A 52918-nucleotide genomic window follows, 5' to 3' on the forward strand; every position below is an offset into this window, starting at 1 on the left:
GCTCCGTCGGCACCCTCGGCCCCGGTACGGACCGCCCCGGCGTGGACGGCCCCGCCGTGCACCGCGAGCAGGGCCGCGAGCCCGCCGGCGGTGCCGCTGTGCACGCCCGGGTCGGCCTCGTCCTCGGCCGCGGCCACCGTGAGCGCCACCGCCGCGCCGGCCCACCCGGCGAGCGCCGGGTCGTCCAGGAGCCGGGCGAGTTCGGCGAGTGCGTAGCTGATGCCGCCCAGGCCGGCGAAGGCGCCGGAGCCGACGGCGGCCGGGTGGCCGGGGTGGGAGCCGAGGGCGTCGAGCAGTCCGGGGACGGGCGCGAGGGCGCGGCGGGCGACCTCGGCGTAGCGGTCGGTCCCGGTGAGCGCGGCGAGCTGGGCGAGGAACAGCGCGGTGCCGGTGTACCCGCCGGCGAGGTCCGCGCCGAGCGGCCGGACCCGCCAGTGGCGGTCGGCGAGCAGTTCCAGCCCGAGCCAGTTGGTGCGGGAACGGCCCTGGTAGGCGGCGGCGACGAGCTGGTCGCCGAGCCCCCGGGCGGCGGCCAGCAGCCGTTCGGGCTCGGGCGCGGTGGCCCAGACGTTCTCCGGCACCGGACGCCCGGGCCGGTGCGCGGGGGTGTCGGCGGCGCCGGCCATCGCGGCGCGCACGATCCACTCCTGGTCCTTGCGGTCGACCGCGCCGAGCGCGGCGAGCTTGGCCTCGACCCGGGCCAGCCCCGGTTCGGCCAGCTCCCCGGGCAGCCGCCGGCCGCCGGAGGTCCACAGGTCGCGGGTGCCGGGCCGGGTGGTGAACAGCGGCACGTCGCCGGTCCACAGGTCGGCGATCTCGTGCTCGGCCAGCCCGGGACGGCCGGGGTCGTCGACCGCGTCGGTGCGCAGCAGGTCGAGCACGGCCTGCCGGGCGCCCGCCTCGCGCAGCACGTCGGGGTGGGTGGACTCGTCCAGCAGCCGGGCGTAGACCCGGGTGGCCCGGGGGACCACCCGGACCTCGGCGTCCGCGAAGGTGCGCAGCAGTCCGCGCGGGCCGGTGAGGTCGTCGCGGCCGGCGGCGAGCGCCGCGTACCCGGCGCGGAAGCCGGCCACCAGCGCCTCGGTGTGCTCGGCGGGCTCGACCTGGGCGCCGCCGAGCCGCGGCCGGTTGTGCGCGGCGCCGAACGGGCGCGGGCGCCGCACCAGCCGCATCTCGTCGGTACCGGCGCCGGCCCAGTCCACGCCGTCGACCGGGGAGAGCCGCCGTCCGGTGCCACCGCCGCCGATGCCGGAGACGTCCGCGGCGCCGTCGTCGCCGATCAGCAACTGGGGCAGCAGGCCGACGCGGTGCACGGACTCGGCGAGCGCGCGGGCCGCCGGGTCCTCCTCGGGCATGCCGGTGCTGGCTCCGGCACCGGCACCGGCATCGGGGGCCGGTCGGGGCTCGCCCGCCGGCGGGTGGAACAGCGTCTCGACGTCCACCAGGACCGGGTGGTCCCCGCAGGCGACCAGGTTCTCGAAGTGGGTGTCGGTGCCGTCCAGGACGTGCAGCAGCGCGAGCAGCGCGCCCTGCCGCCGGTAGAACCGCTCGACGTCGTAGCGGGTCAGGCAGGGGCGGGCCTCGGCGAACTCGGTCCAGCCGTGGCTGCCCCGGTCGAGCAGGCCGAGCGCGCGCAGCCGGGGCACTCCCGGCTGCGCGCCGTACCAGCCGAGCAGGGTGTTGAAGTGCCGGTGCGCGGCGGGCGGCCGGGGGCGGTGGACGACGGCGGTGCCGTTGGCGAAGTGCAGCACGGCGACGGCCCGCCCGCGCCGGTGGCGGTCGCCGGCGTCGGCGGTGACGGCCAGCAGGGTGCCCGGGTCGCGGCCGCGCAGCAGCCCGGCGACCAGCAGTGCCCGGTCGGCGGCGAAGCGGTCCAGCAGTTCGGCGTGGGCGTCGGCGGCGTCCAGGCAGGCGCGGGCGAGCAGTCGGGCCAGGACGGGGTAGTCGCGCAGCAGCGCGGCCAGGCCCTCGCGGCGGGCGGTGAGCGCGAGGAAGGAGCGGAACCGCTCCTGCGGGGTGCCTCCGGCCAGCCGCCCGGCCGTCCGGGCCGTGCTGAGCTCCAGGACGAGGGTGCGGGCGGCGACCCGGGCCAGCCGTTCGGTGAGCCGCGCCGTGAACTCGGCGCGCAGCGCGGTGAGGTCGATCCGGCCCTGCTGGTCGGCCGCCCGCACGGCGGGGGTGAGCGCGGTCAGCAGCCGGACCTGCGCCCGGTCGGCGAAGGGCTGGAGGACGAGCGCGAAGCCGCTCAGGCCCGGGTAGGCGGCGCGCGGCACCACCGGGCGGACGGGCGCGGCGGCCACCGCGGCCTCGGTGAACGCGGCCCAGTCCGGACGGGTGGCGGGCGCGGGCCGACCCGGGGTCAGTCCCCGTTCCCACCACGGCGGGCCGCCGGCACGGGGGGACCGGAGACGAGCGTGGTGGGAACGGGGAGTCTGGGAGGGGTGGGGCTGGTTCGGGTCGGGACGGTTCGGGCGGTGCTGGTTCGGGTCGGACGGGTTCGGGTCGGGCGCCGCCGTCTCCGCCGTCGGGGCGGATGCGGCGGAAACGGCGGGTGGTGCGGGTGGTGCCGGTGGTGCGGGGAAGTCGCCGGGCATCGGAGTGTGCGGGAACGGTATGGCCGAGGGAACCGCCGGTGCGACCGGGCCCTGAACCGGTCCGGCGCCCCCGTCGGGGCGCGTGCTGCGCACGGCGTTCACCTCAGCCACCACCGCACCTCCGATGCCGGGAGAGAGCCGCGCTGCCGTCGAAGGCGCTGCCCTCGTTGCTGATCCTGTCGTTGGGGCGGTTGCCGGGGCATGGGGGACGTGCCCCCATCTTTCTGCCGCTCGGCCCGCACGATCCGCCGGACGCCCGCCGGACCCCCGCCGATGGACGGGGGCGTTCCGGACGGCCGGGCCGCGGGCCGGCGTCCACTAGCGGCGGGCGAGCAGCAGCTGGGTGGCCGTGGCGGGGCGGCCGTTCATGGTGTGTACCGGGAGTTCCCGCGCGTCCACCGGGTCGAACCCGGTGAACAGCCCGTCCAGCCAGTCCCGGGTGTGGTGGCGGCAGACCGCCCCGTCGCCGGTCTCGAACACACCGAACCGGCCGTAGCGCGCCTCGAAGCGCTGGTAGCGCTCCTGGTTCCGCTCGTCCGGCTGGAGCAGGTAGTCGCTGATGTGCAGCAGCCCGCCCGGCCGCAGGACCCGGTACAGCTCGGCGACCAGGTCGCGCTGGGCGTCGTCGTCGGGCACGCAGGTGAGCACGGCGAACAGGAAGGCCGCGTCGTAGCCGCCGTCCGGCCGGTCGAGCCGGGGCGGGTCGGTCAGCACGGTGAAGCGGGCGGCGGGCTGTTCGGCGCGGGCCCGGGCGATCAGCTCGGGGGAGACGTCCACACCCTCGATGTCACGGAAACCCAGGCCGAGCAGGTCGCCCGCGAGCCGGCCGTAACCGCAGCCGTAGTCGAGCAGGGCGGCGTCCGGGTCGAGCCGGGCCGCCCAGCCGGGGTCGAGCGGGTGGCCGAAGGTCTTGGTGGTCCCGATGGAGTTCCAGTACGCGGACTGGTCGTCAGGTGCCGACATGGCCCGATGATGGCACGCGCCGGGTGACGATGGTGCGCCGGGGGTGTGTGGGGCAGGTGTTCGGCGCGGTACGAGGCGCGGCTCCGGGCGCGGTGCGCGGCACGGCGGGCCGGGCGGCGGGCGGGACTCCCGGCCGGGCGGCGGGGCCGGTGGGCGCGGGCCGATGGGGCCGTTCGGCCCTTCCTGCTCCTCCGGCGGCCAGGGATCGTGAGCGCCGCGCCGGTGTGCGGGGCCCGCCGGGGGCGGGTCGGCGCGGGCAGGACGACAGCGCGGCGGAACGGGAAGAGGCCTGAGGTGGGCGAGTTGGTCACGGTGCGGGTGTGCGAGGGGATTTCGCGGGGCTTCGCCGCCGACGCGAGAACCCGGATCGCCGCCGTGGTGAGCGGGGCGGACGCCCTGGTGGAGGCGTTGCGGATCCGGATCGGGACGCTCGGCGCGGCGGGCTCCCCGGGCGGCGTGCCCGGGGTCCCGGGCCCGCCGGGGGTGCTGGCCCAGGTCAACGCCGAGGTGGACGGTCGGCGGATCCGCATCCAGGAGGCCGCGGCCGACCTGGGCGAGGCGCTGGACCGGCTCCCGGACGGGCTGCGCAGCCGGATGACCGCCGTCACCGCCGGGTGGACACCCCGGCCGTGGCCGCGCCGGACGCGCGCCCGGGGGCTGTCGGCGGCCGCCGAACCCTTGGTGCCCGTCAGGTCCGTCGCGCGCCTCGAAGTCCCCTGCCCGTCCGGGCCCCGGCGCATCGTCCGACGCAAGCGGCCGCAACTGGTCTGGTGCTCCCCGGACGCGGCGGCCCGCACCATGGACGCGATGGACTACGACATCCACCTGTTCACCGATCCGGCCACCGAGACCGACGCGGTCGTCTACCGGGTCGGCCCGACCGGCTACCGGCTGGCCCGTACCGTGGCCGCCGGTCCGCCCACCCGGACGGCCGTTCCGCTGACCCTCAGCCCCTGCGGTGCACCGGAGTTGAGCGAGGAACAGGCCGTCGAACGGCTCACCGCCGCCGAACTGCCCCATCTGTTCTTCGCCCAGCCCGGTTCGGGGCACGGCCGGGTGCTCTACCGGCGCTTCGACGGCGGCCTCGGCCTGATCGCGGCCGCCTCGTGAGCGACGAGTCGGTCCGCCGCCGGCTGCGGGCGCTGCGTCGCTCGGCGGGCCCGCCACCGTCCCTGCACCGGCCGGGCCCGGCGCCGCGGCCCCGGCCGCCGGTGGAGGCGCCGCCGCGCGAACTGGTGCCGCTGGACCGGGCCGAGGCGCTGCGGCTGCTGGGCGGCGCGCCGTTCGGCCGGATCGTCTTCACCGTGCGGGCGCTGCCCGCGATCCGTCCGGTCAACCACCTCCTGGTCGACGACACCGTGGTGGTCCGCACCCACGAGGGTGCCGCGCTCACTGCGGTCGCCCTGGGGGACGAGGACATCGGTGTGGTGGTCGCCTACGAGGCGGACGCGATCGACCCGGTGACCAGGCTGGGCTGGAGCGTGGTGGTCACCGGCTTCGCCCGGCCGGTCACCGATCCCGCCCGACTCGCGCGCTACCGGGCGCTGTTGAGTCCCTGGGTGAACGGCTCGATGGACCACATGGTGGCCATCCAGCCCGACCTGGTGGCCGGCTACCGGCTGACCGCGGGGACCGCCGCGGCGTCCTGAGCCGGTTCCGGTGCGGCCGGTGTGGCGGGTGCGGCCGGTGCGGTCGGGAGAGTGAACTCTCCCGACCGCACCGGCCGTTCGGCGTTCCCTTCCTCCCCGGCGCCGGGGAAGCGGTCCGGCCCGGACGGTGGTCCCGCCCGGCGGCCCGGATCCGAGGCCCACCGGCCCCCGTCCACTGGGTCCAACGGCCCTGGGGCGCAAGGGCGGTGCGTTCCGATCATGGATCGCCACCCATCCGCAGAAGTTTCGAAGGAGTGCGTCCTTGAGCGCCATCGAGGCACAGGGCGACAGCGCGCCGCCGCCGTCCGCCGCCCGACCGGGAGAGGTCCGGGCCGCTCGGCCCGGCTCGGCCCTGGTCCGGCTGCTGACGACCACCGACCACAAGACGATCGGCACCATGTACCTGGTGTCCTCGTTCGGGTTCTTCCTGATCGGCGGCGTCCTCGCCCTGGTCATGCGCGCCGAGCTCGCCCGGCCGGGGACGCAGATCCTCTCCAACGAGCAGTTCAACCAGGCGTTCACCATGCACGGTTCGGTGATGCTGCTGCTCTTCGCGATGCCGCTGTTCACCGGCTTCGCCAACTGGATCATGCCGTTGCAGATCGGCGCCCCCGACGTCGCCTTCCCCCGGTTGAACATGCTGGCCTTCTGGCTGTTCATGTTCGGCTCGCTGATCGCGGCCGCCGGCTTCGCCACCCCGCAGGGCGCCGCCGACTTCGGCTGGTTCCTCTACGCGCCGCTGTCCGACGCGGTCCATTCGCCCAGCATCGGCGCCGATATGTGGATCATGGGCGTGACGCTCTCCGGCTTCGGCTCGATCCTCGGCGCCGTCAACTTCATCACCACGATCATCTGCATGCGGGCCCCCGGCCTGACCATGTTCCGGATGTCCATCTTCTGCTGGAACGTGCTGCTCACCTCGCTCCTGGTGCTGCTGGTCTTCCCAGTGCTGGCCGCCGCGCTGCTGGCGCTGGAGTGCGACCGCAAGTTCGGCTCGCACGTCTTCGACCCGGCCTCGGGCGGTGCGATGCTCTGGCAGCACCTGTTCTGGTTCTTCGGCCATCCCGAGGTCTACATCCTGGCGCTGCCGTTCTTCGGCATCGTCTCGGAGGTGATCCCGGTGTTCAGCCGCAAGCCGATGTTCGGCTACTCCGGCCTGATCGCGGCCACCATCGCGATCGCCGGTCTGTCGGTGACGGTCTGGGCGCACCACATGTACGTCACCGGGCAAGTACTGCTGCCGTTCTTCGCGTTCATGACCTTCCTGATCGCCGTGCCGACCGGGGTGAAGTTCTTCAACTGGGTCGGCACCATGTGGAAGGGCTCGCTGAGCTTCGAGACCCCGATGCTGTGGACGGTCGGCTTCCTGGTCACCTTCCTCTTCGGCGGTCTCACCGGGGTGCTGCTCGCGGCCCCGCCGCTCGACTTCCACGTCTCCGACTCGTACTTCGTGGTCGCGCACTTCCACTACACGCTGTTCGGCACCGTCGTCTTCGCGATGTTCGCCGGCTTCCACTTCTGGTGGCCGAAGATGACCGGCAAGATGCTCGACGAGCGCCTCGGCAAGGTCACCTTCTGGACCCTGTTCATCGGCTTCCACAGCACCTTCCTGGTGCAGCACTGGCTCGGCGCGGAGGGCATGCCCCGCCGCTACGCCGACTACCTCGCCTCGGACGGCTTCACCGCGCTGAACACGGTGTCCACCATCGGCTCGTTCCTGCTCGGCCTGTCGATCCTGCCGTTCCTCTACAACGTGTGGAAGACGGCGAAGTACGGCGAGAAGGTCGAGGTCGACGACCCGTGGGGCTACGGCCGTTCGCTGGAGTGGGCGACCTCCTGCCCGCCGCCGCGGCACAACTTCCTCACCCTGCCCCGGATCCGCTCCGAATCCCCGGCCTTCGACCTCCACTACCCGGAGATCGCCGCCCGCGACTTCCTGGAGTACCACGGCGAGCCCGCCACGCACCTGGCCGGCGTCGCCCCGGCCGCGTACGACGCCCCGCTGCCGCGCCGCGAGCGCTCCGGCGACCGGGCCGACCGGGCCGACTGACAGCCCCGCCGGTTCCGAACGCCGGCCCCCGAACGCCGCTCCCGCCCGTGTGTCGCCACCCCCGGGCGGGCGGGAGCGGCTCCCTCCCACCGACGCTCAGAGGAGTGGACGGCACCATGTCGCACATCGTCCTGGCCATCGGCACCGCCGCACTCACCGCGTCCGGCTGCGTCTGGTACCTGCCCGCGATCGCCGACCTCCAGGCCGGCGAGGACCGCCCCCGCTCGGCCCGCACCGCCGCGGCCGCCTGCGTGACCTGGTGGGCCTGCCTGGCCCTGGCCGGCGGCCTGCTGCTGGCCGTCCCCGCCTGGCAGCCCGCCGCGCAGATCGCCCTCGCCGGACTGGTGGCCGGCGTCCTGCTCCGGATCCGCTCCCAGCTCCAGCACCACGCCGAACAGCGGGAGGAGGCCGAGCGCTGGGCCCTGCTCGAACCGCTCCCCGCACCCCGGACGCCCCGCCCGCAGGCCGCGCGGGCCCTGCTCGGCTGGCTGCTCGTCGGCCTGGCGGTCGCCTCGCTCGGCGCCGCCTCGATCCTGCTCGCCGGCGGCGGCCCGCTCACCCCTCGTCTGGCCGCCGCCGCGGGCAGCGCGGTCGCCGTCTGCACCGCCTTCCTGCTCCTCGGCCTCGGCAACGCCCACCGGCACCGACCCTGACGAACCGTCACCGATTCGTCGCCGTAGGCTTGCCGAGGAACTCCGGGCCCGGATGTCCATCAGCCCACCGGGGGCGCCCCCGGCCCTGTCGAGAGGAACGTCCGATGACCGCCACCGCCTCGCCGAGCGAAGTCTTGAACCAGTTCGTCCAGTTGATGGGCAAGGGCCCCGACCTGGCGGTGGTCGACCTGGTCACCACCGACGCCGTCTTCGAACTGCCCTACCTGACACCCGGCGTGCCGCCGCAGCAGCCCGGCCGGGAGGCCTTCCTCACCCACCTCCAGCGGGGCGCCGCGATACAGCGCTTCGACGCCGTCGACCACGTCGAGGTGTACGGCACCTCCGACCCCGAACTCGCCGTCGCCGAGTACCGGCTGCACGGCGAGGTGCTGGCCACGGGCAAGCGCTACACCCTCGACTCGGTGATGTTCGCCCGGGTCCGGGGCGGCCTGATCACCTGGTCCCGCGTCTACACCAACCCCCTGGACGGCGCGGTAGCCTTCGGCGCCGTCGACCGGCTGCTCGGCGCCCTCCGCCCGGCGGAGTAGCACACACCTCTCGGCGGCGGAGCAGCGCGTACCCCTCGGCGGCGGGGCGGCCCGCCGCCGAGGGGCCGAGCCGAGCGTCTGTCGCACATGGGGTCGTTCGACCCTGGGACCGGCGCGCGCCGCAGGGGATGATGCGGTGGACCCGGCGTGCGGTGTGCCGGACAGAGAGAGGGTGGAGTCGCGACATGGCGAGCGAGACGACCGGTACCGCCGCGGCGGCGCCGGTCAGGGTGTTCCTGCTGGACGACCACGAGGTGGTACGCCGAGGGGTGCACGACCTGCTGGACTGCGAACCGGACCTGGAGGTGGTCGGCGAGGCCGCCACCGCCGAGCAGGCCCTGGTCCGGGTCCCGGCGCTGCGCCCCGACGTCGCCGTGCTGGACGTGCGCCTCGGCGACGGCGACGGTGTCGCGGTCTGCCGCGAACTGCGCTCGAGGATGCCCGATCTGGCCTGTCTGATGCTGACCTCCTTCGACGACGAGGAGGCACTGCTCGACGCCGTGATGGCGGGCGCGGCCGGCTATGTGCTGAAGCAGATCAGCGGCACCGACCTGGTCACCGCCGTCCGCACCGTCGCCTCCGGCCGCTCGATGCTCGACCCGGGCGCCGCGACCCGGCTGCTCAACCGCCTGCGCAGCGAGGCCGAGCCGGAGCGGCCGGCCACGGGCGGACCGGAGCTGACCGCCCGCGAGCAGGAGGTGCTCGCGCTGATCGGCGAGGGGTTGACGAACCGTCAGATCGGCGAGCGGCTCTACCTGGCCGAGAAGACGGTGAAGAACCATGTGTCCCGGCTGCTCGCCAAGCTGGGTGTGGAGCGGCGCGTCCAGGCCGCGCTGATCGCGACCGAGCTGCGCCAGTCGGCGGCCGCCGAGCGGGTCCCGGAGCGGTCGGCTCACCATGCGCGCATCCTCGGCCACGGCGCGCGCGGCTGACGGCTGCCTGTTGCCCGCCGACGGCTGCCCTCCGACTGTGCCGCCCGGGGCGGCGGACGGGGAGAAGGGACTCCCGGCGGGACCATCGGCCCTCGCCCCGCCCCGCCCGAGGGGTGACGATCGCAGGTATGAACGCCGATCGTGAAGCCGCGTCCGTGCAGGTCGAGCCGCCCGTCCGGCGGCCGCCGGGAGGTGTCGCGCCGGGGAGTGTCGCGCCGTCCGGCGTCGCGGCGGGAGATGCCGTGCCGGGAGGCGCCGCACAGGGGCCCGGCCTCGACGAGGCCCGCGCGCTGGAACTGCTGCGTCGCGCCGGAGTGGGCCGGGTGGTCTACACGGTCGGCGCCCTGCCGGCCGTGCTCCCGGTCCGCTTCCGGCTGGACCCGCTCGGCGGCGTGCTGCTCTCGACGGAGCCCGGCTCCGAACTGGCCCGCGCCGTCGACGGCGCCGTGATCGCCTTCGAGGCCGACGAGGTGGACGGCGCCGACGGCACCGGCTGGTGCGTCACCGTCCTCGGCCGCGCGGAGGTCCGCCGCCCGTCCCCGGCGCCCGGAGCCCGCGCGGAGATCCGCATCGCCCCCGAGTTGGTCGTCGGCCGCCACCTCCTCCCCGGCGCGGCCTGACGGGGCGTTCGTCGTCCAGCCCCGCCGCTGGGCCGCCGAACGGAGCCTCGGCCGACTGCTGAACCACCGGCGGCCGGCCGCGCATCGGGCGGCGGGTCATGTCCCCCAATTCGCGATGGACACCGCCAGGTCGTTCCAGCGGAAGCGGCCGAGATCGGGGGTATTGCATCCCTTGGGTTGGAAGAACTCGTCCCCGTGCCATTCGAGGAGGTCGAAGAGTGATACATCGAATCGGCACCTGCTCAAGGAGGAGATGACAAAAATCCAATCCCCTGTGCCCAGAAAACCTCGGTGCACCTTGCTCAGGTCCGGATATCCCAGCCCCGCGTCCACACACTTCACGTCGCCTTGCTCATCGATGTCCTCGAAGAAGCACACCCGTGTGGGCAAGGCGTCCGGTGGCTGCGTACAGGTCGCCTCGAGGGCCGCCTCCAGCGCCCCTTCCTCGGCGTCTGTGTGCATACGGCGCGCCTCCGACAGCATCGCTTCGCGGTCGGTGAAGGCCCCCAGAGCCAGGGACGAGTTGTGGATCAGACGCGTCATGAACAAGGGCCGCGTCACTTCCGCGTTCATGCGTTCAAGGTCCTCGACCACTTCTCCGTCGAGAACAAGCGGAACGTCCGGGTAGAGCTCGCGCCTGCGGCCGGTGTGTTCAGGGCGAGCGGACAACTCACCGGCCAGTCCGTCGGCTATGCGAACGGGGTCCGCGTCCCTCACGTCACGCTCGGCGGACCCCTCGTCCGCACCTGGGAACTGGTGCGACATTCCCACCATCTCCTTGTGGTTGTGCCGGGGCGTGCCACGGCGACGCCTCTCCGATGCACGGATCAACAGTTGCCGCAGGCAGAGAAATTTCAGGTACTTACGTTCGTCGTTTCCACGCTAGCCCTGACGTTCCCAGGTCGCCCGACGAGGATTTTCGCCGGAAGGATGCCCGTCAGCGGCCGTGGGAAGGTTGGCGCCGCCGGTGCGGTCGAGCACGATGCCGGTGACGAAGGTGGTGGCGGCCAGTACGTGAACGGCCCGGGCCTGAACGGCCCGGGCCACATCCTCGGGGCGGCCGCAGTGAGGCCGCCCACCGCGCCATCCTGGCCCCGGAGTCCGATCCCGGACACCGGGGAACACCTCGCCGACCTGGCCGCCCACGGGCCCGGCGTCGACTCCGGCGCCACCGGACCCCCGGACGTTCGGCGAACCCGCTGGCGCCCCGGACTCGGACTCCCCCCGGCACCGGTGCACGCGAGAGTCGGGCCCCCTCCCTCCGCCCCCCACTTTCCGGCCCGTCGGCGGGGCGACAACGACATGCACGACCGACAGGCCCGCAGCGCGCCGTCCGGGTCAGTGCCCCTCGCGGACCTCGAAGACGCCGCTGACCCAGTACACGGACGGCTTCTCGGCGTCGCTCGGCCAGTCGCTCTGCAGGTGGCGGCGGCCGTGTCCCAGGGCTCCTGCCCGGTGCGGGCTCAACCGTCCCGCCACCAGGTCGTCCGCCTCGGCGTCCGTGATCGGCAGCACGGTGCGGTACTGCGCGTCCTGCGAGGCGACCCAGTCGATGTACTCGGTGAACACGCTCACGAAGGCCTGCGAGCACAGGCCGCACCGCTGAACGGAGACGATGAAATGCGAGTCGTCCCGAATCGTCCTCTCGAGCCGAACCCCGTCGCGGCTGCGGTGGTGCGCCTGCGCCACCGCAGCGTCCTCGCTGCAGCACGCCACACATCCGAAACCCGCACGGTCACTACCGTCCTGCGGACCCATGGATCCCCCTCGTCCCAGCCGTTCCTGACCGTCCCCCACCCTAACGACCCGACAGTGGGGCCCGGCCGCTGAACCGACCGGTATGCGCCGCCCGACCTGCGGGCAGGCAAGCCGTCCGGCGAGGCCGGACGAGCTGAGGGCGGCGGGCTCCCGGAAGACGTCTCCGGGCGGTGCCCGGGTGGGGGTGAGAGCGTCGCCGATGTGTACAACCGCGCGTTCGGAGCAGTGGGTCCCGTGGTCCGCTCGCGCGCGGACGGGCCGCGGTGGACGATCGCCGCATGACAGCCATGCGTACACGAAGTGCCTGCCTCGCGGCCGCGGCCGCGCTCTCCGTCCTGGCCCTGGCCCCGGCGGCCTCGGCGGCCGTCCCCGCCGCCGCCTCCGCCGCCGCGCCCGCGTCCCGGTTGGCCGCCTGCAACGAGGTCGGGAGCCGGCAGTCCGGCGACTTCCTGATCCAGACGCGCCTCGAGGCCTCCGGCGGCTTCGTCGGGAGCTACCCCGGATACACGATCACCAAGGTCGAGGGCGCCACCCTCCTCGGCACCCCGCTGTGCATCACCGTCACCGACGGGGGGCCCGGCACGGACCACGTGTCCGTGACCATGGCCGCCGTCGGCCGGATCACGGTCTTCGCCAAGCGCGCGGCCGCCTGAGTCCGGTCCGGGCCGCGCCCGCTACACGCCCAGCGGGGCCTCCCACACCAGGCGGGTGCCCCCGTCCTCGGCGGGACGGAGGTCGAAGGTGCCGCCCGCGCGTTCGGCGCGTTCCGCGAGGTTGCGGAGCCCGCTGCGGCGTCCGGACGGCGGGACGCCGACGCCGTCGTCCGTCACCGTGAGCGTCACCGTGCCGCCGGCCGCGCGCAGGGCCACCTCGACCCGGCTCGCGCGGGCGTGCCGGGCGGCGTTGCTGAGGGCCTCGCCGAGGACGGCCATGACGTGCTCGGCCAGCTCCTGAGGCACATCGGTGTCGAGCAGCCCCTCCATGCTGAGCCGCGGCGCGAAGCCCAGGGTGGCCTGGGCCTCGCCGACCGCGCGGGTGGCGCGGGCGCGCAGGCCCCGGTCGGGCTCGCTGTGGGCGCGCAGGCCGAAGATGGTCGAACGGATGATCTTGATCGTCTCGTCCAGGTCCGCGACCGCCCGGCTCACCCGGTCGGCCGCGCTCTGGCTCTCGATCAGCCGCCCCGCGCTCTGCAGCGTCATGCCGGTCGCGAACAGCCGCTGGATGGCCAGGTCGTGGAGGTCCCTGGCGATCCGGTCGCGGTCCTCCAGGAGGGTCAACTGCTCGGCGTCCCGCCGCCGTTCGGCCAGCTCCAGGGCCAGCGCGGCCTGGTCGGCGAACCCCAGCAGCGGGCCGGTCTCCTCGGCCGTGAACGGCGGCTGCCCGTGCGCCCGGGCCAGCAGCAGCACACCGCGCCCGAACCCCCCGCCGGTGCCCAGCGGCACCGCGACGGCCGGACCCAGCCCGGTGAACCGCCCCCGGGGCCCCGCCGGGAACCGCTCGTCGTGCTCCAGCTCGTCGCTGGTCGCCGGGGAGCCCGAGGCGTAGGCGGCGCCGGACAGCGTGCCGTCCACCGGCACCGTCACCCCGAGCCGGGCCTCCGGCCGCCCGCCCAGCGCGACCTCCACCGTCAGTTCCTCCGCCCGCTCGCCCGGATCGGCCAACGCCACCGACACATCGGCCAGTTCGGCGCCCGCGATCTCCCGGGCCCGACGCGCGATCAGCTCCACGACCTCCAGCCGGGGCGCGCCGGAGAGCAGGCTGCGGGTGATCTCGGCGCTCGCCCGCAGCCACCGCTGCTGGCGCTGCGCCTCCTCGTACAGCCGGGCGTTGTCGATGGCGACCCCCGCCGCGACGGCCAGGGTCGAGATCACCGCCTCGTCGTCGGCGTCGAAGTCCAGTCCGCCCCGCTTGTCGGTCAGGTACAGATTGCCGAACACCTCCCCGCGCACCCGGACCGGCACCCCGAGGAAGGTGTGCATCGGCGGATGGTTCGGCGGGAAGCCCACCGAGGCCGGGTGCTCGGAGAGCGTGGGGCAGCGCAGCGGCTGCGGGTCGCGGATCAGCTCGCCGAGGATGCCCCGGCCGGTCGGCTGCGGGCCGATCTCCTCGATCTCCCGGGGGCTCAGGCCGACCGTCAGGAACTGCGAGAGCGAGTGCCCGTCCGCACTGATCACCCCGAGCGCGGCGTAGCGGGCGTCGACCAGGTCGGCGGCGGCCTCGACGATCCGGTGCAGCGCCTGGGCGAGGTCCAGTTCGCGGCCGACCGCGAGGACCGCCTCCAGCAGGCTGTGCACCCGGTCCCGGGTGCCGCGCGCCGCGTCGATCCGCCACTGGAGCTCCTCCAGCAGCTCGTCCAGGCGCAGCTGCGGGATCCGCGGGCCGGCGCCGGACGACGCGCCGGGCTGCGGTGCCTCTCCCGCCTGCGCTGCCTCTCCCGACGGTGGGGACGGCTGGGGCAGGCCGGACTGCTGCGGCGGCCCCGGGTGGGCGGGGCAGCCGGGCGGCGGGGTGCCGTCCGCCCGTTTGAGCCGGTCTCCGCCGGTGCCCGTCCGCGTGTCCTCCGCGCCGCCCACCGGCGTCCTCCTCGTGTGTTCGTGCTGCTCCGGTCGGACCCGCCCGAGGCAGTCCGACAGCCTGACAGACGTATCGTCCGATCAGGTGGTTTGTCGGATTCACGTTAGTGCCGCAGGCACGTGCGGGGGACGCCGGGGTCGGTCACGAGCAGGCAGGGAAAGGTGCGTACGGCCGTCCGCGCGCCGGTCGGCAACCACCCCCCGCGCCCCCCCTGGCCATGATCCAGGCCCTAAGGCCCGTCGGACAGGGCCTTGTGGCCCCTGGCCGCGGCACCGGTCCGCAGACCAGGGTGGGGGAGGGTGCCGACGGTGCGTCAGCGCACGTCGCGGGTGCCGGTCCGACCGGCAACCCGCCACCGGCACCCGCCACCCGGCAGTGCCACCCAGCAGTGCCACCCGACGGTGCGCCCCCGCACCGCGGACCCGCAGCGGAAGGAACGCCCATGACGCCCGCAGTCCTCGCCGGAGTCGACGGCTCGCCCGAGAGCAGCGTCGCCGCCCACTGGGCGGCCGGGGAGGCGCTGCGACGGGGCGCCCCGCTGCGGCTGCTGCACGCCTGGCCGTGGCTCACCGACGGGCGCGCCTCGTTCGCCGACCCGGAGGACCTGCCGGTGGCCGCCCAGCGGATGCTGGCCGCCGTGGCGGAGGAGGTCGGCGCCCGGCACCCGGGCCTCACCGTGCAGACCGATGTGGTGCTCGACGCCGCCGTGGACGGCCTGGTCGCGGCCACCGAGGTCGCCGGCGACGCGGATCTGCTCGTCCTCGGCTCACGCGGCCTGGGCGGCTTCAAGGGGTTGCTGGTCGGCTCGGTGAGCATGGCGGTCGCGGGCCGCGCGGCCGTCCCGGTGGTGGTGGTCCGGCAGCCGGGGCCGGAGACCGGCACGGAGAGCGCCGGGGGGACCGGGGCCGTGCCCGAGGTGGTGGTCGGGGTCGACGCGGCCGCGCCGAGCGACACGGTGCTCGACTTCGCCTTCCGCGAGGCCGAACTGCGAGGCGCCCGGCTGCGCGCCGTGCACGGCTGGAACCTCCCGGCGTCCTTCGCGGTGGTCGGCTTCCTGCCGTCCGGTACAGAGACGGCCCAGCTCCAGGCCGTCGAGGAGAAGGCCCTGGCCGCCGCCCTGGCCGGCCACCGCGCCCGGTACCCGCACATCGAGGTGGTCGAACAGGCCCGCCTGGGAGCGGCCCGCACCCTCGTCGAGGACACCGAGGACGCCGCCCTGCTGGTGGTCGGCCGCCGACGCCGCCCCCACGACCTCGCCCCCCGCCTCGGCCGCACCGCCCACGCCGTCCTCCACCACGCCCACCCCCCGGTCGCCGTCGTCCCCCACGCCTGACGCCGACGCCGGACCTGGACGAAGGCCCGGGTGAGGCCGTCCTCGGTCATCGGGCCGCGCGCTCGCGTCGCTCCAGCCACTCCAGGTACCACGTCCCGAAGCTGTGCCGGTTCCCCCGCGCGTCGACGGACGGTTCGAAGGGCGGGTCGAGCGCGCAGTCCCGGTGGCGGAGCTCGCCCCGGTGGGGGCCGACCATGACGAGCCAGGTGGTCATGCCGCACCCGTCGTCGCTGATGTGGATCGCCCCGCGCCCGCGCTCCAGGTACAAGAGCTCGTCGCCGGCGTCGCCGAAGGCCTCGCGGTAGTCGTCGAGGTAGTGGTCCTCCTCGCCCCGGTCGGTGGGCTCGTGCCCGGCGGCGCGGAGGGTCGCCACCTGCTGGGCGGCCCAGCCCTCGGTCTCGACGAACGGCCCGTCGGGGTCGAGCAGCCAGGGATGGGCCTCGTCGTCGTCCCAGACCCACCCCCAGCTCCCGCCGATGCGGCGCAACGAGGTGAGCTCGAACTCCGGGCCGGGGCCGCCGGCGCCGACCTCGGCCAGAAACGCGCGGTACTCGTCGGGGAGCCCGACGCCGTACTGGGCCTCCACCTCGGCGATCTCGTCGGGGCTGAGGACGGGCTCGAAGACCGGGTATGTCCCCAGGCCGCCTGCTCCGCGCTTGGCCTCCTCGAGGGCGACGACCCGTTCCCGGACTGCCGACCAGTCGATTCGCGGGTTCATGCTCCTCCTGTCCGACGGTGAGTACGGACAGTAGCGCCCGCCACCGACAGTGCCAGGGCACCGGCGGCGAAGCGGGCCGTTGGACCCTTTGCGACGGGTGCGGGGGCGGGGCACGCTCGGGGGTATCGGGGTGTGCGGCCGGTGCGGCGGGGGCCCCGGGGTGTCGAGGCCAGGAGACGATCACCATGACCCACTCAGCTCTCACTCCGGCCGACCTGCGGCTGCTCGCCGCCGCGGGTGGCGCGGCGCCTTCGCTGCACAACAGCCAGCCGTGGCGTTTCCGGCCGACCCCGGACGGGCGGGGTGTCGAGGTGTACGCCGATCAGGGCCGGGCCGTCCCGCTCGCCGATGCCAGCGGTGCGGCCCTGCACATCGCGGTGGGCGCGGCACTGTTCAATCTTCGGGTCGCGGGCGTCCGGCTCGGTCGTGCGGGCACCGTTCGGCTGCTGCCCGATCCGGCGGACCCGCAGCTGCTGGCTGTCCTGGAGCTCTCCGGGCCCGCCGAGACCGTCGAAACGGACGGCATCGGGCCGTTCGGCCGGGACCTCTACCCCGCGATCGCCGAGCGCCGCTCCAGCCGGCGGCCGTTCACCGACCAGGACGTTCCGGAGGAGGTTTCCGCCGAGCTGGTGGCCGCCGCCGGGGAGGAGGGCGTGGCGCTCGCCGTCCTGGGAGAGGCGGCGGTGCGGCGGGTGCTGGCGGTCACCACGGAGGCCGAGGACCGGATCGCCCACGACCCCGCGCGGCAGGCCGAGACCCGCTCCTGGCTCCGGCCGGACGCCGGGGCCGACCCGTCCGCACCCGCCGCCGTCGACGGCCTGCCGTACGCGGTGCTCGGCCCGCAGGACCACGACGCCCGGGTGCCGACGCGCGAGTACGCGGGCCGGCCGCCGCACCACGAGGGGCCGGCGCAGCCGTCCGAACGCTTCGAGGCGCTGCCCCGGCTCTGCACGCTGAGCACCCCCGGGGACGGTCCGGCGGACTGGCTGCGGGCGGGGCAGGCGCTGGAACGCGTCTGGCTGCTGGCCACCGTGCACGGACTGCGGCTGACGGTGTGGCACCAGCCGGTGGAGTGGCCCGACCTGCGCTGGCGCCTGCGCGACCCGGCCGACGGGCCGCGCCACGTCCAGCTGGTGCTGCGGACGGGCTACGGCCCGGTCGGTGCGGCCACCCCGCGCCGCCCGGTCGAGGACGTGCTGGACCTGTCGGCACGGCCCGGGCCGTCACCGGCGTAGCCGGAGCGTGCCGACAGGAGGGTCAGGACCTCAGGACCTCAGGACCTCAGGCCTTCAGGTCGGCGAGGTCCTTGATGTCCTGGTAGCCCAGGCCCAAGGAGTTGTACAGCCGCACCTGCTCCTCGTTCATGGCGCCGTCCCGGGTCAGCTCCTTGATCTGGGCGTCGGTGAGCGGAGCGGCCGCTCCAGCCGCGCCGCCCGCTCCACCCGCACCGCCGCCGGCGGCGGCGAGCTGGCCGAAGAGGCCGCCGATGTCCTCGCTGGAGAGTTCGGTGGCACCGGCGGGCGCCTGGACGGCCGGGGTGTCGTGGCCGAACGCGATCCGGAGCGGCAGCGGCGTGCCACTGGCCTTCTCCTCCAGCTGGGCCAGGTCGAAGGTCACGGCGGACAGCGCGCCGCCGTCGAGGTAGAGGTCCAGCGCCAGCGGGCGGTCCGGCACCTTGGCCGGGGCGGACTTCGGCAGCTTGGCCAGGTTCGGGATGTCCTTGGCGAGCGGCTCGACGGCCTTCAGCAGGTCGTCCGTCAGCTTGCGGGCCGGGGCCGTGACGGTGATCCGGTCCTTGCCGTCCTGCTTGCCCTTCTCCTCGAAGGACAGGTCGCGGGTGAGGATGTCCTTGAGCGACGCGTTGAGGTTCTCGGCGGCCTTCGGGTCCAGGGTCGGCTTGGGGGTCGCGGCCGCCCCGCCGGTGCCGCCCGCGCCTTCGGGGGCCTTCGCGTCGAAGCTGACCCACTGGCCCTTGAGCGCGTTCCCCAGGGGGGCGGGCAGGCCCTCGGCCAGTCCCTCGACCTCGGCGGCGTTCTGGCCGACGAGCTTCGCGAAGCCCGCGAGGTCCCCGCGCGCGTAGGTCTTGCCGCCGACCTGGCGGAGCTCCGCCAGCGGTGCGCCGCCCTTGCCGGTGAGCGTGTAGGAGGCCGAGACCGACGGGTCGGCGGCCGTCGCGGCGCCGTTGCCGGAGCCCCTGGTCGGCTGGATGTCCTTGAGCGGCTTGTCCGCGCTGAAGGCGATCGACAGGCTCACGGCGGCCAGCGCGGCCGCGCTGTCCTTGTCGATCTCCTCACCGGTGGCCGCGCCGAAGGCCTCGATCTGCGCGGCGGTGGCGTCGACCGACAGCTTGGCGCTGAAGGACTTGCCGCTGCCGAAGGTCTCGAAGGCCTTCGACACCTTGTCGGCCGCGTTGAGCTGCTGGACGGTCCCGCACGCGGCGAGGCCGCCGGCGAGGACGGCGCCGCAGGCGGCGGTGGCCAGGGCGGTGCGGGCGGACCGGCGTATCACGGTACTGATGGGAGAACTCCTCGGTGCGGGGCAGGACTGCCGGGCGCGCGACCGCCACCACGCTCCGCGAACGACGCGGTGGCGTGACGGCGCGGCGGCGTGACGCGGTGACGCGGTGACGCGGTGACACAGGAAAGCACGGAAGCCCTGGTCGGAGCATCCGAATTCCCGCAGTCCCCGGAAGGACAGTCCACAAACTACCGGGCCCGACCGACAGTGCGTCGGCCGGGCCTCCCGGGGCCTCCCGGGCTTCCTCGGGGTTCAGCCGCTCAGTTGCTCAGCCCCGGCGGCCGCCGGGTGGGCGGACCTCCGCCTTGACCCGCAGCTCGGGGCTGTTGCGGAAGGTCAGGGTGAACTCCACCCACTGGCCGACCTTCAGCGCGGGCGGATTTATGATCATCAGATCCGCGTCCTCCGGGGACATGGCCAGTTCCCCCCGCTCGGGGACCTCCAGGGCCGTGACCGGCGCCCAACTGCCCGCCGCGCCCTGGTGCAGATGCCGCTTCAGGGTCACCTTCCCGCCGAACTCCCAGCTGGCGCCGGTGAGTTCGTCCGGTATGTCGCCGGGGTTGCGAACCGTGAAGAAGGCCGCGGTGGCCGGGACCCCGCCCGCCGACGGCAGGAGCAGCCAGCCCGGCCCGACCTCGACCGGGCGCGCGGTGCCCGCACCGCCGAGCGCCGTCCAGCCGGACAGCAGCGCCAGCGCCACCAGAGCGGCCCCGACCGGCGGCCCGACCACCTTCAGCCGTTCGACCGCCTTCAGCCGCTCGGCCGTCCGGCCCCGGCTCACCACGCCGCACCCGCCGAGCGCCGCGCCCGGGCCGGCCGCGGGGAGCGCGCGCCCCCGCGTTCGTCCGCCGTGCCCCTCCCCGGACGCCAGGTCCGCAGCCGCAGGCTGTTGCCCACCACCAGCAGCGAACTCAGCGACATCGCCACCGCCGCCAGCATCGGGTTCAGCAGCCCCACCGCCGCCAGCGGGATCAGCACCACGTTGTAGCCGAACGCCCACATCAGATTGCTCCGGATCGTCGCCAGCGTGCGCCGGGCCAGCCGGACGGCGTCCACCACCGCCTCGATGTCCCCGCGCACCAGGGTCAGTCCGGCCGCGCCGATCGCCGCGTCACTGCCCGAGGCGAGCGCCACCCCCAGGTCCGCCGAGGCCAGCGCCACCGCGTCGTTGACGCCGTCGCCGACCACCGCGACGGTCCGCCCGGCGGCCCTCAGCTCGGCCACCACCTCCGCCTTGCGCTCCGGCGAGGCCGAGACGTGCACCCGTTCGATGCCCAGTTCCTCGGCGACCGCGCGCGCCGCCCCCGGGCCGTCGCCGGTCAGCAGCACCGGCTCCAGGCCCATGCCGCGCAGCCGGTGCAGGGCCCGCCAGCTGCCCGAGCGCAGGGTGTCGCCGACCGCCAGCACGGCCACCGGGAGGCCGTCCAGTTCCACCACCACCGGCGTGCGGCCCGCCGCCGAGGCGTCCGCGAGCGCCGCCGTCAGCTCGGCCGGCAGCGGTCCCGCCGCCTCGTCCGGGCGGACCACCCGCACCGCGGTCCCCTCGACCTCGCCGGACACCCCGACCCCGGTGGTGGCCGCGAACCCGGCCACCACCGGAAGGGGTTCGGAGCCGCACCGGGCTCGGGCCGCCCCCACGACAGCCCGCCCGACAGGGTGCTCCGAACGGTGCTCGACGGCTCCCGCGAGCCGCAGCACCCGCTCCTCGTCGACACCCGCGCCGGCGGCCACGGCCACCGCCGCGAGCTCCATCCGGCCGGTGGTCAGGGTGCCGGTCTTGTCCAGCACCACGGTGTCGACCCGGCGCAGGCTCTCCAGCACCTCCGGGCCGCGGACCAGGACGCCCAGCTCGGCGCCCCGCCCGGTCGCCGCCAGCAGCGCGGTCGGCGTGGCCAGGCCCAGCGCGCACGGGCAGGCCACCACCAGCACGGCGACCGCCGCCGTCACCGCCGCCTGCGGGTCGGCGCCCGCGCCCAGCCAGAAGCCGAGCACACAGACCGCCACCGTCAGCACACAGGGCACGAACACCCCGGCGACGGTGTCCGCCAGCCGCTGCGCCCGCGCCTTGCCGGCCTGGGCGTCCGCCACCAGCGCGGTGATCCGGGCCAGTTGGGTGTCCGCGCCGACCGCCGTCGCCCGCACCACCAGCGCCCCGCCGACGTTCACCGTGGCGCCCGCCACCCGGTCCCCGGGCCCGACCTCCACCGGCACCGACTCGCCGGTCAGCAGGCTCAGGTCGAGCGCCGAACCGCCCTCGACCACCAGGCCGTCGGTGGCCACCCGCTCACCCGGACGGACCACGAACTCCTGTCCCGGCAGCAGCTGTTCGATCGGCAGCAGCCGCTCCTCGCCGGTCCCCGGATCGCGGACGCACACCTGCTTGGCGCCCAGCTCGGCCAGCGCCCGCAGCGCGGAACCGCTGCGCCGCCGCACCCTGCCCTCCAGCAGGCGCCCGGCCAGCACGAACAGCGGCACCCCGACGGCCGCCTCCAGATAGACGTGCGCGGTGCCGCCGCCGTCCGCGGTCAGCGAGAACGGCATCCGCATGCCGATCTCGCCCGCCCCGCCGAACAGCAGCGCGTACGCGGACCAGGCGAAGGAGGCGACCACACCGAGGCTCACCAGGGTGTCCATGGTCGCCGCCGCGTGCCGCAGCCCCTGCAGCGCCCGCCGGTGGAAGCCCGCCGAACCCCAGCTCACCACCGGCAGCGCCAGCCCGAAGCAGACCCACTGCCAGCCCGCGAACTGCGCGGACGGCACCATCGACAGCACCAGCACCGGCAGCGCCAGCAGCGCCGTCACCAGCAGCCGCCACCGCTCCCCGGCCTCCTCCGCCGCCGGCCCGGCGGACGGCACCCCGTCCGGCGCCAACTCGGCGGTGTAACCGGCCCGTTCGACCGCCGCGACGAGGTCCTCCAGACCCACCCCGGCCGGGTGCAGCACCCGGGCCCGCCCGGTGGCGAGGTTCACCCCGGCACTCACGCCCTCGATCCGGGCCAGCCGCTTCTCCACCCGGCTCACACAGGCCGCGCAGGTCATCCCGCCGACCGCCAGGTCGGTGGACACCAGCGCCTCGGACTCCGCGGCCGCCCTCACCGGGCCGCCCCCATGTTGTGCCCCGTCCCGGGCTTCCCGCCGCCTCCGCCACCGGGCGTCAGCCCGGGCGTCACCGGCCCCGCGCCGCGCCCCACCGCGAACGCCAGGACGAACACCACTACCAGCAGCAGGGCGAACCCCGCGAGCACACTCAACGGCCGGGCACCCGGCGACATCCCACTCACGCCCCACCAGTCGTGCCCCCACCCCGCCGGGTTCCCGCCCACCCCCAATGACCCGGATCACACACCCGTCCGGCCCAACCCGGACCGGACGGATATGTGCGGGCCCGTCCCCCCCGAGGGCGCTACGCCCGGCGCGCCGTCCGCTGGTCGAGGTGGACCAGCACGCCGGTGCGGAAGCGCTCCACGGCGGCGTCGACGCTCCGGATGAAGCCGCTCTCGGCGTTCCCCCGGGTGCTCCCCATGCTCTTGGACAGCGAGAGCCGGAAGCCGGTGATCCGCGCGGAGTCCTTGGGCAGCAGGTCGCCCGGCTCCGGACGCAGCTTCTCCAGCGTGCCGCGCGGGCCCGCCGAGGCGCCGTCCGTGAGGGTCTCGATGTGCAGATCGGCCGGGGCCTCGCCGAGCTGGCGGACCAGCCGCTTGACCCAGCTGAGCGGGTAGCCCTGCTCCGGGGCCGGGATCTCGGTGGAGGTCCGCAGCTTGCCGACCCGCAGGTCCGCCGCGATCGCGATGGTGCCGGGCGCGTCCTCGATCCTGATCTCCGCGTTGAGCCGGCCGTCCGCGCAGAGCCGGTCGGCCAGCGCCGTTCGGCGGGCCCGGGCGTCCTCGCCGCGGCCGGTGCGCTGGACCGGCAGCACCTTGACGCCGAGTTCGCCGCCGAGCTGCAGGCAGACCTGGCGGATCAGCCGCTCCCAGCTCTCCACCACCTGGGTGGCGCGCTCGTCGCCGACGGCGAGCGTCTCGTCGTCGATGCCCTTGCGGACGGGCACCCAGGCCGGGCCCATGTTCTGGAAGCCGTGGCAGCCCGAGTTGTCGTGCTGGAGGTAGTGCAGCAGCTCCTGGAGCAGCCAGGCGTGGGCAGGATTGCCGACGCCCTCGTGACGGATCAGCATCTTCGCCTGGTAGGCGACCTCGGCCCAGGAGAGGTGGGCGAGCAGCACCTTGTGCTTGCGCCGGCCGTCGATCTTGACCGGGACGAGCGGGCTGCCGTCGAGGGCGACGTCGTTGGAGAGGGTGATGACCGCCTCGTAGCCGCGCCGGGCGGCGATGTCCATGTAGTCCTGGACCTGCTCGGCCTTCAGCGGGTTGCCGTTGGTCTTGCTCTCGACCAGGGCGGTCCACAGCCGTCCGGCACGCTCGACGCGGATCACGCCGTCGGGCCGCTTGGGCGTCTCCCCGTGCGGCAGCGAGACCTCGGCAAAGGTCTCCATCCGGCCGGCGGGGGCGCCGAAGGCGGCGGTCAGCCGTCGGCCGAACTCCGGCACCTGGGCCATCACGGAGAGCAGGACGGAGGTGGCGCGGACCTCTCGCTCGCGGTCGCGGTTGAGGGCGGTGGCGGGGAAGAGTCGGGCGGTGTTCCAGGCGTCGTTCTCGGCGAGCGAGGGCTTGGTGGCCTTGGGGAGCGTCACCTTCTTCCTGGCGGTGCGCAGCCGCTTGGGTGCGGCGGCGGCCGTTGCGGCAGGAGCGGCCTCGGCGGCGGGCGCACCGGTCTCGGTCGGGACGCTGCCGGAGCCCGGAGCGGCAGCCGCCTCCGCGTTCGTCACCGGCGGCTTGGCCATCGGGTCGGCCGCCGGGTCGGCCTGGGCGCTCGCGGCCTCCGCCTCCGTGTCCGCCGCGAGGTCGTGCGGTGCCGGGGCCTCCTCGGTGGCGGCGTCGTCCTCGATCTCGATGCCGAAGTCCGTGGCGAGGCCGGCGAGGCCGGTGTCGTAGCCCTGCCCGATGGCGCGGAACTTCCACTCCTGGTTGCGCCGGTAGATCTCGCCGAAGACGAAGCCGCTCTCCGACTCGGCGTCGGTGATGGAGAAGCCGAGCAGCCGCTCGCCGCCGAGGTCGGCGAGTTCGAGCCGGAGGTTGTCCAACTGTCCGAACGGCGCCCGCTGGTGCCGGCTGGCGGCGATGACCAGCCGCTCGATGCCGTCCGGGACGGCCGTGAGGTCGAGCTGGATGCGGTCCTCGGTGCCGACCTCGGTGGGGCTCTGGCCGAGCAGTTGGACGCTGCCGTCCGCGGCGGTGGGGTTGTTGTAGAAGAAGAAGTCGGCGTTGTCGCGGACCTTGCCCTCGTCGGTCAGGAGGAGCACCGAGACGTCCGCGTCGCCGTCGCCCGAGGGGCTGCTCCAGCCCAGGATCACGGTGACGGCGTCGACGCTCCCGCCGTTCTCGCTGCTCTCGCTCAGTGCGGAGAGTCCGACATTGGCGCCCTTGACCATTTCCTGCACGAATGTCCCCCAGAGGAGCAGGGCTGTGCCGTCGGCGTGGGCGCAGCCGCGAGTGGTGGTGCCGTCGGTCTGTGCCCGGTCCGGCCAGCAGGGAGCCTAGCCGTTTGACCTGCTGGTGTGACCAGGTTTTGAGCAGATTGTGTGCACGCAATCGGATTGTCACCTTCGCGGGCACGGGGTCGCCGGCGCGGGGCTGTGGACAGGACGCTGCCCCGGCGTCGGGGAGGTGACGTCGGGGCAGCGGGGGGTGTGGGTGCGGGGGTGCGCTACGGCAGGGGGATCCGGACCACCTGGGGGTCGTGGTCGCTCAGCTGGGTGGCGAACTCGCTGTTGAGGTGGACGATGTCGTAGCTGTAGGCGCGGGCCGCGAGGGCGGGGGAGATCAGGATGTGGTCGAGGACCTGGGAGTTGCCCTCGTAGACGTAGGTGTAGCGCTCGGCGAGGGGGAGGATGCGGGGGAGGTCGACCAGGGAGCCGCCGGCGGTGAGGAGGTCGGCGGTCTGGGAGAACTCGAAGTCGTTGAGGTCGCCGAGGACGATCACCGCGGCGTTCGGGTCGACGGCGAGGATCTGGTCGGTGAAGGTCCTGACCGCCGTGGCCTGCGCGTGGCGCTGGGTTTCGGAGGGGCGGGCGGGCTGCTGGTAGCGGCCGAAGAGGGGCTGGTCGCCGCCCTTGGAGTTGAAGTGGTTGGCGATCACGAACACCGGGCGGCCGTTCCAGCGGAACTCGCCCGCGAGCGGCTTGCGGCTGGCGTTGAAGGCGGTGTTGGTCGGGTCTATCCGGCCGGGGGAGTAGGTGAGGGCGGGGACGCCGGCGTTGTTGACCACGGAGTCGGCGGTGGTGGAGCCGGCGCCCGGGCGGTCGGTGAAGCTCAGGCCCCGGTCGGTGCGGTAGAGGAACACCTGGCGGATGTTGCCGCCGGGCTGGCCGCCGTCCTGGTCGTTGACCGGGTTGAGCTGGCGGTAGGAGTAGGCCGGGCCGCCAGCCGCGGTGATCGCGGCGGTGAGCTTGGCCAGGGTCTGGTCGGCGGCGACCACGCCGTTGTCGGTGGCGCCGGAGTTGTCCTGGATCTCCTCCAGGGCGACCAGGTCGGGCGAGCGCAGGTTGGTGACGACGGCGGCGGCGAGGCCGTCGAACTTGGCCTGCGGGTCGCTCGGTGCGAGGTTCTCGACGTTGAAGGTCGCCGTGGACAGCTCGCCGGCGGCCGGTGCGGCGGTGGTCTCCGGGGCGAGGCCGCCGGGGAGGACGGTCGGGGTGGCGGTGACCAGCAGCTTGAAGTTGCCGAAGGAGTAGTCCAGGACGCCGACGGTGGCGCCGGAGAGGGTGTCACCGACGTTGGCGGCCGGGGTCGGCGCGAGCACGTCGTCCAGCAGGACCCGCTCGGGGTTGCCGTCCGCGGCCTGGAGCAGGATGCCGCCGCGGGTGGTCCTGGTGGTGGAGCCCTGCGGGACGACCGGGATCTCGCCGACGGAACTCCTCGGCCCGACCACCGCGGCGTTGTTCAGCTGGACCCGCATGCCCTCCAGCGACTCCCAGAAGTCCAGGCCGTCGGTGGCCGGCTGGAAGCCGCCGGCGGTCTCGACGTCGCCCGTGGTGACGCTGGAGATCACCGCGGCGGGCGGGACCCGGCCGCCGGCGCCGACCACGGTGGCGGCGGGCAGCGCCGCGTTGTGGGCGAGCACCGCGGTGGTGGGCGAGGTGAGCTCGGTGACAGTGAGGTTGGTGGTGCCGCCGGTGCCGCCGGGGCGGTACTCGCTGACGGTGCCGCCGACCTGGACCGAGTCGCCGACGGCCACCCCGGGGGCGCTCGCCGTGTAGACGTACAGCGCCTCGCTGGTCGCCGGGTCGGCGTCGGGCTGCGGGTCCTGGAACCAGTAGCCGCTCGGGCCGACCGCGGTGACGACGCCGGGGACGCCGGTGACCGGCTGGCCCGCCAGCGGGGAGGTCCGGGCGGCGCCCTGGAGGTCGTGGATCCGGGTACCGCCCGTCCCGCCGCCGGAGGTGGAGTTGCGCGGGGTGGGGGCGGTGACGGCGAAGTCGGCCGCGTTGTTGTCGGTGTCGGTGGCGCCACCGCCGGCCCGCACCGCCGCGGTGGTGTTGGCGAGGTTCCCGGTGGGCGAGCCCTCGGCGGAGGAGGCGGTCGTGCCGTAGCCGACGAAGTCCTTGACCCCGGGCTGGCCGGCGCAGCCGGTGGCGCAGGTCAGCGCGGTGGAGTTGGTGACCAGCGCGATCTTCCCGGCGTTGGCGCCCATCGCGATCGTGCCGGTGGCGTCCGGCGTCGGCAGGGCGGCGCCGGAACCGGCCCCGGCGGCCTCCTGCACCAGGTAGTACTTGCCGGGGGCGACGGTGCCCGACAGGGTGGTCTTCGACCAGGAGGACCCGGCCGCCGAGGCGTACTGGACGGTCCAGCCGGTGACGCTGACCGGGGTGGTGCCCCGGTTGTACAGCTCGACGAAGTCATTGGTGTACGGCGCGCCGGAGTTGCCGCCGCCGCCGTACACCTGGCTGATGACGAGGTCCGGGGACACGGCCTGCGCGGTGCCGGCGGGCAGCGCGGTGAGCGCCGCGACGACGGTGGCGGCCGATGCCACCGCCAGTGCGCGGAGCCGGACTCGATCGGTTCGCCGCATGGGCGTCCTCCTGACGGGCGTGCAGCAGTGGATGGGGGCGCTGTGTGTTGTAGCAGCGCCACCCATGCCGTACCGCGCGCTCCGGCGAACGACCAGGCGTCCAACGGAAGAACGTTTTCCCTGGCATGAACCGGACGAGGATCCGGACGTGTCCTGAGGGACGTGGGGCGGGAGGGGCGTCGGGCCTCAGCCGTCGGTGAGGGTGATCCGGATCCCGATCGTGCCGCGCTCGCCGCGCCGCAGCCGGCTGCCGAGCACCGTGACGACGCCGACCAACCCGTACTTCTGCCGCAGCAGCGTCCGGTAGGCGGCGGTGCGCTCGGGGCCGAGGATCTCGGCGGTCGCCGGGACGGACTCACCGGTCGGATTGCCCCGCACGTCGCAGGGGCCGACCAGGACGTCCGGTCGGTTGCGGATCCGCTTCACCTTCCACGAGTCGGCGACGGTCCAGACACCGAGCGCCTCCCCGTCGCGCACCACCCACACCGGCGTCGGCACGGCGGTGCCGTCCTTCTTGAAGGTGGTGACCAGCAGGTAGCTGCCGGAGGAGAGGCTGACCAGGCGTTCGAGCCGTTCCTGCCGGTGCGGGTCGGGGTGGGGAGTGGCGCTCATGCCGGGCATTCTAGGGCTCGCCCGACAGATGCAACCCCAGGACCAGGGCAGGCTCCGTGTGCTCCGGCCAGCGCTGATTCGATCACCGACCCGGGCGGGGGCCGTCGAGTCCGGCCTGAGGGGCCTGTGCGAAGCTGGCCGGGACATGTTCGTCGCTGACGAACGCTCAGGTTGGGTTGGATCCGTCCGGGAAGGTGTCACTGTAACAATGGAGCCAGTGTCAATGGCCGTTGACGGGTCTCAAACGGTTTTCACAGGTGCCCTTGTCCTGGCGATTCCGGTCGCACTTCTGGCAGGGCTGCTATCGTTCCTTTCGCCCTGCATTCTTCCGCTGGTTCCCGGTTATCTTTCCTACGTTACTGGATTCTCGGCATCCGACCTTTCGGATGCCGGTGGAAGGAAGCGCGGACGGGTAGTACTGGGAACGCTCCTCTTCATCCTCGGATTTACCGCCGTATTCGTTTCAGCAGGTGCATTGTTCGGTTATTTCGGCAATACTCTGGCGGAGAATCAGCGTGCGGTCCAGGTATTTTCCGGAGTAATGACGATCCTGATGGGGATAGTTTTCTCCGGGCTGTTCTCCGGGATCTCGCAAAGGGAGCTGCGTAGTCGGTACAGGCCGGCGGTCGGCCTGGCAGGTGCTCCTGTTCTCGGCATCGTCTTCGGCGTGGGGTGGACACCGTGCATCGGACCGACCGCGTCGGCAGTCCAGACTCTGGCTCTCAGTGAGAGTGATCCGCTTCGAGGGGCCTTGCTGGGGTTCTTCTACTGCGCGGGACTCGGGATTCCCTTCGTTATTTCGTCTCTGGTATTCCGGCGGGCGATGGGAACCTTTGGCTGGGTCAAGCGTCACCATCAAGGGGTCATGCGATTCGGAGGCGGAATGCTCGTGCTCGTGGGCATCATGCTGCTGACTGGGGCGTGGGCAGATCTGGTGGACTTCTTGAGGGTCTGGGCAGCCGGCCATTTGCCGGACAGTCTTGTGGCCATCTGACCAGTTCGGTTCGTGAAGCCTGTGGTCTGTTCCAGGATTCATAGGCTCGGGTCCGGCACAGGATCGAGCTGCCTGCCGGTGAGGGGGCCATCGTAGGGATTCGGGTTCGGGAGGGCAACATCTGGGGCGCCCGGCAGGTTGGACTGCCGGGCGCCCCAGAATCGGTTCTACGTCCAACGCTGGTTGCTATTTCCCCAGTCTGTCGGGTTGGCGTAGACATTGCCGGGCTCGGCAGCATCGAGAATGAATCCGGTCTGCCAGGACTGAAGCTTCCATCCCGTGTCTGTTTTGATCTCCCACCAGCGCTGCCAGCCGTTCGTCTGATCCTTGCCCGGGTTGCAGGGTTCGGTGTAGACGTGTTGGTTTGAGAAGGAGGTCAGGCACTGGCCGTCCAGCTTGGAAGCCAAATTGAAGCTTCCATCGCTATTCTTGGTCTCGTTCCAGCTGGCAGTTGCATTGATGAGGAATACGTTGCCACCGCTATTGCCGAGCCGAAGGCCGTTCCACCTGACGTTCTTCCAGTAGACATTCCCGTCCGCCGAGGCAACGCCCGAAATCGAAAGCACCAGAGCAGACGCTGTCGCGGCAACTACGGAGAATCGCGCAATGCGCTTTTTGCCCATTTCCCCCCCTTGATTGGGTGTGTTCCGAATGAGCATGGGGAAGATCGCGCGCGACTCGACCCCACGGAAACCACTGTAGCATGCGAACTGTGAAATCCGCCATGGTGAATATTCGATTCAAAGTTGGGAAATTCTTCCCCATGTCCAAAATATGCCCAGATCTCCCACTTCATGACCTAGATCAGATGAATCCGCCCTTATGTTACGCTTTGATCGATATTTCATGCTACAGTTTTCGGAACTTAATATTCCGCCATCCGGGGTGGTGTGGAGCGGGATATTTAACGGCCGTAACCTGATTTTCAGCGCTCTATCGGCTGTATTTGGCCAGAGTGCTTAAACAGGCCATGAGGCACTTGGGTCGGCGATATGTGGGGTCGGGTGCCCTCGTCGGCGAGCCATAGGGCCGATCATCGCGACGTTCGCCACCGCTTCGGAACGGGTGGGCAGGACTCCTGTGAACGAGGCCCGTACGGCGGCGGTTCGTTGGCAGCTTGATCGTCATCATGGCTGCACCCTGCGGGACCGACCCTCTGATCCAAGGCTGCGTGATCCAAGGGGCGATCGCGCTTGGGCTGGGCTCCTCAGAGGCTCCGCGTAGTTCAGGCGAGATTGCGGTTGTAGGCGATGGCCTGCGCGGAGTGGTGCAGGCCACCGCCTACCTGTTGGCGGCACCGGAGGGTTGTGTACTTGTTCGTGAGCGTGAAGAAGTACTCAACGCGGTGCGTGCACGTCGGTGCGAGTACCTCACCCCTGCGCGAGGAATGCCCCTGTACCCGGCCTTCCAGGACGGGCCTTCAGGGGCGCCGGCCCCGGCGGGTGGCGGTGGTCGCGGCGAACCGGGCGCGGGTGGTGCGGGCCAGGGAGCGGGCTTGGCGGGTGAGGCGGCGGCGGGTGCTGCCGCCCACCGCTGTGGCGCCGCCGACGGCGGTGGCGCCGCGTGGGGCGGTTCCGGCTGCCGTCCGGGCCGGAACGGAGTACGCGATGTGCGGGGCGTAGTCCGGGCGCGGGGGGACCGGGACGCCGCCGGGGAGTACGGGCAGTACGGGGAGCGCGGGCGTCGCGGGGTGCGGACGGCGCCGGGTGCGCAGTCGGCCGGCCGTCCAGAGGGCCAGCGCGGTGCCGAAGGCGAGTGCCGTCCAGCCGGTCGGGCCGAGGGCGTGGTCGGCCTGCTGGATGGCGTGCGGCAGGACGCCGGAGGCCGGGGCCTCGGCGGCCGGGGCGGCGGACGCGTCGGGCGCGGTCTCCTCCTCGACCAGCCGGCCGACCGGTTCGACCTTGCCGGCCGCGGCGAAGCCCCAGTCCAGCAGCGCGGCCGTCTCGTCGTACACCTTCTGGTAGGTGGTCGGGTGCATCACCGTCACCAGCAGGGTGCGGCCGTCGCGTTCGGCGGCGCCGACGAAGGTGGAGCCGGCATTGGTGGTGAAACCGTTCTTCACCCCGATCAGGCCCGGGTACTTGCCGAGCAGCCGGTCGGTGTTGGCGATCCCGAAGCTGCCGCGCTGCCCCGTGTTCCGGTCCACCGCGCCCGGGAACATCGCGTCGCGGGTCGCGCAGTAGCTCCGGAAGTCCGGGTTGCGCAGCCCCGCCCGGGCGAACAGCGTCAGGTCGTAGGCCGAGGACACCTGGCCGTCCGAGTCGTAGCCGTCCGGCGAGACCACCCGGGTGTCCCGGGCCTGCAGCGCCTCCGCCCGCGCCTGCATCTCGGCCACGGTCTGCTGCACGCCGCCGTTCATGTGCGCGAGGACGTGCACCGCGTCGTTGCCGGAGCTCAGGAACACCCCGCGCCAGAGGTCCTCGACCCGGTAGTCCAGGTCCTCCTTGATGCCGACCAGGCTGCTCCCCGCGCCGATCCCCTGGATCTCCTCGGGCGCGACCCGGTGCACCGCGTTGCGGTCGAACTTGGGCAGCACGGTGTCCGCGAAGAGGATCTTCAGCGTGGAGGCCGGGGCGAGCCGCAGATGCGGGTTGCTGGCCGCCAGCACCTCGCCCGACGCGGCGTCGGCGACTATCCAGGACTGCCCGGTGAGGTCCCCCGGCAGCGCCGGGGCGCCCGCCAGCGGATCCACCTGGACCCCCGGGAGCCCCAGCCGGTCGCCCCCGACCGAGGCTGACGGCGGCGACCCGGGCGGGGCCGCGACGGCCACCGGGGCGGCGAACAGGAGCGGAAGGGCCGCGGCGGGGGCGGCGATCAGGCGTGCGAGCTTCGAGCTAGTGGGCACCAGCAGACGGTACCCACTCGGGACCCCCGCCGTCCGCCTCTCCGCCCCGGTCCGCCGCAGGAGGGGGCCGCCGTACGCCGAACGGACGCCCGCGCATACTGGGGAAGCACACCGCCTTCACCTCCCCGCCCCACCGAGGACCGCCCCATGAAGCTCAGCCGCCGCACCTCCTGGTTCCTGACCGCCTTCGGCGTCTGGTCCCTGTTCATCTGGACCACCTTCGTCAAGAACCTCTGGAAGGACTCCGGCGGCCAGGCCTTCACCGGCGGCGACCACTCCCAGCCCACCGCCTTCTTCTGGGTCCACCTCCTCCTCGCCCTCACCTCCCTCGCCCTCGGCCTCGCCATCGGCACCCTCGGCCTCCGCGGCCTCCGCGCCACCCGCCGCGAACCCGCCACCGACTGAGCGGCGCGCCGACCGGCAACGCGAAGGCCCCCGTCCGGAGCGGACGGGGGCCTTCGGCGTGGGGCTCGGGATCAGAAGCGGCGGGTGACCAGGGCGCGCTTCACTTCCTGGATCGCCTTGGTGACCTCGATGCCGCGGGGGCAGGCCTCGGAGCAGTTGAAGGTGGTCCGGCAGCGCCAGACGCCCTCACGGTCGTTGAGGATCTCCAGCCGCTGCTCCGCGCCCTCGTCGCGCGAGTCGAAGATGAAGCGGTGGGCGTTGACGATCGCGGCCGGGCCGAAGTACTGGCCGTCGTTCCAGAACACCGGGCAGGACGACGTGCACGCGGCGCACAGGATGCACTTGGTGGTGTCGTCGAAGCGCTCGCGGTCCTCGGCGGACTGCAGGCGCTCGCGGGTCGGCTCGTTCCCCTTGGTGATGAGGAACGGCATGACGTCCTTGTACGCCTGGAAGAACGGGTCCATGTCCACGATCAGGTCCTTGAGGACCGTCAGGCCCTTGATGGCCTCGATCGTGATCGGCTTCTCCGGGTTGACGTCCTTGAGCAGGGTCTTGCACGCCAGCCGGTTGCGGCCGTTGATCCGCATGGCGTCGGAGCCGCAGATGCCGTGGGCACAGGAACGGCGGTAGGTGAGGGTGCCGTCCTGCTCCCACTTGATCTTGTTGAGCGCGTCCAGGACGCGCTCCTTCGGGTCCATCTCCAGCTGGTAGTCGACCCACACCGGGTCCGGGTGCTCCTCCGGGTTGAACCGGCGGATCCGGACGGTGACGGTGATCAGCTTGGTACCGCCGGCCTCGGCCGCGTCCAGAGCGGCCGAGTGCTTCTCCATGGTCGGAGTGCTCATCAGTACTTACGCTCCATCGGCTGGTAGCGGGTCGTGACGACCGGCTTGTAGTCGAGGCGGATGGAGGTGCTGCCGTCGGCGGCGACCTCCTGGTACGCCATGGTGTGCTGCATGAACTTCACGTCGTCACGGGTCGGGAAGTCCTCGCGGTAGTGACCGCCGCGCGACTCCTCGCGGGCGAGCGCCGAGACCGCCAGGACCTCGGCCAGGTCGAGCAGGTTGCCCAGCTCGATGGCCTCCAGCAGGTCCGTGTTGTAACGGAAGCCCTTGTCCTGGATCGAGACGTTCTTGTAGCGCTCCTTCAGCGCGGCGATGTCCTCGACCGCCTGCTTCAGGGTGGCGCCGGTGCGGTACACCATCGCGTTGGCGTCCATGGACTCCTGCAGCTCCTTGCGGATCTGCGCCACGGACTCGGTGCCGGTGGACTCGCGGAGCGAGTCGACCAGGTTCTGGACCAGCTGCTCCGGGTTCTCCGGCAGCGGGACGAAGTCGTTGGCGTCGGCGAAGCCCGCGGCGGCGAGGCCCGCGCGACGGCCGAAGACGTTGATGTCCAGCAGCGAGTTGGTGCCCAGGCGGTTGGCGCCGTGCACGGACACGCAGGCGACCTCGCCGGCCGCGTACAGGCCCGGGACGACGTCGGTGTTGTTGCGCAGCACCTCACCCTCGACGTTGGTCGGGATGCCGCCCATGGCGTAGTGCGCGGTGGGCTGGATCGGGATCGGGTCCGTGTAGGGCTCGATGCCGAGGTAGGTGCGGGCGAACTCGGTGATGTCCGGGAGCTTGGCGTCCAGCTGCTCCGGCGGCAGGTGGGTCAGGTCCAGGTAGACGTGGTCGCCGTCCGGACCGCAGCCGCGGCCTTCGCGGATCTCGGTGTAGATCGCGCGGGAGCAGACGTCACGGGACGCGAGGTCCTTCATGACGGGGGCGTAGCGCTCCATGAAGCGCTCGCCGTCCTTGTTGCGCAGGATGCCGCCCTCGCCGCGGGCGCCCTCGGTGAGCAGGATGCCCATCCGCCAGATGCCCGTCGGGTGGAACTGGAAGAACTCCATGTCCTCCAGCGGCAGGCCGCGGCGGTAGGCCACCGCCTGGCCGTCACCGGTGAGGGTGTGGGCGTTCGAGGAGACCTTGAACATCTTGCCGGTGCCGCCGGAGGCGAACACGACGGCCTTGGCCTGGAAGACGTGGATCTCGCCGGTGGCCAGCTCGTAGGCGACGACGCCGGCCGTGCGGCCCTCGTTGATCAGCAGGTCCAGGACGTAGAACTCGTTGAAGAACTCGACGCCGTGCTTGACGCAGTTCTGGAACAGCGTCTGCAGGATCATGTGACCGGTGCGGTCGGCCGCGTAGCAGGAACGGCGGACCGGGGCCTCGCCGTGGTTGCGGGAGTGGCCGCCGAAGCGGCGCTGGTCGATCCGGCCCTGCTCGGTGCGGGAGAAGGGCAGACCCATCTTCTCCAGGTCGAGGACCGCGTCGATGGCCTCCTTGCACATGATCTCGGCGGCGTCCTGGTCGACCAGGTAGTCACCACCCTTGACCGTGTCGAAGGTGTGCCACTCCCAGTTGTCCTCCTCGACGTTGGCCAGGGCGGCGCACATGCCGCCCTGGGCCGCGCCGGTGTGGGACCGGGTCGGGTAGAGCTTGGTCAGGACCGCGGTGCGGCTGCGCTGCGTCGACTCGATGGCGGCGCGCATCCCGGCGCCGCCGGCGCCGACGATGACGGTGTCGTACTGGTGAATCTGCATGGGGGGTTAACTCGCCTCTGGCCTCTGCCGATGTCCGATGTGGATGCTGTCGGCTCAGATGTTGGGATCGAAGGTGAAGATCACCAGGGTGCCGAGCAGCACGGTGAAGACCGTGGCGGTACCCATGAGGCCCTTCAGCCAGAGCCGGGTGGAGTCCTTCTCGGCGTAGTCGTTGATGACCTGACGCATGCCGTTGGCGCCGTGCAGCATGGCGAGCCAGAGCATGGTGAGGTCCCAGACCTGCCAGAACGGCGAGGCCCAGCGGCCGGCCACGAAGGCGAAGCCGATCTTGGAGACGCCGCCGTCGAGCACCAGCATGATCAGCAGGTGGCCGAGGATCAGCACCACGAGGACGATGCCGGACAGGCGCATGAAGAGCCACGCCAGCATCTCGAAGTTGGTACGGGTGCGGCGCGGGGTCTTCTTCGACCGCTGCCTGGCCGGTTCGATCACGAACGCGTCGGCCGGGTTGCCGGTGCCGAGACCCTTGCCGGTGTGCGCCTGGGCGGAGGGGACCACCAGAGCGTCGGAGATTTCCGTGGACATGTCTCAGATCACTTCCCGAACCAGGAGGTCAGCGTGTGCTGCAGGATCGGGTAGAAGGCGCCGGCCATGAGGACGACCCAGACTCCGACCACGGTCCAGAGCATCTGCTTCTGGTACTTCGGGCCCTTGGACCAGAAGTCGACGGCGACGACGCGCAGTCCGTTCAGGGCGTGGAACAGGATGGCGGCCACCAGGCCGTACTCCATCAGGTTCACGAGCGGCGTCTTGTACGTCTGAATGACGGTGTCGTACGCCTCGGGAGACACCCGCACCAGTGCGGTGTCCAGGACATGGGCGAACAGGAAGAAGAAGATGAGGACGCCGGTGACTCGATGAGCCACCCAGCTCCACATGCCTTCCCGGCCGCGGTACAGCGTTCCAGCCGGCACGGAAAAACCCTCCGGAAGCGATTGGGGGCTCGGCCGGCTTCGGTGTCGGTCAGCCCGGCCGGGTACGGTCCACCGGCCGCGAGCATCCTATCGACGCGTTGTCGGGAACCGCCTCCGGGGGTCCGAGGTGTGATCAATCAGGCACGACTGGCCTAGTCGGGCGGGAACCCGGGCGGGAATCGCGACGCAGAGTGACCGCGCGCGTGCTCCGGGTCGCGCTACGGTGACCCACCCGTTCGCCGCCGACACCCCGCCGAGGCCCCCGTGCCGCACCGCGCCCCGCACCCCGCCCGTCCCGCCCGCCCGTCCGGCCCGCTGCCGGCCACCCAGCAACGGGCCGTCCCACCGCTGGCCGTCCCGCTGCTGGCCGGGGCACTGCTGCTCGCCGCCGGCTGCGCCGCCCCGGCGGGTGGCTCGTCCGACCGGGCCGCCGCCCCGGCCCGGGAGCTGTCCGCCGCCGAACTGCGCGCCGCCGCGGTCACCGACGCCGAGCTGGGGCCCGGCTTCACCGTCACCGTGATCGCCCCCGGCCACGGCGAGACCGGCCCGGACGGCGGCCGGGAGACCGCCGACAAGCCGGTCTGCCAGCCGCTGCTGGACGCGGTGGCGCCGGCGGCGGGCCCGGCGAAGGCGGCCCGGGCGTCCGCCTCCCCGGCCCCGGTTTCGGCGGTGCCGTACGCGGAGACCGATCTGAGCGTGGCCCTGGCCGCAGACCCCTCGGGGAGCCTCTACGGCGGGCTGCTCGGCTACCGGGGCGACCGGGCGGCCAAGCTGCAGGCGGAGTTGGAGGGACTGTTCGCTCCGTGTGCGGAGTTCGGCTCGACCGCGCCGCCGCCCCCGGCGGACCGGAGCCGCGGGACGACCCGGACCGGGCACCGGCTGAGCCGGAACGACACGCCCACGCCCGAGGGAGCCGACGCGGCGACGGGTTTCACCCTGACGAATGAATCCGGTGCGGTCGTGCTCGCGCAGCGTGCCGTCCTGGCGCGGGTCGGACCGGCCCTGGTGATGTTCAGCACGGTGGGCGTCGGCGCCGAGCCGGCCCCGGCACCGGACGAGCGGGTCGTCCGGCACCAGGTGGCCAAGCTGCGCGCGGCCCAGAAGGCCCGGAAGAACTGAAGGGCCGGAAGAGCTGAAGGGCCGGAAGAGCTGAAGGCCCCGGGCGCCGAGGGCGCCCGGGGCGGGGGTCAGCGGGCCCCGGCCCCGGACTGGGTGGCGACCAGGTGCTCCAACCGGGTGAGGGCGATCCGGCGCAGCTCGTCGGCGGCGACCAGGCGCTCCTCGTCGGGGTCGTTGGCGAGGCGGGTGCGGATCGAGCTGAGCACGGCGTCGAGCATCTCCTCGGGGTCGATGCCCTCCAGGCAGACCACGAAGACATGCCCGAACCGTGCCTCGTAGGCGGCGTGGGCGGCCCGGAGCGCGGTGTGCGCAGCCTGGCTGCCGGGTGCGCGCATGCCGAGGAGCGGCTGCGGCATCCAGCTCTCGTCCGCCAGCGCCTCGGCCAGGTCGGCCGGACGCAGGTCGTACGAGGCCTCGCTGGCGGCGGCGCGCAGGGACTCTATGTCGGGGTAGGGCCGGTGGGCGGTGAGCCGGAGGGCCCACCGGTGGCTGCCGCAGCAGGCGAGCAGGGCCTCCTCCGCGGCTCCGGCGTCGGCCTCGTTGAAACGGTGCAAGCCGAGGAGGGTCGGCTCGTCCCGGGGGTCGAGCCTCGGTGACGGAATCTCGCTGGCCAGCGGGTCCTCCTCGTGAGGGCGGGAAGGGGCCGGTGAAGTGGCGGTGACGGCAGGTGAAGTATGAGGCTGCGGAACGGCGTCCAACGCCCGCCCGGCCGCGGCTCAACGGTAGTTGAGCCGTCATCAGTTGGGGAGGGCGCACGCGGATTTCATCCGAACGAGCTATCAAGTTGTGACGTTGACACCTTCGTGTCAGCGCCCTCCCCTTCTTCATCTGCTACGACGCACCGCCTCCACCGCCCCCGCCGCCTCCGCTCCGGTCGGCCCGGCGCCGGGTCAGAGCTCGCGGTGGACCTTGTGGTTGGCGGCCTGGGCGCGGGGGCGGACCACCAGCAGGTCGATGTTCACGTGCGGGGGCCGGGTGACGGCCCAGGCGACGGTGTCGGCGATGTCCTCGGAGTCGAGCGGCTCGGCGACGCCGGCGTACACGGCGGCGGCCTTCTCCTCGTCGCCGCGGAAGCGGGTCACCGCGAAGCCCTCGGACTTCACCATGCCCGGGGCGATCTCGATCACCCGGATCGGCTCCCCGCACAGCTCCAGCCGGAGCGTCGCGGCGATGGTGTGCGCGGCGTGCTTGGCCGCGACGTAGCCGCCGCCGCCCTCGTACGCGGCGAGCGCGGCGGTGGACGACATCACCAGGACCGTGCCGTCGCCGCTCGCCCGCAGGGCCGGCAGCAGCGCCTGGGTCATGTGCAGCACGCCGAGCACGTTGACCTGGTACATGGCGAGCCAGTCGGCCGGGTCGCCGTGCTCCACGGTCTCCGCGCCGATCGCGCCGCCGGCGTTGTTCACCAGGACGTCCACCCGGCCGAGCCCGGCCGCGAAGGCGTCCACGGCGGCCCGGTCGGTGACGTCCAGGGTGTGGGCGCGGCCACCGATCTCCTTGGCCAGCGCCTCGATCCGGTCGGTCCGGCGGGCGGTCAGCACCACCTCGAAGCCCTCGGCGGCGAGGCGGCGGGCGGTCGCCGCGCCGATCCCACTGCTCGCACCGGTGACGACGGCCACCTTCTGCTCGGTCATTGCCACTCCTGGGATAGCCCGGTCGGTTCGGCCGATCATCTCAAGACCGCCGACGAGGGGCGCAGGCGCGGGGCCGCGGGGCCGGGTCGAACACTTCGCGGGGCCGCAGGGTCGGGTCGAACACTTTGAGCCAGGATTCGAACTGCCGGGAGCCGGGCACCGCCGCCGGAGCGTCCGCGAACCGCCCGGCCGGGAGTGGCGTGACCGCCGTCGCCGATGGTCGTTGCACTGGGCAGGCACCATGGGGAAGGCGGCTGAAACAAGATGTCATACCCACCGGCGCGGCCGGTATGCGCCCATCCGGGCAGTGATTTTCGGGAAGTCAGGCCAAATCCCCCCAACGGGCCTACCCTTGTTGAGATGAACCGTCGTGAGTCCGCCCAGTCGGCCGTCACCCTCACCGCTGCACGCCCCGCCGCCGGTCTCCGTGACCGGGTACGCGAGCTGGAGCCCGAGCTGATCGCCTTCCGGCGGGACCTGCACCGGCACCCGGAGCTGGGCCGCCAGGAGTTCCGTACCACCGGCCGGCTGCGCGACCGTCTGGTCGCGGCCGGCCTCGCCCCCCGGATCCTCCCGGGCGGCACCGGAATGCTCGTCGACATCGTTCCCGAGTCCGCCCCGCGCGGGGCGGAGTTCCTCGCCTTCCGCGCCGACATCGACGCCCTGCCGATCGACGACGCCAAGACCGAGGTGCCCTACCGGTCGAGCGTCCCCGGCCGGGCCCACGCCTGCGGCCACGACGTGCACACCTCGGTGCTGCTGGGCACCGCGCTGGTGCTCGCCGAGGCGGCCCGGACCGGTGAACTGCGCCGCCCGGTGCGGCTGGTGTTCCAGCCCGCCGAGGAGGTCATGCCCGGCGGCGCCCTGGACGTGATCGCGGCCGGCGGCATGGAGGGCGTCGGCCGGATCTTCGCCGTGCACTGCGACCCCAAGGTGGAGGTGGGCCGGATCGGCCTGCGGGTCGGGGCGATCACCTCGGCCTGCGACCGCCTGGTCCTGCACCTGGACGGCCCCGGCGGCCACACCGCGCGGCCGCACCTGACCACCGACCTGGTCACCGCGATCGCCAGGACCGCCGCCGAGCTGCCGGCCGCGCTGGCCCGCCGGATGGACCCGCGCTGGGGCGTCTCGCTGGTCTGGGGCCGGATCGCCGCCGGTTCCGCGCCCAATGTCATCCCGCAGCACGCCGAACTGGAGGGCACCGTCCGCTGCCTGGAGCTGGACGGCTGGCGGGAGGCGCCGGACCTGCTGCACGAGCTGATCGCCCGGCTCGCCGAGACCCACCGCGCCAAGTGGACGCTGGACTACCACCGGGGCGTGCCGCCGGTGGTGAACGAGGCGGGCTCGGTGGGCCTGCTGGACGCCGCGATGACCGCGCGCTTCGGCGGACCCGGGGCGACCGTGGTGGAGGACACCGAGCAGTCGCTCGGCGGGGAGGACTTCTCCTGGTACCTGGAGCACGCTCCCGGCGCGCTGGCCCGCCTCGGCGTGCGCACCCCCGGCGACACCGCCGTCCGCGACCTGCACCAGGGCCGCTTCGACGTGGACGAGCGGGCGATCGCGGTCGGGGTGGAGCTGTTCGCCGCGCTGGCACTGGAGCCCGGGACGCCCTGACACACGCCCTCGTACCGACCTGAACCGGACACCCGCACAGGGTGTCCGGTTTGTCGCAATACTGCCTTTATTTCGGGTTACGTACACTGGGCTGGGCCAGTTCCAATCACCCTCAGTGAAGGGGAAAGGAGTGTCGGGTGGACCGTGAGACCACGGTTTGGTAACAACCCGAATGCTCCGGCGGCCCGTAACACAACCGTGTTCTACGCGCGTTACGGTGGCGTCCGACCACGCTAAACGGGTGCGTGTGAGAAGGAGATATTCCCTTGCGCCGTTCTACTAAGCTCGCTGCGGTTGTGCTCTCGGGTTCCCTGGGCATCGCCTCGCTCGCCGCTTGCGGCGCAAAGAGCAATGACACTTCCGCCTCCTCCGGCGCCTCCGACGGTGCGCTGAAGGTCGGTATGGCCTACGACATCGGCGGCCGTGGCGACCAGTCCTTCAACGACTCCGCCGCCCGCGGTCTCGACCAGGCCAAGTCCCAGCTCGGTGTCGCCGTCACCGAGGCCGACGCCAAGACCGGCGAGGCCGAGGCCGACAAGGAGACCCGTCTCAAGAACCTGGTGACCGCCGGTTACAACCCGGTCATCGCGGTCGGCTTCGTCTACCAGGCGGCCGTCGAGAAGGTCGCCAAGGAGAACCCGAACACCAAGTTCGCGATCATCGACTCGGCGTCCGACACCCAGCCGAGCAACGTCACCTCGCTGACGTTCTCCGAGCAGGAGGGCTCCTACCTCGCCGGTGTCGCCGCCGCCCTCAAGACGAAGACCAAGCACGTGGGCTTCATCGGCGGTGTGCAGACCGAGCTGATCAAGAAGTTCGAGGCCGGTTACCGCGCGGGCGTCAAGTCCGTCGACCCGAGCATCCCGGTCGAGGTCACCTACCTGACCACCCCGCCGGACTTCTCCGGCTTCGCCGCCCCCGACAAGGGCAAGGAAGCCGCGCAGGGCCAGCTCGACAAGAAGGCCGACGTCATCTACACCGCCGCCGGCTCCTCCGGCAACGGTGCGATCGAGGCGGCCGCCGGCGCCGGCGCCCTGGCCATCGGTGTCGACTCCGACCAGGCCGCGCAGCCCGCCCTGGCGAAGTACAAGAACAGCATCCTGACCTCGATGGTCAAGAACGTCGACAAGGCCGTTTTCGCCTACATCGAGTCCGCCAAGAAGGGCCAGGTCTTCACCGGTGTGAAGAACTTCGACCTCAAGGCCGACGGTGTCTCGCTCGCCACCACCGGCGGCAAGATCGACGACATCAAGACCAAGCTCGACGAGGCCGCGGCCGGCATCAAGAACGGCGCGATCACCGTTCCGACCGACCCGTCCAAGATCTAAGGTCCACGGCTCGACCGGACGTCGTTGCCGCTGCCGCCTGCCCGGCAGCGCGATGATGGACGCGACATCAGGGAGGGGCCCGGAAGGGTGCGCTCAACGCGTACCCCCGGGCCCCGTCCCGTCCCCCCACCCTTTTCGCTTTTGGCCCTCCAGCGCAACGACGCGCCTCCAGACCACCAGGAGATCGCCATCACCGCATCCGACCCCGCCCCGACCACGGGCGGCAACCCCAGCGCGGGGACGGCGACACCGGCCGTCGAACTGCGCGGCATCACCAAGCGCTTCCCCGGCGTCGTGGCCAACCACGACATCAACCTCACCGTCCGCACCGGCACCGTGCACGCCCTCATGGGCGAGAACGGCGCCGGCAAGTCGACGCTGATGAAGATCCTCTACGGCATGCAGAAGCCGGACGAGGGCACCATCGCGATCAACGGCGAGCAGTGCGAGTTCAACACCCCCGGCGAGGCCATCGCGCGCGGCATCGGCATGGTGCACCAGCACTTCATGCTCGCCGACAACCTCACCGTGTGGGAGAACGTCGTCCTCGGCGGCGAGCACCTGTACGGCATCGGCGGCAAGGCCAAGGCGAAGATCAAGGAGATCTCCGACCAGTACGGCCTGGGCGTGCGCCCGGACGCCCTGGTCGAGGACCTCGGCGTGGCCGACCGCCAGCGGGTCGAGATCCTCAAGGTGCTCTACCGCGGCGCCAAGATCCTGATCCTCGACGAGCCCACCGCGGTGCTCGTCCCGCAGGAGGTCGACGCCCTGTTCGACAACCTGCGGGAGCTGAAGTCCGAGGGCGTCACCGTCATCTTCATCTCGCACAAGCTGCACGAGGTGCTCTCGGTGGCCGACGCGATCAGCGTCATCCGCCGCGGCACCACCGTCGGCGACGCGGACCCGAAGAGCGTCACCGCCCGCCAGCTCGCCGAGCTGATGGTCGGCGCCGAGCTCCCCTCCCCGGAGAGCCGCGAGTCCACCGTCACCACCGACGAGATGCTGCGCGTCGAGGGCCTGCGGATCGCCAAGACCGACGCCGAGGGCATCGAGCGCGTCGTCCTGGACGACATCTCGCTGCGCATCCACAAGGGCGAGATCCTCGGCATCGCCGGCGTCGAGGGCAACGGCCAGGCCGAACTGGTCGAGGCCGTGATGGGGATGCTGCCGCTGGACGGCGGCACCGTCACCCTGGACGGCAAGGACCTCTCCGGCACCCTCACCCGGGCCCGCCGCGAGGCCGGCATCGGCTACATCCCCGAGGACCGCCACCGGCACGGCCTGCTGCTGGAGGCCCCGCTCTGGGAGAACCGGATCCTCGGCCACGTCACCGAGCGGCCCAACTCCAAGGGCGTGCTGCTCGACCCGGCCGCCGCCCGCAAGGACACCCAGCGGATCGTCGAGGAGTACGACGTCCGCACCCCCGGCATCGAGGTCACCGCGGCCTCCCTCTCCGGCGGCAACCAGCAGAAGCTGATCATCGGCCGCGAGATGAGCCACGAGCCCAAGCTGCTCATCGCCGCCCACCCCACCCGCGGTGTGGACGTCGGCGCCCAGGCGCAGATCTGGGAGCACATCCGGGTCGCCCAGCGGGCCGGCCTCGCCGTGCTGCTGATCTCGGCCGACCTGGACGAGCTGATCGGCCTCTCCGACACCATCCGGGTGATCTACCGCGGCCGGCTGGTCGCCGACGCCGACCCGGCCACCGTGACCGCCGAGGACCTCGGCACCGCGATGACCGGTGCAGCCCAGGGCCACATCGAGTCCGAGCCGGAAGCGGTCGCCGAGGCGCAGGCCCTGGCGGCCGAGGGGACCGAGGCGCAGTCCGCGGCCCCGACCGACACCGCCCCCACCGACACCGCCGACGACCAGCAGGCGGGGGAGTAGCCACATGACCAGTCCCAACCCCGCCGCCAAGCCCGCGCGGGCGAAGCGGTTCGACGGCGAGAAGATCGTCCTCGCCCTCGCAGCTCCGGTGCTCGCCGTGCTGCTGTCCGTCGTGATCTGTTCCGTCCTCCTGGCGACCTCGGGCAAGAACCCGTTCGACGCCTGGAACGTGATGATCACGTACGCGACCAAGTCGGACGGCCAGGTGGCCATCCTCAACCGGTCCACCACGTACTACCTGGCCGCCGCGGCCGCCGCCTTCGGCTTCCGGATGAACCTCTTCAACATCGGTGTCGAGGGCCAGTACAAGGTCGCCGCGCTGTTCACGGCCTACATCGGCAGCCAGCTCGACCTGCCGTCGTTCATCCAGATCCCGCTGCTGCTGATCACCGCCATGCTGGTCGGCGGTCTGTACGCGAGCATCGCCGGTCTGCTGAAGGTCTTCCGCGGCGTCAGCGAGGTCATCTCGACCATCATGCTGAACGCCATCGCGGTCGCCATCGTCGGCCTGCTGCTCGTCCCCGGCATCTTCGCGCCGGAGAAGAAGGGCGCCAGCAACGCGATCCAGACCGCCCCGGTCTCGGAGTCCAGCCACTTCTTCGCGATCAACACCGACGGCGGCCCGCTCTACGGCTTCCTCTTCATCGCGATCCTGGTCGGCGTCGCCTTCCAGTTCACCCTGACCCGCACCCGCTTCGGCTTCGACCTGCGCGCCACCGGCCGCTCGGAGACCGCGGCCACCGCGTCCGGTGTGAACGTCAAGCGCATGATCGTCATCTCGATGGTGGTCTCCGGCGCGCTGGCCGGCCTGATCGGCCTGCCCGAGCTGCTGCAGAACTCGTACAACTACGGCCAGAGCTTCCAGGCGGGCCTCGGCTTCCTGGGCATCTCGGTCGCCCTGCTCGGCCGCAACAGCCCGATCGGCATGGCCTTCGCGGCGGTGCTGTTCGCCTTCCTCGACGCGACCGGCGCCCAGCTGCCGCTCCAGGGCGGCTTCCCGTTCGAGATCGTCCCGGTCATGCAGGGCACCATCGTCATCTGTGTCGTCGTCGCCTACGAGCTGGTGCGCCGCTACGGCCTCAAGCGCCAGCAGCAGAAGGTCGGCGCCGAGCTCGCCGCCCAGGCCGCCGCGGCCGCCGAGAAGAAGGAGGTGTCCGCATGAGCACGGCCACCGCTGCCCGCGCCAAGGCGCCGGGTGCTCCCGCCAAGAAGCGCAAGATGTCCTGGCCGGTGGTGCTGCTGCTGATCGCGGGCGCCCTGGTCCTCTTCTCGGTCGTCGGCGTCATCACCGGCAACCACTCGCTGACCTCCTCCGGTCAGGTCACCGCCGCGCTCAGCGCCGCCGTGCCGATCGGCATGGCCGGTCTCGGCGGTCTCTGGTCCGAGCGGGCCGGCGTCGTCAACATCGGCCTCGAAGGCATGATGGTCGCCGGCACCTTCTGCGGCGCCTGGGGCGGCTACCTGGTCAACCCGTGGTTCGGCCTGGTGGCGGGCATGCTCGGCGGTGCGCTGGGCGGTCTGCTGCACGCCGTCATCACGGTGACCTTCGGCGTCGACCACATCGTCTCCGGTGTCGGCGTCAACCTGCTGATCCCCGGCATCTGCGCCTACGTCAACCGGATCTACTACAAGGACTACATCTCCGCCGGTGCCGGCGCGAACCAGTCCCCGCCGGCCGATCCGCTGCCGTACATCACGATCCCCGGCCTCTCCTCGGGGCTGAAGGACATCGAGGCGCACCACTGGTTCGTGGTCTCGGACGTCGCCGGTGTGCTCGGCGGCCTGGTCACCAACATCTCGGTGGTCGTGCTGCTGGCCGGCGCGCTGATCGTGGCGAGCTACTTCGCCCTCTGGCGCACCGTGTTCGGCCTGCGGCTGCGCTCCTGCGGCGAGAACCCGACCGCGGCCGAGTCGCTGGGCGTCAACGTCTACAAGTACAAGTACCTCGCGGTCATCATGTCCGGCGCCTTCGCGGGCCTCGCCGGCGCGTACCTCTCGCTGGTCGCGGCCCACTTCTACAAGGACGGCCAGACCAACGGCCGAGGCTTCATCGGCCTCGCGGCGATGATCTTCGGCAACTGGATGCCGGGCGGCCTCGCCATGGGCGCCGGCCTGTTCGGCTTCACCGACAGCCTCCAGCTGCGCGACCCCGAGTCGGTGCACGCGCTGATCCTGGTGGTCGCCATCGCGATGGCGCTGCTGGCGGCCTGGCACCTGTACCGCCGCAAGCACACCGCGGCCCTGATCTCGCTGGTGGTCTCCGGCGGCCTGTTCGCCTGGTACTTCACCACCGACGAGGTGCAGCGCCCGCTGATCGTCGCCACGCCGTACGTGATCACCCTGGTGGTGCTCGCGCTGGCCTCGCAGCGGCTGCGGCCGCCGAAGGCGGACGGTCAGATCTACCGCAAGGGCCAGGGCAAGTGACGTCGGCGGCCGAGGTGGCCGGGTCGGTCGACTGGGACGCGCTGCGGGCGGCGGCGCGCGAGGCGATGAGCCACGCGTACGCGCCGTACAGCAAGTTCCCGGTCGGCGCCGCCGCCCTGGTGGACGACGGCCGGACGGTCACCGGCTGCAACGTGGAGAACGCCTCGTACGGTCTGGCGCTGTGCGCCGAGTGCGGCCTGGTCTCCATGCTGCACGCGACCGGCGGCGGCCGGCTGACCGCGTTCACCTGTGTGGACGGGGCGGGCGAGCTGCTGATGCCGTGCGGCCGCTGCCGCCAGCTGCTGTACGAGCACGGCGGTCCGGACCTGCTGGTCGAGCTGCCCTCCGGGGTGCGGCCGATGAGTGAGGTCCTGCCCGACGCGTTCGGGCCGGAGCGCCTGTAGGCGCGGCTCTGGCACTGCCGTTTGTTACGCGCGTAGAGTGTCGCGAGTGGAGCCCTTCCGGGCCGACTCGCGGCACTCTTCGCCTTTTCCACCTCGCATGTTGAACCTCTCTTGGAGCAATGGAGCATCCATGGACGCCATCTCCGTCATCAGGACCAAGCGCGACCGCGGAGAGCTGAGCGATGCTCAGATCGACTGGGTCATCGACGCCTACACCCGCGGGGAGGTCGCCGACGAGCAGATGTCCGCGCTGGCCATGGCCATCCTGCTGAACGGCATGAACCCGGGCGAGATCAGCCGCTGGACGGACGCGATGATCCGCTCCGGCGTCCGGATGGACTTCTCCTCGCTGGCGCAGCCCACCAGTGACAAGCACTCCACCGGCGGCGTCGGCGACAAGATCACCCTGCCGCTCGCCCCGCTGGTCGCCGCCTGCGGCGCCTCGGTGCCGCAGCTGTCCGGTCGCGGCCTCGGCCACACCGGCGGCACCCTCGACAAGCTGGAGTCCATCCCCGGCTGGCGCGCCCTGCTCTCCAACGAGGAGATGCTCCAGGTGCTGCACGACGCCGGCGCGGTCATCTGCGCGGCCGGCGACGGCCTCGCCCCGGCGGACAAGAAGCTGTACGCCCTGCGCGACGTCACCGGCACCGTCGAGGCGATCCCGCTGATCGCCTCCTCGATCATGTCCAAGAAGATCGCCGAGGGCACCGGCGCGCTCGTCCTGGACGTCAAGGTCGGCTCCGGCGCGTTCATGAAGAACCTCGACGACGCCCGCGAGCTGGCCCGCACCATGGTCGGCCTCGGCACCACCGCCGGCGTCAACACGGTGGCCCTGCTCACCGACATGTCCACCCCGCTCGGCCTCACCGCGGGCAACGCGCTGGAGGTCCGCGAGTCGGTCGAGGTGCTGGCCGGCGGCGGCCCCGCCGACGTCGTCGAGCTGACCCTGGCGCTGGCCCGCGAGATGCTCGCCGCGGCGGGCGTGCACGGCAAGGACCCGGCCGACGCGCTGCGGGACGGCTCCGCGATGGACCACTGGCGCCGCATGATCTCCGCCCAGGGCGGCGACGTGGACGCCCCGCTGCCGGTCGCCCGCGAGCAGCACGTCATCCCGGCCCCGGCCTCCGGCGTGCTCACCACCCTGGACGCCTACGCCGTGGGCGTCAGCGCCTGGCGCCTCGGCGCGGGCCGTGCCCGCAAGGAGGACCCGGTGCAGGCCGGCGCCGGCGTCGAGATGCACGCCAAGCCGGGCGACACCGTGGTGGCCGGCCAGCCGCTGCTGACCCTGCACACCGACACCCCGGAGCGCTTCGAGTACGCGATCGAGGCCCTCACCGGCGGCATCGAGGTCTCCCCGGCCGGCACCGCGTTCACCCCGAACCCGATCGTGCTGGACCGCATCGCCTGACCACCGCCCCTGCGCACGTACGCCGCTCAGGCGTACGTGCGCAGGACACCGGTGTCGAGCGTCCACGGGCCCACGGTGATCGTGTCCCCGAAGGCGAACTCCTTGCGCGAGGTGTAGCCGGGCTCGTCGTGGACGATGCCGGTGCCCTTGCGGGGGTCGACCAGCAAGTAGAGCGGGATGCCCATGGCCGCGTGGTCGCGGACCTTGGCGTGATGGTCGGTCGCCGGATTCGCCATGGAGACGACCTCCACCACCAGCAGCACCTCGTGCGGCAGGAGAGCGGGTCCGTCGCTCTCCAACGCCGCTTCGGCGAACACCATCAGGCCGGGATTCCGGAGCCTGCCGCGGGCGGCGTCCTCCAGATCCGCTCCCCCGTGGGCGATGTGGCCGGGGTGGGTGCGGGGGAGCTGGGTGTTCAGTTGCCACGCGATGTGGACGACCGCCCACTCGTGCCGTTCGACCGGTGGGAGTGCCAGTGTGATCATGCCGCCGGCGATCTCGACCTTCCCGACGCCGGGAATCCGCGGCAGCCGGTCGGCGCTCACCCGCAGCCGCGCGTACTCGGCGGGATCGATGCTCATGGCCGGAGGGTACCGGGAACGGCAGCTGCCTCAGCCGGCGGCGGTGAGGGCGAGCTTCAGGAAGTCCGCGGGAGCCTCGCGGACGAGGTCGTGGCCGACCGGGAGGGTGTGGACGGTCCAGGCCGGGTCGGTGCGCAGGCGGGCGAGGGTGTCGAGGAACGGGGTGTCCTCGAAGCGCTCCGCGTGCAGGTAGACCCGGGGGACGTCCAGGGCGTCGACGGCGCCGGTGAGGCGGATCCGCTGGAGCAGGGTGGCCAGCGGGTGCACGGTGGCGCGCGGGTCGAGGGCCGGGTGCAGGCCGACCAGCTTGCGGCCGCCGCCCGCCGCGGCGCCGGCCAGGTACCGCTGCTTCCAGACGTCGTTGACGATGTCGTACGCCGACTCGCCGTCGCGCGGCACGAAGGCGTCCGCGTAGACCAGCCCGGCGATCCGCTCCGGGGCCCGGTCGGCGACGCCGGAGGCGACCATGCCGCCGTAGCTGTGCGAGACGAGGACGGCGTCGGTGACCTGCTCGGCCTCCAGCAGGCCGAGCACGTCCTGGATGTGCGTCTCCAGGTCGACGGCCAGGGTGTTGAGGTGGCCGCGCTCGCTCACCCCGGTCAACGTCACCGGGTACACCTCGTGCCCGGCGGCCCGCAGCCCCTCGGTGAGCGGCCGGTACCACCAACCGCCGTGCAGGGCGCCGGGGATGAGGACGAAGGTGGCCATGGTGGTTCCTTTGCTCGCACTGTGCCGGGTGGGACGTGGACAAAGCTACGGCGGATACCTGACAACGAACGTCAGGTATCCGCCGCAGATCGTTCAGCGGGCCGCGCGGAGGGCGCCGCGGCGGGCGCCCGTGTGGGCCCGGTGGGTGGCGTAGAGGGTGACGCCCGCGGCCAGGGCCATGGCGGTCAGGCCGATGGTGGCGGCGCCCGGCCAGCCGGTCGCGTGGTAGGCGTCGGCGCCGATCGTGCCGCCCAGGCTGTTGCCCAGGTAGTAGGCGATCAGATAGAGCGCGGAGGCCTGGGCGCGGCCCTCGGTGGCGGTGCGGCCGACGGCCGAGGAGGCGGTGGCGTGCCCGGCGAAGAAGCCGGCGGTGATCAGTACCAGTCCGAGCAGTGCCGCGAGCAGCGAGTCGGCGAGGGAGAGCAGCAGCCCGACGGTGGTGGTGCCGATCGCGACGTACAGCGCGCCGCGGCGGCCGAGCCGGCCGGCCAGGCGTCCCGCCGCCGCCGAGGTGGCGGTGCCGACCAGGTAGACCACGAAGATCGAGGCGGCGACGGACTCCGGCAGGTGGAAGGGCGCGGCGATCAGCCGGTAGCCGATGGTGTTGTAGACGGCGCCGAAGACGGCCATGAACAGCAGCCCCAGCGCGTACAGCCGCAGCAGCAGCGGGTTGCGCAGGTGGCGGCCGACGGTGCGGGCCAGGGCGCGGGCGTCCACCGGGGCCGGGGTGAAGTGGCGGGCGGCGGGGATCAGCAGCCGGAACGCCAGCACGGCCAGCAGGGCGAGGGCGGCGGAGGCGGCGAGCCCCCAGCGCCAGCCGAATCCGGCCGCGACCCAGCCGGAGAGCAGCCGGCCGCCCATGCCGCCGATGCTGTTCCCCGCCACGTACAGCCCCATCGCCGAGGCCAGCGCGGAGGGGTGGACCTCCTCGGCGAGGTAGGCCATCGCGGTGGCCGGCAGCCCGGCGAGCGCGGCGCCCTGGAGGGCGCGCAGCACGACCAGGGTGGTGAGGTCCGGCGCGAACGGCAGGGCGAGGGCGAGGGCGGCGGCGGCCAGGGTGGAGGCCGTCATCACGGCGGTGCGGCCGTAGCGGTCGGAGAGCGCGCTCGCGGGGAGCAGGCCGAGGGCGAGGCCGAGGGTGGCGGCGGAGGCCGTCCAGCTGGCCTGCCCGGGGGTGAGGCCGAGGTCGCCCGAGAGGACCGGCAGCAGGCCCTGGGTGGAGTAGAGGAGGACGAAGGTCGCGATCCCGGCCGCGAACAGGGCGAGGTTGGCGCGGCGGAAGGAGCGCTGGCCGGGGCGGTGGCGGTCGTCCTTGCGGAGGACGGCCGGCTGGGCGAGGGCGTCCGAGGTGGCCAAGGACGCCCCGGTACTGGAGGGCTGCATGACGTCGAAGGTAGAACTGTCGTACTGATGCGTCCAATGCATGAACCAGCAATAATCCATACCTGGACGCATGAGCGGAGCGTACGGACGAGGGACGGGGTGCTGTGACGACCGGTGGTGGCGAACCGACCCTCCCGGCGGAGCTGGGTCCCGAGCTCCCGGCCGTTCAACTGGCGCCGAGGCTGGCCCAGTTCGCGGCCGTCGCGCGGCTGGAGCATGTGACGCAGGCGGCGGAGCTGCTGGGCATGCCGCAGCCCACGCTGTCCCGGGCGGTGGCCCGGTTGGAGGCCGAACTGGGCGTCGACCTGCTGGCCCGTCAGGGTCGGACGGTCCGGTTGACCAGGGCGGGCCGGCTGCTGCTGGCCTCGGTGGAGCGGGCGCTGGCCGAGGTCGAGCGCGGCGCCGAGGCGGCGCGGGCGGAGGCAGACCCGCAGACCGGCCGGGTGGCGTTCGGCTTCCTGCACACCATGGGGACGGACACGGTGCCGGCCCTGCTGCGGGACTTCCGGCGGGCGTACCCGCAGGTCAGGTTCCAGCTGGTGCAGGACTACGTGGGCGCGATGCTGGACCGGCTGCGCGCGGGGGAGCTGGACCTCTGCCTGGTCTCGCCGCTGCCGGACGGCGACCCGGCGCTGGTGGCCCGCCGGCTGGACGAGCAGCGGCTGTACCTGGCCGTCCCGGCGGACCACCGGCTGGCCGGGCGGCGCCGGATCCGGCTGGCGGAGGTGGCGGAGGAGCCGTTCGTCGGGCTGGAGCGCGGGTACGGGATGCGGGCGATCACCGACGGGTTCTGCGCGGAGGCCGGGTTCGTGCCGAGGCTCGCCTTCGAGGGGGAGGAGACGGAGACCCTGCGCGGGCTGGTCGCGGCCGGGCTGGGCGTGGCGCTGCTGCCGCCGGCGCTGGTGCCGCGGCCGGGGGTGGTGGAGCTGGAGGTGACGGCGCCGCGCACCCGGCGGGCGATCGGGCTGGCCTGGGCGGCGGGGCGGCCGGTGACTCCGCCGGTGGCGGCGTTCCGGGACTTCGTGCTGTCGCGGCGCGGGCGGCTGCTGGCGCACGACTGAGGGCGGCGGGGCGGCGGCCTCGGCGGCGTCGGGGCGGCCTCGGCGGCGGCGCGGCACCGGTCGGGGCGGGCGTCCTGCGGGCAGATGACCCGAATCGTCCGTTCGGTGGAATTCCCGGTGGACATTGGACGATTCGGCCCTGTGAACGGTGGCCTGTCTACGCGCGTAGGAGCTACACTCCCGCAATGGAGAAGCAGATCCCCGTCACCACCGCGGGCACCGGCCCCCGGATTCCCACCCCCGACCAGATCGCCCGCGCCCCGAAGGTGCTCCTGCACGACCACCTCGACGGCGGCCTGCGCCCCGAGACCGTGATCGAGCTGGCCGCCGCCGTCGGCTACGAGGGCCTCCCCACCACCGACGCCAAGGAGCTCGGCGAGTGGTTCCGCGAGGCCGCGGACTCCGGCTCGCTGGTCCGCTACCTGGAGACCTTCGCCCACACCTGCGCCGTGATGCAGACCCGTGAGGCGCTGATCAAGGTCGCCGCCGACTGCGCCGAGGACCTCGCCGCCGACGGCGTCGTCTACGCCGAGGTGCGCTACGCCCCCGAGCAGCACCTGGAGCGCGGCCTGACCCTCGACGAGGTCGTCGAGGCCGTCCAGGAGGGCTTCCGCCTCGGCGAGGCCAACGCCCGCGCGGCCGGCCACCGGATCCGGATCGGCACCCTGATCACCGCGATGCGGCACGCCGCCCGCTCGCAGGAGATCGCCGAGCTGGCCAACCGCCACCGCGAGGGCGGCGTCGTCGGCTTCGACATCGCCGGTGCCGAGGCGGGCTACCCCCCCACCCGCCACCAGGCCGCCTTCGACTATCTCAAGGGCGAGAACAACCACTTCACCATCCACGCGGGCGAGGCCTTCGGCCTGCCGTCGATCTGGGAGGCCCTGCAGTGCTGCGGCGCCGACCGCCTCGGCCACGGCGTGCGGATCGTCGACGACATCACCGTCGAGGAGGACGGCACCGTCAAGCTGGGTCGCCTCGCCGCGTACGTGCGCGACAAGCGCATCCCGCTGGAGATGTGCCCCACCTCCAACCTCCAGACGGCCGCCGCCACCTCGTACGCCGAGCACCCGATCGGGCTGCTCAGCCGGCTGAAGTTCCGGGTCACCGTGAACACCGACAACCGGCTGATGAGCGGCACCAGCATGAGCCGCGAGTTCGGGCACCTGGTGGAGGCCTTCGGCTACACGCTGGGCGACATGGAGTGGTTCACCGTGAACGCGATGAAGTCGGCGTTCCTGCCGTTCGACGAGCGGCTCGCGATGATCAACGACGTGATCAAGCCGGGCTACGCCGAGCTCAAGGCGGAGTGGCTGTTCAGCAACGCCTCCTGAACCGCTTCCCGGTGGTCGGATGAACGCCCTTTTCCGTCAAGGAAATTGGCGTTCATCCGACTACTCCCTCGGGTGGGTGAACCGCCGTTGATCCTCGTGCGACCCAATCACTACGGTGTGCCAGTCATTGCTGACCGGCTGTGGTGGACGGGCCCCCGTTGCGCCAGTCGCGCGGGTCGGCCACCGACGAGGACCCAAGGGGACTAACCAGATGAAGCAGGCCACTCTCAAGGCCGCCGGCACCGCCGCGCTCGGCATCGCCATCGCCGCGGTCGGCGCCGGCGCCGCCTCCGCCGCCCCCGCGGCCGCCACCGGTGGCCTCGGGCTCCCGACCTCCCTGCTGACCAACCCGGCGGCCACCAACGCCGTCACCGACGCCGCGGGCAAGCTGCCGGTCGCCGACAAGGTCAGCGGCACGCTCGGCACCCTCGCCCCCAGCGCGGGCCAGGCCGCCGCCCCGGCCACCGGCAACCGGGCCGGCGTGCCCAGCGTTCCGGGCCTCGACAAGACCCCGCTGGGCGGTCTCACCCAGACCCTCCCGCTCCCGGGCCTCGGCGGCTGATCCCGCCCCGGCTCCGCACGGCCGGAAGGGGCCGCCCACTCCTCGACGGGAGTGGGCGGC

At 72.7% G+C, this 52918-nt stretch carries 47 protein-coding genes; 23 read left to right on the plus strand and 24 right to left on the minus strand.

Annotated elements, in window-relative coordinates:
• Both BI06_RS13790 and BI06_RS13795 read right to left on the minus strand, forming a co-directional pair.
• The coding region (locus BI06_RS13790; RefSeq protein ID WP_051740987.1) for a type 2 lanthipeptide synthetase LanM family protein at nucleotides 1-2300 on the minus strand (2300 nt) is incomplete at its 3' end.
• 612 nt (nucleotides 2301-2912) lie between these two features.
• Entirely contained in the window at nucleotides 2913-3557 is a 645-nt protein-coding gene (locus BI06_RS13795; protein WP_043468349.1) for a bifunctional 2-polyprenyl-6-hydroxyphenol methylase/3-demethylubiquinol 3-O-methyltransferase UbiG, read from the minus strand.
• A gap of 294 nt (nucleotides 3558-3851) precedes the next feature.
• Between BI06_RS13795 and BI06_RS55135 the strand changes: the two genes are divergently transcribed.
• From BI06_RS55135 to BI06_RS13830, 7 genes are all read left to right on the plus strand, one after another.
• Entirely contained in the window at nucleotides 3852-4667 is an 816-nt protein-coding gene (locus tag BI06_RS55135; protein ID WP_051740989.1) for a sigma 54 modulation/S30EA ribosomal C-terminal domain-containing protein, read from the plus strand.
• Nucleotides 4668-4729: 62 nt separating this feature from the next.
• The gene (locus BI06_RS13805) at nucleotides 4730-5206 is read left to right on the plus strand and encodes a pyridoxamine 5'-phosphate oxidase family protein (RefSeq protein WP_051741289.1); all 477 of its coding nucleotides are present in this window, start codon (nucleotides 4730-4732) and stop codon (nucleotides 5204-5206) included.
• A gap of 262 nt (nucleotides 5207-5468) precedes the next feature.
• Nucleotides 5469-7256: a cytochrome c oxidase subunit I gene (gene ctaD / locus BI06_RS13810; protein ID WP_082558469.1), complete on the plus strand. Its 1788-nt coding sequence runs from the start codon at nucleotides 5469-5471 to the stop codon at nucleotides 7254-7256.
• Between the two features lie 116 nt (nucleotides 7257-7372).
• Nucleotides 7373-7909: a hypothetical protein gene (locus tag BI06_RS13815; RefSeq protein ID WP_051740991.1), complete on the plus strand. Its 537-nt coding sequence runs from the start codon at nucleotides 7373-7375 to the stop codon at nucleotides 7907-7909.
• A gap of 104 nt (nucleotides 7910-8013) precedes the next feature.
• Nucleotides 8014-8457: a nuclear transport factor 2 family protein gene (locus BI06_RS13820; protein ID WP_051740993.1), complete on the plus strand. Its 444-nt coding sequence runs from the start codon at nucleotides 8014-8016 to the stop codon at nucleotides 8455-8457.
• Nucleotides 8458-8642: 185 nt separating this feature from the next.
• Nucleotides 8643-9389 (plus strand): response regulator transcription factor, encoded by a 747-nt coding sequence (locus BI06_RS13825; RefSeq protein ID WP_051740995.1) that lies wholly within the window; start codon nucleotides 8643-8645, stop codon nucleotides 9387-9389.
• Nucleotides 9390-9517: 128 nt separating this feature from the next.
• Nucleotides 9518-10009, plus strand: a complete 492-nt coding sequence (locus BI06_RS13830; RefSeq protein ID WP_082558470.1) for a pyridoxamine 5'-phosphate oxidase family protein — start codon at nucleotides 9518-9520, stop codon at nucleotides 10007-10009.
• Nucleotides 10010-10105: 96 nt separating this feature from the next.
• Here BI06_RS13830 and BI06_RS13835 read toward each other — a convergent pair whose 3' ends face one another.
• Nucleotides 10106-10774 carry a hypothetical protein gene (locus BI06_RS13835; protein WP_043468351.1) on the minus strand — a complete coding sequence of 223 codons (669 nt, stop codon included), beginning with the start codon at nucleotides 10772-10774 and terminating at the stop codon, nucleotides 10106-10108.
• Nucleotides 10775-11347: 573 nt separating this feature from the next.
• The gene (locus tag BI06_RS49440; RefSeq protein WP_149030372.1) at nucleotides 11348-11584 is read right to left on the minus strand and encodes a hypothetical protein; all 237 of its coding nucleotides are present in this window, start codon (nucleotides 11582-11584) and stop codon (nucleotides 11348-11350) included.
• A gap of 470 nt (nucleotides 11585-12054) precedes the next feature.
• Here BI06_RS49440 and BI06_RS13845 point away from each other — a divergent pair, with 470 nt between their 5' ends.
• The gene (locus tag BI06_RS13845; protein ID WP_043468352.1) at nucleotides 12055-12420 is read left to right on the plus strand and encodes a hypothetical protein; all 366 of its coding nucleotides are present in this window, start codon (nucleotides 12055-12057) and stop codon (nucleotides 12418-12420) included.
• 21 nt (nucleotides 12421-12441) lie between these two features.
• On the opposite strand, the gene BI06_RS13850 is transcribed toward BI06_RS13845, so the two are convergent.
• Nucleotides 12442-14130 carry a GAF domain-containing sensor histidine kinase gene (locus BI06_RS13850; protein WP_078880404.1) on the minus strand — a complete coding sequence of 563 codons (1689 nt, stop codon included), beginning with the start codon at nucleotides 14128-14130 and terminating at the stop codon, nucleotides 12442-12444.
• A 653-nt stretch (nucleotides 14131-14783) separates the two neighbouring features.
• On the opposite strand from BI06_RS13850, the gene BI06_RS13855 reads away from it, so the two are divergent.
• On the plus strand, nucleotides 14784-15674 hold the full coding sequence (locus BI06_RS13855; protein WP_043468353.1) for a universal stress protein: 891 nt from the start codon (nucleotides 14784-14786) through the stop codon (nucleotides 15672-15674).
• A 46-nt stretch (nucleotides 15675-15720) separates the two neighbouring features.
• Here BI06_RS13855 and BI06_RS13860 read toward each other — a convergent pair whose 3' ends face one another.
• Nucleotides 15721-16392, minus strand: a complete 672-nt coding sequence (locus BI06_RS13860; protein ID WP_051741002.1) for an SMI1/KNR4 family protein — start codon at nucleotides 16390-16392, stop codon at nucleotides 15721-15723.
• A gap of 185 nt (nucleotides 16393-16577) precedes the next feature.
• Between BI06_RS13860 and BI06_RS13865 the strand changes: the two genes are divergently transcribed.
• Nucleotides 16578-17627, plus strand: a complete 1050-nt coding sequence (locus BI06_RS13865; protein ID WP_051741004.1) for a hypothetical protein — start codon at nucleotides 16578-16580, stop codon at nucleotides 17625-17627.
• 46 nt (nucleotides 17628-17673) lie between these two features.
• Here BI06_RS13865 and BI06_RS13870 read toward each other — a convergent pair whose 3' ends face one another.
• The 7 genes from BI06_RS13870 to BI06_RS13900 all read right to left on the minus strand — a co-directional run bounded on the left by BI06_RS13870 (nucleotide 17674) and on the right by BI06_RS13900 (nucleotide 27645).
• Complete coding sequence (locus tag BI06_RS13870) at nucleotides 17674-18900, minus strand: hypothetical protein (protein ID WP_043468355.1); 1227 nt, start codon at nucleotides 18898-18900, stop codon at nucleotides 17674-17676.
• Between the two features lie 277 nt (nucleotides 18901-19177).
• Entirely contained in the window at nucleotides 19178-19690 is a 513-nt protein-coding gene (locus BI06_RS46275) for a copper chaperone PCu(A)C (protein WP_051741006.1), read from the minus strand.
• On the minus strand, nucleotides 19687-21948 hold the full coding sequence (locus tag BI06_RS13880) for a cation-translocating P-type ATPase (protein ID WP_051741292.1): 2262 nt from the start codon (nucleotides 21946-21948) through the stop codon (nucleotides 19687-19689). Before BI06_RS13880 ends, BI06_RS46275 begins: the two co-directional genes overlap by 4 nt.
• Before the next feature lie 53 nt (nucleotides 21949-22001).
• Nucleotides 22002-22160, minus strand: a complete 159-nt coding sequence (locus BI06_RS13885; RefSeq protein WP_233290148.1) for a hypothetical protein — start codon at nucleotides 22158-22160, stop codon at nucleotides 22002-22004.
• A gap of 152 nt (nucleotides 22161-22312) precedes the next feature.
• Nucleotides 22313-24394 carry a TerD family protein gene (locus BI06_RS13890; protein WP_043468356.1) on the minus strand — a complete coding sequence of 694 codons (2082 nt, stop codon included), beginning with the start codon at nucleotides 24392-24394 and terminating at the stop codon, nucleotides 22313-22315.
• Between the two features lie 275 nt (nucleotides 24395-24669).
• Nucleotides 24670-27033, minus strand: a complete 2364-nt coding sequence (locus BI06_RS55140; RefSeq protein ID WP_043468358.1) for a lamin tail domain-containing protein — start codon at nucleotides 27031-27033, stop codon at nucleotides 24670-24672.
• Nucleotides 27034-27219: 186 nt separating this feature from the next.
• Nucleotides 27220-27645: a PPOX class F420-dependent oxidoreductase gene (locus tag BI06_RS13900; protein WP_051741294.1), complete on the minus strand. Its 426-nt coding sequence runs from the start codon at nucleotides 27643-27645 to the stop codon at nucleotides 27220-27222.
• A 223-nt stretch (nucleotides 27646-27868) separates the two neighbouring features.
• Between BI06_RS13900 and BI06_RS13905 the strand changes: the two genes are divergently transcribed.
• Complete coding sequence (locus tag BI06_RS13905; protein ID WP_233290149.1) at nucleotides 27869-28639, plus strand: cytochrome c biogenesis CcdA family protein; 771 nt, start codon at nucleotides 27869-27871, stop codon at nucleotides 28637-28639.
• Nucleotides 28640-28806: 167 nt separating this feature from the next.
• On the opposite strand, the gene BI06_RS49445 is transcribed toward BI06_RS13905, so the two are convergent.
• Together BI06_RS49445 and BI06_RS13910 are read right to left on the minus strand one after the other, a co-directional pair.
• Nucleotides 28807-29262, minus strand: coding sequence for a hypothetical protein (locus BI06_RS49445; RefSeq protein WP_149030374.1), 456 nt, complete (start codon nucleotides 29260-29262; stop codon nucleotides 28807-28809).
• A 797-nt stretch (nucleotides 29263-30059) separates the two neighbouring features.
• On the minus strand, nucleotides 30060-31484 hold the full coding sequence (locus tag BI06_RS13910; protein ID WP_063794966.1) for a D-alanyl-D-alanine carboxypeptidase family protein: 1425 nt from the start codon (nucleotides 31482-31484) through the stop codon (nucleotides 30060-30062).
• A 147-nt stretch (nucleotides 31485-31631) separates the two neighbouring features.
• On the opposite strand from BI06_RS13910, the gene BI06_RS13915 reads away from it, so the two are divergent.
• A complete protein-coding gene (locus tag BI06_RS13915; protein ID WP_030393381.1) occupies nucleotides 31632-31889 on the plus strand; it encodes an SCO4848 family membrane protein in 258 nt (85 codons plus the stop codon).
• Between the two features lie 71 nt (nucleotides 31890-31960).
• Here the strand turns inward: BI06_RS13915 and BI06_RS13920 are convergent, their stop codons facing one another.
• From BI06_RS13920 to sdhC, 4 genes are read right to left on the minus strand one after another with little or no spacing between them, the layout of a single operon-like run.
• Entirely contained in the window at nucleotides 31961-32734 is a 774-nt protein-coding gene (locus BI06_RS13920) for a succinate dehydrogenase iron-sulfur subunit (RefSeq protein ID WP_030300553.1), read from the minus strand.
• Nucleotides 32734-34476 (minus strand): succinate dehydrogenase flavoprotein subunit, encoded by a 1743-nt coding sequence (sdhA, locus tag BI06_RS13925; protein WP_030393382.1) that lies wholly within the window; start codon nucleotides 34474-34476, stop codon nucleotides 32734-32736. The genes BI06_RS13920 and sdhA overlap by 1 nt, the downstream gene beginning before the upstream one ends.
• A gap of 54 nt (nucleotides 34477-34530) precedes the next feature.
• Complete coding sequence (locus BI06_RS13930) at nucleotides 34531-35022, minus strand: succinate dehydrogenase hydrophobic membrane anchor subunit (RefSeq protein WP_030393383.1); 492 nt, start codon at nucleotides 35020-35022, stop codon at nucleotides 34531-34533.
• An 8-nt stretch (nucleotides 35023-35030) separates the two neighbouring features.
• The gene (sdhC, locus tag BI06_RS13935) at nucleotides 35031-35411 is read right to left on the minus strand and encodes a succinate dehydrogenase, cytochrome b556 subunit (RefSeq protein ID WP_037779669.1); all 381 of its coding nucleotides are present in this window, start codon (nucleotides 35409-35411) and stop codon (nucleotides 35031-35033) included.
• A gap of 264 nt (nucleotides 35412-35675) precedes the next feature.
• Here sdhC and BI06_RS13940 point away from each other — a divergent pair, with 264 nt between their 5' ends.
• Nucleotides 35676-36530 (plus strand): hypothetical protein, encoded by an 855-nt coding sequence (locus BI06_RS13940; protein WP_043468363.1) that lies wholly within the window; start codon nucleotides 35676-35678, stop codon nucleotides 36528-36530.
• Between the two features lie 68 nt (nucleotides 36531-36598).
• Here BI06_RS13940 and BI06_RS13945 read toward each other — a convergent pair whose 3' ends face one another.
• Together BI06_RS13945 and BI06_RS13950 are read right to left on the minus strand one after the other, a co-directional pair.
• Nucleotides 36599-37084 carry a 2-oxo-4-hydroxy-4-carboxy-5-ureidoimidazoline decarboxylase gene (locus tag BI06_RS13945; RefSeq protein WP_030393385.1) on the minus strand — a complete coding sequence of 162 codons (486 nt, stop codon included), beginning with the start codon at nucleotides 37082-37084 and terminating at the stop codon, nucleotides 36599-36601.
• Nucleotides 37085-37420: 336 nt separating this feature from the next.
• Nucleotides 37421-38164: an SDR family oxidoreductase gene (locus tag BI06_RS13950; protein WP_043468366.1), complete on the minus strand. Its 744-nt coding sequence runs from the start codon at nucleotides 38162-38164 to the stop codon at nucleotides 37421-37423.
• 360 nt (nucleotides 38165-38524) lie between these two features.
• Between BI06_RS13950 and BI06_RS13955 the strand changes: the two genes are divergently transcribed.
• The 7 genes from BI06_RS13955 to BI06_RS13985 all read left to right on the plus strand — a co-directional run bounded on the left by BI06_RS13955 (nucleotide 38525) and on the right by BI06_RS13985 (nucleotide 47229).
• A complete protein-coding gene (locus BI06_RS13955) occupies nucleotides 38525-39778 on the plus strand; it encodes an amidohydrolase (protein WP_030393387.1) in 1254 nt (417 codons plus the stop codon).
• A 266-nt stretch (nucleotides 39779-40044) separates the two neighbouring features.
• A complete protein-coding gene (locus BI06_RS13960; RefSeq protein ID WP_030393388.1) occupies nucleotides 40045-41106 on the plus strand; it encodes a BMP family protein in 1062 nt (353 codons plus the stop codon).
• 348 nt (nucleotides 41107-41454) lie between these two features.
• Nucleotides 41455-42993, plus strand: coding sequence for an ABC transporter ATP-binding protein (locus BI06_RS13965; protein WP_051741296.1), 1539 nt, complete (start codon nucleotides 41455-41457; stop codon nucleotides 42991-42993).
• 4 nt (nucleotides 42994-42997) lie between these two features.
• Nucleotides 42998-44155, plus strand: coding sequence for an ABC transporter permease (locus tag BI06_RS13970; protein WP_051741008.1), 1158 nt, complete (start codon nucleotides 42998-43000; stop codon nucleotides 44153-44155).
• Nucleotides 44152-45417 (plus strand): ABC transporter permease, encoded by a 1266-nt coding sequence (locus BI06_RS13975; RefSeq protein ID WP_030393391.1) that lies wholly within the window; start codon nucleotides 44152-44154, stop codon nucleotides 45415-45417. The genes BI06_RS13970 and BI06_RS13975 overlap by 4 nt, the downstream gene beginning before the upstream one ends.
• Nucleotides 45414-45821 carry a cytidine deaminase gene (locus BI06_RS13980; RefSeq protein ID WP_030393392.1) on the plus strand — a complete coding sequence of 136 codons (408 nt, stop codon included), beginning with the start codon at nucleotides 45414-45416 and terminating at the stop codon, nucleotides 45819-45821. The genes BI06_RS13975 and BI06_RS13980 overlap by 4 nt, the downstream gene beginning before the upstream one ends.
• A 130-nt stretch (nucleotides 45822-45951) precedes the next feature.
• Nucleotides 45952-47229, plus strand: a complete 1278-nt coding sequence (locus tag BI06_RS13985) for a thymidine phosphorylase (protein ID WP_030393393.1) — start codon at nucleotides 45952-45954, stop codon at nucleotides 47227-47229.
• Between the two features lie 26 nt (nucleotides 47230-47255).
• Here the strand turns inward: BI06_RS13985 and BI06_RS13990 are convergent, their stop codons facing one another.
• From BI06_RS13990 to BI06_RS14000, 3 genes are all read right to left on the minus strand, one after another.
• Nucleotides 47256-47810, minus strand: a complete 555-nt coding sequence (locus tag BI06_RS13990; protein WP_043468369.1) for a Uma2 family endonuclease — start codon at nucleotides 47808-47810, stop codon at nucleotides 47256-47258.
• Nucleotides 47811-47840: 30 nt separating this feature from the next.
• Entirely contained in the window at nucleotides 47841-48518 is a 678-nt protein-coding gene (locus BI06_RS13995; protein ID WP_043468371.1) for an alpha/beta fold hydrolase, read from the minus strand.
• Nucleotides 48519-48611: 93 nt separating this feature from the next.
• Nucleotides 48612-49901: an MFS transporter gene (locus BI06_RS14000; protein WP_043468374.1), complete on the minus strand. Its 1290-nt coding sequence runs from the start codon at nucleotides 49899-49901 to the stop codon at nucleotides 48612-48614.
• A 143-nt stretch (nucleotides 49902-50044) separates the two neighbouring features.
• On the opposite strand from BI06_RS14000, the gene BI06_RS14005 reads away from it, so the two are divergent.
• The 3 genes from BI06_RS14005 to BI06_RS50705 all read left to right on the plus strand — a co-directional run bounded on the left by BI06_RS14005 (nucleotide 50045) and on the right by BI06_RS50705 (nucleotide 52858).
• Complete coding sequence (locus BI06_RS14005; RefSeq protein ID WP_030393396.1) at nucleotides 50045-50962, plus strand: LysR family transcriptional regulator; 918 nt, start codon at nucleotides 50045-50047, stop codon at nucleotides 50960-50962.
• A gap of 185 nt (nucleotides 50963-51147) precedes the next feature.
• Nucleotides 51148-52296: an adenosine deaminase gene (locus BI06_RS14010; RefSeq protein WP_043468378.1), complete on the plus strand. Its 1149-nt coding sequence runs from the start codon at nucleotides 51148-51150 to the stop codon at nucleotides 52294-52296.
• Nucleotides 52297-52507: 211 nt separating this feature from the next.
• Nucleotides 52508-52858: a hypothetical protein gene (locus tag BI06_RS50705; protein WP_030393398.1), complete on the plus strand. Its 351-nt coding sequence runs from the start codon at nucleotides 52508-52510 to the stop codon at nucleotides 52856-52858.
• The last annotated feature ends 60 nt before the right edge of the window (nucleotides 52859-52918 follow it).

Source organism: Kitasatospora sp. MBT66, from assembly GCF_000710405.2.
Taxonomy (GTDB): Bacteria; Actinomycetota; Actinomycetes; order Streptomycetales; family Streptomycetaceae; genus Kitasatospora; species Kitasatospora purpeofusca.

Excerpts from the sequence above, each read along its gene's own strand:
- sdhA (WP_030393382.1), bottom strand. The coding sequence starts at position 34,476 with ATGCAGATTCACCAGTACGACACCGTCATCGTCGGCGCCGGCGGCGCC.
- BI06_RS49445 (WP_149030374.1), bottom strand. The coding sequence starts at position 29,262 with ATGGGCAAAAAGCGCATTGCGCGATTCTCCGTAGTTGCCGCGACAGCG.
- BI06_RS13915 (WP_030393381.1), top strand. The coding sequence starts at position 31,632 with ATGAAGCTCAGCCGCCGCACCTCCTGGTTCCTGACCGCCTTCGGCGTC.
- BI06_RS13845 (WP_043468352.1), top strand. The coding sequence starts at position 12,055 with ATGCGTACACGAAGTGCCTGCCTCGCGGCCGCGGCCGCGCTCTCCGTC.
- BI06_RS13865 (WP_051741004.1), top strand. The coding sequence starts at position 16,578 with ATGACCCACTCAGCTCTCACTCCGGCCGACCTGCGGCTGCTCGCCGCC.
- BI06_RS13905 (WP_233290149.1), top strand. The coding sequence starts at position 27,869 with ATGGCCGTTGACGGGTCTCAAACGGTTTTCACAGGTGCCCTTGTCCTG.
- BI06_RS13855 (WP_043468353.1), top strand. The coding sequence starts at position 14,784 with ATGACGCCCGCAGTCCTCGCCGGAGTCGACGGCTCGCCCGAGAGCAGC.
- BI06_RS13955 (WP_030393387.1), top strand. The coding sequence starts at position 38,525 with ATGAACCGTCGTGAGTCCGCCCAGTCGGCCGTCACCCTCACCGCTGCA.
- BI06_RS13990 (WP_043468369.1), bottom strand. The coding sequence starts at position 47,810 with ATGAGCATCGATCCCGCCGAGTACGCGCGGCTGCGGGTGAGCGCCGAC.
- BI06_RS13995 (WP_043468371.1), bottom strand. The coding sequence starts at position 48,518 with ATGGCCACCTTCGTCCTCATCCCCGGCGCCCTGCACGGCGGTTGGTGG.
- BI06_RS13860 (WP_051741002.1), bottom strand. The coding sequence starts at position 16,392 with ATGAACCCGCGAATCGACTGGTCGGCAGTCCGGGAACGGGTCGTCGCC.
- BI06_RS13830 (WP_082558470.1), top strand. The coding sequence starts at position 9,518 with ATGAACGCCGATCGTGAAGCCGCGTCCGTGCAGGTCGAGCCGCCCGTC.
- BI06_RS55140 (WP_043468358.1), bottom strand. The coding sequence starts at position 27,033 with ATGCGGCGAACCGATCGAGTCCGGCTCCGCGCACTGGCGGTGGCATCG.
- BI06_RS50705 (WP_030393398.1), top strand. The coding sequence starts at position 52,508 with ATGAAGCAGGCCACTCTCAAGGCCGCCGGCACCGCCGCGCTCGGCATC.
- BI06_RS13920 (WP_030300553.1), bottom strand. The coding sequence starts at position 32,734 with ATGAGCACTCCGACCATGGAGAAGCACTCGGCCGCTCTGGACGCGGCC.
- BI06_RS13795 (WP_043468349.1), bottom strand. The coding sequence starts at position 3,557 with ATGTCGGCACCTGACGACCAGTCCGCGTACTGGAACTCCATCGGGACC.
- BI06_RS14000 (WP_043468374.1), bottom strand. The coding sequence starts at position 49,901 with ATGCAGCCCTCCAGTACCGGGGCGTCCTTGGCCACCTCGGACGCCCTC.
- BI06_RS13950 (WP_043468366.1), bottom strand. The coding sequence starts at position 38,164 with ATGACCGAGCAGAAGGTGGCCGTCGTCACCGGTGCGAGCAGTGGGATC.
- BI06_RS13815 (WP_051740991.1), top strand. The coding sequence starts at position 7,373 with ATGTCGCACATCGTCCTGGCCATCGGCACCGCCGCACTCACCGCGTCC.
- BI06_RS13890 (WP_043468356.1), bottom strand. The coding sequence starts at position 24,394 with ATGGTCAAGGGCGCCAATGTCGGACTCTCCGCACTGAGCGAGAGCAGC.
- BI06_RS13825 (WP_051740995.1), top strand. The coding sequence starts at position 8,643 with ATGGCGAGCGAGACGACCGGTACCGCCGCGGCGGCGCCGGTCAGGGTG.
- BI06_RS13985 (WP_030393393.1), top strand. The coding sequence starts at position 45,952 with ATGGACGCCATCTCCGTCATCAGGACCAAGCGCGACCGCGGAGAGCTG.
- BI06_RS14010 (WP_043468378.1), top strand. The coding sequence starts at position 51,148 with ATGGAGAAGCAGATCCCCGTCACCACCGCGGGCACCGGCCCCCGGATT.
- BI06_RS13930 (WP_030393383.1), bottom strand. The coding sequence starts at position 35,022 with ATGTCCACGGAAATCTCCGACGCTCTGGTGGTCCCCTCCGCCCAGGCG.
- BI06_RS13820 (WP_051740993.1), top strand. The coding sequence starts at position 8,014 with ATGACCGCCACCGCCTCGCCGAGCGAAGTCTTGAACCAGTTCGTCCAG.
- BI06_RS13965 (WP_051741296.1), top strand. The coding sequence starts at position 41,455 with ATGGGCGAGAACGGCGCCGGCAAGTCGACGCTGATGAAGATCCTCTAC.
- BI06_RS13835 (WP_043468351.1), bottom strand. The coding sequence starts at position 10,774 with ATGTCGCACCAGTTCCCAGGTGCGGACGAGGGGTCCGCCGAGCGTGAC.
- BI06_RS13970 (WP_051741008.1), top strand. The coding sequence starts at position 42,998 with ATGACCAGTCCCAACCCCGCCGCCAAGCCCGCGCGGGCGAAGCGGTTC.
- BI06_RS13975 (WP_030393391.1), top strand. The coding sequence starts at position 44,152 with ATGAGCACGGCCACCGCTGCCCGCGCCAAGGCGCCGGGTGCTCCCGCC.
- BI06_RS13880 (WP_051741292.1), bottom strand. The coding sequence starts at position 21,948 with ATGACCTGCGCGGCCTGTGTGAGCCGGGTGGAGAAGCGGCTGGCCCGG.
- BI06_RS13900 (WP_051741294.1), bottom strand. The coding sequence starts at position 27,645 with ATGAGCGCCACTCCCCACCCCGACCCGCACCGGCAGGAACGGCTCGAA.